Source organism: Pectobacterium sp. HCp5_1 (assembly GCF_032905925.1).
GTDB classification, from domain to species: Bacteria; Pseudomonadota; Gammaproteobacteria; order Enterobacterales; family Enterobacteriaceae; genus Pectobacterium; species Pectobacterium brasiliense_A.
This window is the reverse complement of the sequence record NZ_JAUMIO010000001.1, coordinates 1-56,183: the sequence shown is the minus strand read 5'-3', so window position 1 is coordinate 56,183 and position 56,183 is coordinate 1. Positions and strand designations below refer to the sequence as shown.

Sequence of the window (56,183 nt, the reverse complement as noted above, 5' to 3'; positions counted from 1 at the left end):
TATGTGCCGCTAAGTCGCGCAGTTCTTCTGCATCTGTCCACGCAAAAGGTTCTTGCTTTTCCAACGTTGCCAGTTGTGTGCGGAGGGATAGGATTTCACGCGCCATTTCAGCAGCCTCTTTTATCGCCTCTTCGAGAATGCCGGAGTCAGCGCCATGCATAGTCGATAATGCGTTTAGCCGTTTATTTGTTAAACCTGTCATTTATTTTCTCCTTTGAGAAAGCAAATCCAGTGGGTGTTACTGCGCTTGCCTGATAGGTGGCCGAATGCTGGCCTTTGATCGGTAAGTGCCAGCACGTCACGAACTGGGATCTGTGTTTCGTTCCATTTAAAGATGAGCGTGCCGAGCGGTCGCAGGACTCTAAAGGCTTCACTGAATCCGGCACGCAAATCGTCTTGCCATGTTTCCCTGTCTAACGCGCCGTATTTTTTACGCAGCCAACTGCTCTCGCCAGCGCGTAGAAGGTGGGGCGGATCGAAAACAACAAGGGCGAATTGCGCATCGTCAAAGGGAAGGGCGCGAAAGTCGGCGATAACATCGGGGTTAATTTCCAGACTACGCCCATCACATAAGACATGGCGCTCTCAGCGAATGTCGGAAAATACAGCGCGGTCGTCGCTTTTATCGAACCAAAACATGCGCGACCCGCTGCACATATCAAGAATTGGATGTTGGGAAGGCATTAATCACCCCGCACAGGTACAGCGGCATCAACAGGCAAGCACTCATAAGCGCTAGGCAATTTCTGCGCCCTGATATCGGCTTCACAATTTTGCAGATCGGGATAAATCCAGCTTTGTGGCTCGTATTGGCAGGGCTGGAACGTGTAACAGACATAAAGAAATAGACCGAACAAGGCGGCCTCCTTCGGTATTTGCTGGAAAAGGGGATAGCCGCATCACAGAACGGATGCGGCTATGTTATGGAGATATCAGCAGAGGATTAATCGTAGTGCGGGTAGTAGAAGTCATCAGGATCGCAATCAATGATAATTTTTGACTGCCCGTAGTACAGAGCGAACATCATTTTTTCCCAGTCTCTGCGGATAAGATCTGTGCTGAGATGGTCTTGTACGAGCTTGTCATCGATCGCTGCTGCATAAATACGATAGACCTGCTCGCCTTCAAATACTTCGCCATCGACGGGAGCAAGGCTTAAGCGATTGTTGGGTCGGGCGGTTAATGAAGAATGGCGGTTGTTCCGGCTACTGCCTGGCTCTTTATCAAAATAGATGGTCCGGTAATCGTCACAGGGATAACTTCCGTCTACGATCTCAAGTGAGGGGGAGTCCCAGCCTTCGGTTGCTGCACGCTCTGCGTTATCTTTGATGAACGCTTCCATCAATGTGCTTAATTTGATAACTGGCAACAGTAACTTTTCATCCATGACATCGTTCAGCACCGCCTCTGCTTTAGCAATCATGTCGTTTGCAATATTGCTGCTGGCGAAGGTGGCACGCAGACGCTCTTCGATCATGGCGTTGTATCGCCCAAGGTCTACAACACGTTCTATGCCGCCCGGTAATGCGTTTTTGAAAGCATCTTTGACGCCTTTTCCAAAATTATCCCAAGTGCAAAAGGAGTCTTTGACAACTTCTTCAACGAAGCGTGCAACATGCCTGTCGATGATTTCCAGCATCGCAGGGCTGGCGGCAAATTGAGTAATGCGGCTCGCCAGTAATTCGGGAAGGGGGAGCGTATTTAACGGAGACGTGTCTACGATAGTGTTTTTTCAGTGGTATTATTGGTCATTGGTCAGTCCTTACTTATTTGATTTGTTTAAATTCGATAACCCAGATCCACGAATTGGCTTGCCAGCTTCCTGCTCCGTAAATCGATTCCCATAAATCCCGATACCAGAGGAACGGATCGTATTCACCACCATCAGTGGCTCGTTCCGCTGGGTATCCCTCTGCGATAAGCCCATCGCGCGGGATGTGTTTAAGGCGCTCAACGCGCACATCTGTAATTTCCAGCAGAATGCGGGACGCATAGCGCGGCATATGAATTGATGGTATCCATTTATAACCACGAATATTGGCATCAGATTTAGCCAGGCGGTCTGTCGCGGCGTAACGCAAATCTTGGCAATGCCCTTGTCGAGGCTTAACTTGCTCATAGCTTCCGGGCTCTAGAGCTGCAAACGTCTCACGCCCCCAGAGGCGATCGCCGAGTTGCCCGAATGGGCATTTAGCGCTCCATGTTCCGCCAGTGCTTTTGGTGTATGCATACAAGCCATCAACCTCATCACCGTTTTCAGCACGGCCTGAGATTATTTCTATCTGGTGATCATGGAGGTACTGGCTACGGTCGAATGGCTGATTTTTGATAATCCGTCGCGTCTGTGTTTTGCGACCATCTAGAATGGCGCGAACCATTTCGACATTGAAAATCATTCCCCGTTCTTTCACTCAAGCCTCCTTACCCAGTCGATGCAAAATCACCGCTTTAGAGGGCAGCGGCAGTTGCTGAGCTAATTGCCACTGTTTGCGCTGAATTTGGGTTTTGTGCGCCAGCAGTTTGCGGATATCGCCTACCGGGATACTGGTATCTTTGGCGATCACATTTTCGTTGATGCCGCGGCGGTGCAACTGATAGATGCCGAGCATGATGGATGACGAGTAATTACGCCGTGCGCCAATACGTGGCGTTGTTGGTTGCTGTTTCTGAGGGCCATAGCCAGTGTAAATGGGTTTAGGCTCTGGTTTATACGGTTCCCCCACGCGTATTGATGACCGGGTGCGCATGCGGTAAATGATGACCGGCAGCCAGTTACATTTGTCGTCTTCTGGCTTAAACAACACGCCAACAGGGTTCAATTCTTCATCCATCATGCGGCCTCGCTCTGTTTTTGTGCCAATTCCCAATCCTTTACCAACCCCATGCACTTCGCATGCACCTGGCGGGCCGTGCTGATTCCAAAGCCTTTTACTTTCTCGGCCAGCGCATCCGGCGTGCGGCGCACTACATCAAACAGCGAGTGAATGCCCGCAGCGCTGAGTAGGTCGAGGTGCTGCTCTTTCAACGGGAGCGAACCGGCCAACACGGATTCTGCCCATTCAGCGCGACGAACTAAGTGAGGATGCGTTTCTTCCAGCAGCTCACGAATTCGTGCGGTAACGGCTTCCGTTAAGCCTTCCGGCCATGAGTCTTTGAAGTTTTCTACCGTGGGGTAGATTGGTACTGCCCATTCCGACACCGATACGATCATGCAGATGCCGATGGTGCTGCGGATCTCAAGATGCCAGTCGATATCGTTCAGGATTTTCACGTCATACTCAGGGGAGTAAAGCTGCAATCCCCATTGGAAGGTGTAGAAGTAGAACTGTACGCCGTCGGCAGTCTGCCAGTGACGCTGCTCAACATCACCATCTGCACGCTGTAGACGTGCCTTCATATCTGTAACCGCGTGATTCAACTCATCGTTGAGCTGAACCATGCTGGATAGTTTGCTGGTTTTATCAGCTAGCTCCTTCTTTAATCGACGGATTTCAGTCAGTTGCTGATCGCGTAGCGTGCGGCAGTCACTCAGCTCATTTTTCTTCTGCGTAAGCTGCGCCTTCGTACGTTCAGGATTGAGGGATTTTAACTGATTCAGTTCAGCCGCCAGCATCCCCTTTTCGGTGATGGTCAGCTTGTATTTTGCAGTGACGCTATCACGCTCGGCGGTGGCTTCGGCGGCAGCCAGTTCTGCGTTTTCAATGCGCTCCTGAACCTGCGTCAACGCCAAGTCTTTGGTGATGAGGCCGCTTTCGGCTGCCTCAAGCCGGTCAATAATTGCGTTGTAGTCATCGACTTCTTTATTAAGCTGCTCAATGCACAGGGCCTGTGCTTGGTCTAATAAAACCTCAGCGCTTTCTACCGAGCGCTGAACGATCCCTGTGGTTTGCTCGATCGCTAAAGAGAGTTGCGCCCGAACGGGGCGCAGGGAAGATTCCAACACGCCAGCGGCGGTTGTTGTGGTTGTCATAACGATTTCCTGATGTTATCCCCAGCAAGGGGAAAAGAATTAATTGCGGAGAGTGAAGGAGCGGACGAGATTGTTGGCGACGGCATCCAGCAATTTTTTTGCTGTACCTTTGGCTATTTTGATTTCGGCACTGACTAAATCAGTCAGTAGCTGCTCCAGCAGGATATTGAGATCGGGTTGTATTGCGGCAACCTGATTGGTTTCGCCCAACGTTTCCGGCCAGTTGATGGTGCCTGGTGGATAGAGCGGTGTGCGTGTGGCTTGTGCCGGAGTCTCCGTTACTGTTTCTTGCGCCTGCTGCGCCTCCAGCCGAGTAGTTTCTTCTTGGCGGATCCGTTCACGCTCAGCTTCCAGCCGTGCATCTTCAGCCTTTTTGTGCGCATCAATACGTGCTGTTACTGCCAGTTTGAAATCATCGAATGGCTTAGCGACCAATTGTTGTAGGTCTGGCAGTAGCGCGCGGTAATCTGCGGCGTTGGTGTCCAGCCAGCCCAATTTGGTGCGCAAATCCGCTGCTTGCTGATCGGCGGCTATTTTGCCATTCGCCAGCGCCGTGTCGATCTTGTCCTGAATGCTCGACATGGTTTTTAGGCCTTTGATGGCACCCGCAAAGTCCGGTACTGTTACAGCTAGATACACGCCATTGATTTCTTTCTGTAGTTCGGAGATGTGAGCGGAAAAAGCTTTACGCGCTACTACCACTTTCTCAGCACGGCGGCGCTCTTTCTCACTGGCAAGTAGCTTTTCAGCCATAAGGCGATTGTCGCGCACCAATTTGGCGAGCATATCTTTCTGGCGTTTTGCTTCATCCACGCTTTGTAACTGCGCCAGCATCATGGATTCGGCAGCGTTCAGGGTATCTTCCGCCTTTTTCATCGCCTTGATTTGCAAGTCGAGATCGGCGAAATCCTGATCGGTTTGTGGTTCTCTGATCAGCTTATTTTCGATGAAATCGCGCAGAGCCACTTCGAAAATTTTGAAGTTCTCCCGAACCTCAATCTGACCGTTAACTTGCACAGTCACTGCTGGCAGATCCTGTATAGCTTCGGCGATAACTGCAGGAGCCGGTTCGGGCAATTCGTAGACGGCTAGATCCCGGTCGAACTGTGCCCAACCAGCGCGAATGCGTTCGAACCATTCAATGTCAGATTGTACTTCCATGCAGACGAGGTTTTCCGGCGTACCATCGGAGACTGTGAAGATGACACGTTTAGCCCCCGTTATCATCATGATCTGCTGGCATTGCGGCATATGCTCTTCAGGAAGAATACCCTCATATACCGATGAGGCGAGTTCTTCCGCCCATTGCTTGTGCTCGAATGCGGTATCGTAGAACATCGTCAGTCCGTCGCAGGACGCAGACAAATTGCCGCCTTCGTCCTCATTTGAACACGTCACCGGGTAGAGGTCTTCGCCGATAATCCCTTCAACCAGTGGACGAGCAAGTGCTTCAACCTGGTGTCCATAGTCGAGGATATTTGTCTGCACCCAGTCGGAGAACTCTTTGGGGGTGCCGGTGTGTTTGATACGAAGCAGTTCGGAGCGTGTTGCCTTTTTCGAAAGACCCAGCATTGCGGCTGCTTCACTTGCGCCGTGGTGTGTTAGGCGGAAGGCCGCCCATTCGTCACTGCCTTGGATAAGTTCATGAATTTTCATTACAGGCTACTCCCGCTGTTGGCCCACGATGCGATTTCCATTTTTTGGTCATCATTGAGTATTTCTTTGGTTTGAATCATGGCTATCAGGTCGTTCACTGATTTACCGCCCTCGATAGCCTTGCACCATCCGGCTTTCTTCTTTCCAAAGGTTTCATCACTGCATGTCGGCAACACATTGCCTTGTGATCCGCTTCTTGTAACGCCGGTAGTCTGCTGTTCAGCCTTGTTCTCCATGACGGATTTCCACGATGATTCACCGTCTCGGATGGCACCATAGATGCCGCGCAAGTTGACCAATTCAGCAGGAGAGCAAGTATCAAGACTGTGTCCCAAGTATTCGGCCAAATCAGCAGCCTTAACGCCGATCTCTCCGAATGCGTCAGCGATTCGCTTGCGCTCGGCGTCGGGATCGCTTGCGGCCTCATCTAATCGGATAGCTTTGATGATGGACTCGGCTTCGTCCTGAAGATCGCCAGGAATGATGCGCAGCCCTAGTGTGCGAATGGCCTTTGAAATTTGCGCTGCGCGTTTGTTCAACAAGTCATCGTCGGTGGCTGAGACTGTATAGGCGTTCTTGTTGTAGCTGTTCTTGCGCACGCTGATGTAACTGCCGTCGTCGTTGGGTTTCGAGCGTTCGACGGTTTTGGTTACGCGCACATCCAACGGATAGGTAAGGTTGGATTCCAAATCGGTCACAGAGACGCGGTGGATTTCCTTGTTCTCGTCTTCGAAAATCATGCTGGTTTCCACCAGTACGTTCGTCATACAGCGTAGTGCTACCTCGACGAAACGGATGCCCAGTCCTTCTACGCCGTTACCAATGGGTTTGCGGTAGTAGGCGCTTTTGTTATTGGCGAAGCTGGGGCGCCTGCATTCCTTCAGCAGGTCTTGGCGCACTTGATCCCATTGGCGGGGGCGGCGAAGCGCCATGATATAACGGGCTTCCACCATCGCCTTGGCTTGTGCAGCCGCCGCGGTAGCGGAAGTTTCCAGAGCCGTCAGGGTGTTGCTGACGCCTCCGAAATCCTGGCGCACGGCCAGAGCTTGAGAATCATGAGAAGTCATGGTCAGTCCTTATTACATAATTAACGACAAAACAGAAAACGCGGTCGCGATGACGACGATCAGGAATATCAGGCCGTTTTTCTGCTGTGGATTTTGGTGAATATTGTGGCTACCGACGCGATGGCGGTACTGGATATGTTTAACGGAGGTGGAGGGCATGATATGCTCCTTAGCGATCGGGTTGGTCCCCGATCAACTGCTGATGACTATGGTCATTGGTCAGTCCTTATGGTCAACGGTTTGGTCGCTGTTGACCGGGATAGCCCCAGTGCAAACTGGGGCTTTTCTCTTTCTGGGTTACCAGAGAAATTCATCAGGTACGCTGTTCTCTTCAGCATCGAGCTCGCTGATGCGTTCAGTGGCTACCGTCATGAAAAACAACTTTTCCTGAAATTCCTCCAAACATTCAGCCATTTCTGGTGATTCGATTAATCGAAGAATTGGCCGCTTCTCAATGCCAGAAACGCACCCTGATACGATGAGTTGTTTCAGGAGATCGGTAAAATTTCCGTTTTGGCGCAGTAATTCAATGCGTTCTTCCAGTACCGCCTTTTCTACAGGGCTGGTATGTAACTTGCGCTCATACCGTTCAAGCCGCTCCTCCCGCATTCGTTGGTAGTTGTATTCGTTCATCGGAAACCTCGCTTTTTGCCAATAAACTTACTCATGCGCCCCGTATGAGTGGGCGCATGGTGAAAGCCTACTTAGTTACTCTTCGGTCTTTTCCTCATTGATGCGCTGATAGGGGAAACGGTCGGTGTGAGGCTTGATGTTGCGATAGAAGTGGCTGCCAACTGAATCAGCACCGGAGAACGCGGCGAAATCGTCGGCGCTTACGTTGTTGTAGTGGTACAGGTTGCCCGGTGCGTTATCGCGCCCGTTGAAACGAATAGCCAGCGTGCCAGTCACTGGATCGTGACCGATACTGTGGATCTGGGATGATTTAACGGGAGTCATGTTGATGGTCATTGGTGAGTCCTTAATCGAAAGAAATAAAAAAGCCACCCGAAGGTGGCCGTGGTTGCCCTGGTGAGGCGTAAAACTCGCTTTTCAGGCGAAAAAAAAGCCCACCGAAGTGAGCTTGATTTAGGTATTTAGTAAACTCCGCGTGGAATTTTGCTGCTGCCACGCATTTTCTGGCGACCGACCGCTGAGTAGCCAACGTAACGATCTGGATCGCTACCGTCGTTGGCTTTAGCTGAACGCAGCTTTTGCGGTTGGGTAGGGGCTGGCATTGGTTCGCGGCAAACTATCGCTGTTAGTGCTTTTGTTACGCGGTCACTTTTACGCTGGGTAATGCGTTGAAGGTTCTCTACGCACTGACGAGCATTTGCGGTACGGCGTTTTTTACGTGGCTTGGTCATTGGTCAGTCCTTATTTCTTGGTTTGCTTTGGTTGGTGTGGTAGCTGGTACTGATCTCCAGCTTGTCTATTCAGGTGTTAGTCGCCACCGCCGAAACGGGATAAACGTTAATATTTTCACCTGCTTTGTTGGTTGCTACGGCTTACCGGGTATTTACACAACTTGTCTTACAGCCTGTCTTTTCCAGCAACCACTGGGCCCGTTACGCCCGCGTATCAGCCTACGCATTCACCACACCCCAAAGAAAACCAGCCACACTCTCGCAGTGGCCGCGCTCATGCCCTTGAGTCGTACGCCGCCCTATGGCCGCCCATAACCAGTTCAGGATTGGCTTTCCTGATGCTTCCCCGGCGCTACTTTTATTCATTAACCCTAACCAGATGCGAAGCTGGCTCTCTACGTGGAGACTCGGGGCAGCATCATTACTGCTGCATTGGCACTACTTGCCGCGGCCTATCCGCTCTATTACTTCATCTTGGTATCCTCCAATGTTGGTAACGCTCATGTTTAGCCGTAGCCGTCGCACCGGTACATGCAGACCGTAGGAATGTGCAACTTAACCTGATTTTTAAAGAGCGTACCCGCTTGGGATGTTTAAAAAGGTATAACTATACCGGTACTTTTGCAATAGCAATTTCGGTATAATTTCGGTAATTTATGTTTTTTCATTGATTTTAAAACAAAAAAAGCAGCCATAGGCTGCTTGATTCCGACGTTGATTAATTCGTTACTTTATTTTTTTTGAAAAGAAGTACAACCAACCTATAGATGCAACAAAGGCAAGAAATTTGCTTGTTTCAATAAATAGTGCAAAGACGAGTCCCATTCCACCAATCATAATCACATACACACTAATGGCTGAGAATAATGTTCTTTTTTGGAATGCTTTTTTGAAACCTAGTGTTGATATCTCAATAAAAATTGCAATTGTGCCTAGGATCATTACTGGAATAAGTATGACCGCTCCGGTGAAATCGCAAAGTGAGCTTCTGCCACAAATACTATGTGCAGTCATACTCCATGAAGGCAGTGATACTGAGAGTAACGTTAATGCAAGGATGAGTAGACTGCTAGACCGGTTTAACATGGCAAATAACTGTACCGATTAGTTCGCAATCACCATTTATTTTCAAAAATCGTGCCTCTGGCGGATAGTCTGGATTTAGTGCTTTAAGGTAGCGCTTATTTTCAATCACCTGTAACTGCTTGAAAGTTGCCTCGGTACTTCCAACCATACGAGCAATCACGAATTTCCCGCTTGGAGGAGCAATCAACTCGGGATCCACATAAATGATATCCCCTGGCTCAAATCTTGAAAGCATCGACTCTCCCTCGACCTTGAGGGCGAATGAGTATTCACTACATTTTACCGGACAGGGGTAGTATGTGTAATCCTCTCTTGGAAGAAGAGATGCTTCAGTAAATGAGCCTGCTTGTACCCAACTAATCAATGGCACTTCCCTTGTTAAAACGTCAACTGGAGCTGCGTTATCTATTGATAGATCGCCGCTTGTTCCCGATGAAAGAGCCTTATCTCCCTTGCCGCTGACTAACCAGCTTGGATTGACTTTCAATGCCTTGGCTAAGGCAAAAAGATTATCCGCTCGGGGCTTTTGTGTAGCACCAAGCTCAATTTTACTGATCGCCATTCGTGTTACCCCAGCCTTATCTGCAAGCGTTTCTTGCGTCATGCCAAGTTCTTCACGTCGCGCTAACAAGCGCTCACCGAGAGTTTCATATTTATTCATAGGTATAAAAGTAACTCAACTTAAATAAACTTTGCTATCGGTATAGTTTCGGTATAAATTTGCTGTATCGGTATAACTGTACCTTTGCGATAAATAGGAAGAATCATGGAAAACAGCGTTAAAGCAATACGCCTCAGAGAGCGTATTGAGGCTGCCGAAAAGGTTATTAGGCACTTTGATAGCCCTTACCAAGCAGCCACTGCTCTGGAGTGCTCTTATGAGGCAATAAAAACCTATCGGAAGAGAGGATTACCTGAAAAGGTCGCCTTACTCTGCCACATGTCTACGGACATTCCATATACCTACAACCCCATGGACTACGGGCGTAACCCCGAAAACCTAAACCTGGTTCTGACCAAACCAGTTAAGTAATTACGTTAAGGACTAACCAATGACCACAATACGTCAACCTGCCGCACCAACGGCAGGGGCCGCGATCGCTTCTGGCGTTCGCAAGGAATTGCTTTCCCGCAAGAAAGTGGGCAAGGCTGGCTTACCGTTCCATGTTGTGCGGGAAGACCAGATCAAAACCCGCTGGACGGAAAGTGAAGCGGCCACCATCAAAAGCGTGGCTGGCGCCATGTCATCCAATCCCGCCGTTGAAACTAATACCGCCGCCATTCGTGGCTTTCTGGCTATGTTCGCCGAATCCCCTGAAATGCTGGGGCACGTTCATTCTGAACTTAAGGCCGCAGGTCTGCCGATCCCCGACTGGTTACCGCCAGCGCCGGAAGGAGCGACACGATGAATCAAACGCAAGGTATCGAAGTGATTGCAGAAATTATCGGTAAAAAACTTGATATCGCCGGGGATGAAACTCGGCGCTTGGCAATCACAGGGGCTTTGTCCGGTATGGCGCAGGCGTTTTATTCCCGCCAACAGCCTCCGGCAGAAATGGACGTGGCAGGCGATCATGACACATGTTCAGCCTCTTGATCGGCGCTATCGAGATCAGCGCGGCGTGATTGTGCATGTGACGGGATATGACCGCGCTAACAGGCAGGTGATTTTTATGCGTGCTGGCTATGAGCATGAGTGCAGCCAGCCGCTGTGGAAATTTCAAAAATATTATACGGAGGTCAAATGAGCAGCAAGTTAACCGGCCACGTATGGGAAGCGTGTGCCGCCAATGGCATCAAAAATACAAAACTTCTGATCATGGTGCGTTTGGCTGATTACTCGAATGACGACGGTATCAGCTATCCCAGCGTGGAAACGATAGCCCGACAGTTAGGGGCAGGGGAAAGCACCATACGTGGCGCAATGGCCGAGCTGGAAGAAGCGGGTTGGTTGTATCGTGAGGGACGCCGTAAAGGTAACCGCAATTCCTCCAATTTGTATTACCTGAACGCTGAGCGATTGGAAGAAGTTGCCTTGCAGGAAATAGCCAAGGTTAAAGCGGCCAGACTGGCTAAACGGGTATCAAATCCTCACCCTCCAGAATCTGACGGTTCAAAATCTGACCCTCTGAAATCTGGAGGTTCAAACGGTTTTCACCCTCCAGAATCTGGCGCTAAAGCGAGTTTTGACCCTCCAGAATCTGGAGGCGATCCACAAGTAAATTCAACACATGATCCACAAGTAAATTCAAAACATGAACCACAAGGTACGCCCGCGCGAAAAATCGCGCTGAAATCATCACTGGCTGCATTCGATTTTTCTGCGTTCCCGACATTGCCCAGCGATCAGGTCTGGGGGGATTACGTGAAGCACCGTAAAGCCAAACGCGCCCTGATCACGCAAACCGTCGTGAATATTCTAGGCCAAGAGCTGACGAAAGCCGTTAACGCTGGTTGGACGGTTGATCAGGCATTGGGCGAGGCGATGGCCGCCGGATGGCAGGGGCTGAAGTTTGAATGGTTGGCGAACCGTAATCAGTCTGGGCGCGGTGTTGTACCGCTGAACAAGCAGGAGGCGCTTGAAGCCCGTAACGCGCAGGTGTTCGAAGAGTGGCTACAGGAGGAAGCACAGGCGCTGGATAACCGGGGAGATATCGATGGTCGCTACTGACGAACGCACCGAGCTGGCGGAGAAGCGTGAATTTGCCGAACTGCTGAAAGCGACACTGGCCGTGTACGGCAAGGATTCATCGAAAGCTGTGATCCGCCTGTACTGGAACGCTGTCGGTTCATTCGATATCGGGCTGATCCGGCAGGCGCTCAGCCAGTGGATCACCGATCCCGAGCAGGGGCGCTATGCACCAAAGCCCGCCGATATCATTCGCAACATCCAGCGGCTCACTGGCCGCCCGTCATGGGTTAGCGCTAACGAGGCATGGGCAATCGCGCTGCCTGCACAGGATGAGGCCAACACGCTGATTTGGACAGCGGAGATCGGGCAAGCGTGGACTATCGCTGAACCCAGCTTTAAAGACGGCGATCGCGTTGGGGCACGGATGGCGTTTATCGCCGCCTATGACCGTCTGGTTGCTACCGCTCAGTCTTCAGGTGCCTTGCCGCAGTGGACAGTTTCGGAAGGCTGGGACAAAGACAAGGTGAAAGGCGCTGTAGAGCAGGCCGTTAATGCAGGATTACTACCCGCACCGGACGCTACGCGATATTTATCCGCGCCCGTCAGCTTGCCTCCGCCAAAGGTGGACAGAGGAAAACGGGATGGAATGTTGGCAAAAATTCAGGCATTTGCCGGGATATTGCTGGATCAGAAAGAACAACGGGAAGCGCAGGAACGGCATGAACGGGAGGAACGACGAGCACAAGCAAACAAGGAATTAGATAAGCGCTACCAAGACGAGTTACGCCGTGCTGCTGACCACAGCACAACCGATGAAAACCAAGCAATAAGGGCTGACCAATGAGTATTACGTTTAAAAATGCACTGATTTATCGCCTGAATAGCGATGTGATGTTTGACTCTCTGGAAGAGAAACTGGCTCCGTTTGCCTTCACCCCATGCGGCAGCCAGGACAGAGCGAAAACGGGCTGGGTATCGCCGATTTGTCCGTCACTTGATGCGCTGTCTCATCGGGCTAACGGGCAGATTCTCCTCACGTTGCAGCGTGAAGAAAAGATCCTGCCTGCGCCAGTGATTGCGCGTGAGCTGGCAGCCAAAATCGACAGTATGGAAACCGTGCAACAGCGTCGTCTGAAGAAAACCGAGAAAGACGCGCTGAAAGATGAGGTTATCCAAACCCTCCTGCCGCGTGCGTTCAGTAAATACCATACCACCAAGATCTGGATTAACGCAGGGGCTGGGCTGATCATCGTGGATGCTGCAAGCGGCAAAAAAGCTGAAGACGCGCTAGCGCTGCTGCGTAAAACGCTGGGATCGCTACCCGTCGTGCCGCTGGCGCTGGAAACGCCAATTGAATTGACACTGACCGAGTGGGTTCGCAACGGTAAAGCGCCGGCGGGTTTTGCCTTGCAGGAAGAAGCTGAGCTGAAAGCCGTGCTGGAAGAAGGCGGCATTCTGCGCAGCAAGCATCAGGATCTGACCAGTGATGAAATCACCAATCATATTGACGCAGGCAAACTGGTCACCAAGCTGGCGCTGGAATGGCGTGAACGCATCAGCTTTGTGCTGGCCGATGACGGCAGCCTGAAAAAGCTGAAATTCTCCGATGTTTTACTCGAGCAGAATGACGACATCGATCGTGCAGATGAGGTCGCGCGCTTTGACGCTGATTTCGTGTTGCTGACGGGGGAACTTTCGACGCTGATCAGTGAGCTGGTAGCGGCGTTGGGCGGTGAAGTGAAACGCGTGGTGCCTCAGCCTGAGAACTACGATTTGCAGGACGACAAACTTTATCCTGATGCGGTTCAGTTTGTACAGACATCCGGTCGCGCGACAATTTCAGGACTTCAGCGCCATTTCCGCATTGGCTACAACCGCGCGGCGCATTTGATTGAGGCGATGGAAAAAAAAGGCGTAGTCTCCGCGCCGACGCATGACGGCACACGGACAGTGATCGGGGAGGCGGTGCAATGACTGAAAAACCACAACCTCCTGTTCAAGCCGTAAGTTTTTCTGGTGGGCGTTCTTCAGGTCGTCTCGTTTACAAAATGGAACAGCGCCGGAGAGCAGGTGAGGATGTTCGTTACATATTCACTGATACCGGTGCCGAGCATCCAAAGACATATGAGTTTATTCGTAATATCGTGAAGCATTGGGGAATTGACCTGATTTGCCTCCGCCTTGTGATAAACCCTGAACTGGGTAAAGCGAATAGCTATAAGGTCATCAGCGTTGATGATATTGGCCCAGACTTACAACCATTCCGTGATGCTTGCTCTAAATACGGCATACCCTATGTCGGTGGACGGTTCTGCACCCGGACAATGAAGATCGAGCCGTTCCAGCGGTATTGCAAAGACCATTTTCCTGAGCATGAAAAATGGTTGGGTATCCGAATCGATGAACCTAAGCGGTTGACGCCTAAAGATGGTGTCCATTACTTGGCTGATATCAGCGATATGGAGAAAAAAGACATTCTGGCTTGGTGGAAACAGCAGCCTTTCGATCTGGACTTACCTGAACATCTGGGCAACTGCGTATTTTGCATTGAAAAAGGGATTAATAAAATTGCTCTCGCCGCCCGCGACGAGCCCCAGCTCGCCGCTGAATTCTGGCAACTTATTACAGATCCTTCTGTTCGCGTTGTCGATAGACGCCAGCAGGCCAATAAAATCATGTACAGAGGTAATCACTCGCTGGAATCGGTTATTGCGCTCTATGCAGACAAAAGCCGTGAAGAGATTGCAGCCACAATTCGAGGTAATGGCGGTTATGAGTCAGGTTCATGCACCGAGTCATGCGAAGCCTTTGCATGCGGTTTTGATGATGACATTTTGCCACTGGATGAGGCTGAGAGTGTCCCAGTAAACGAATATATCGCGACCCTTAATGCATACAAGCAAGAGCCATCTCATCTGCTGAAAAAGGTCGGTGATCAGTGGCGCACACCTGATGCTTTGTTTTGGGGTATCAATGCGATGTTCGGGCCGCTGGTGCTCGATCTGTTTACCGATGGCGAAAATAGCAAATGTCCGGCGTTTTACACAGCAGAGGATAACGCGCTGGCGCAGGATTGGGCGGCACGGTTGGCCGAGTTGAACGGTGCCGCATTCGCTAACCCTCCGTACAGCACAGCGAAAATGCATGAGGGAGAATACATCACCGGTATGCGTCACATCATGGCTCACACGGCTCAAATGCGGGAGCGGGGCGGGCGCTATGTCTTTCTCATCAAATCAGCTACGTCCGAAGTGTGGTGGCCGGAGCACGCTGATCACGTTTCATTCATTCGTGGCCGCATTGGTTTTGATGTTCCCACCTGGTTCAAGCCAAAAGACGATAAACAGATCCCCAGCAGTGCAGGCTTTGGCGCAGCAATCGCCGTGTTTGATAAGGAATGGCGTGGCCCGGCTATCAGCTACATTCAGCGGGAAAAGCTGCTGGCGACGGGTGAAGCGTTTTTAACACAGATCCGGCGTGAAGCAGATCGGTTATCAGGAATGGCAGCGGCACGACTGCTATCCAATCAGCAACCGATCACTATTCCTGATACCGAAAATACTGTCTGGCCTGCGGAAGTTAATTTCCTGTTCGAACGGATTTCTACAGCAACCACGCTGCCCGCTGGTCTGCAAAACAAACTCCGCAGTCATATCAACCGCCTGAAGCTCGAAGGCGTACCGGATTCAGCAATCATCACGACCGCAGAAACATTGTCAGTAGCCATGGGAGCCGCAGCATGAAAAACAGGGAAATCGTTGTCGATAATTTTGCAGGTGGCGGCGGTGCTTCAACGGGGATCGAAATGGCGATTGGTCGCAGTGTCGATATTGCGATTAATCATGATCCTAACGCGATTGCGATGCACACCACCAATCACCCGGACACGTTGCATTACTGCGAGAGCGTCTTTGATATTGATCCGGTTGCTGCGACTGCTGGCCGTCCGGTTGGGCTTGCGTGGTTTAGCCCTGATTGCACTCATTTCTCTAAGGCGCGTGGTAGCGCACCAGTGAAAAAAGAGATTCGTGGCTTAGCATGGATCGTTGTGAGGTGGGCGCTGGCAACTCGTCCGCGCTTGATTCTGTTAGAAAATGTGGTCGAATTTAAAACATGGGGACCGCTACTGATTGATGCTGACGGCACACGTCAGCCAGACCCTGCGCGATCAGGGGAAACGTTCGCGGCATTCGTCGGAATGCTGTCGGATGGTGTAGCGACTGATCATCCAGCGTTAGCGGAATGTTGTGAATTTCTGGGCATTACTCTTGATAGTCAGCCAGCGCAGCGGTTGGTTCGTGGGTTGGGGTATAACGTAGATCACCGAGAATTACGATCTGATAATTACGGTACGCCGCAGCGCCGGAAACGATTTTTTATGGTGATTCGCTGCGATGGCCAGCCTATCGTTTGGCCTAAACCTACCCACGGTGATCCGAAATCTCGGGAAGTTCAAGCGGGGCAACTGCGACCATGGCGGACGGCGGCGGACTGTATTGACTGGTCAATCGCGTCTACATCGATTTTTGAACGTAAAAAGCCATTGGCCGTAAACACGTTGCGTAGAGTAGCCAAAGGGCTGTGGCGTCATGTCCTAACAAATGCTGAGCCGTTCATTGTCACGAACACGACAGGACATCCGGGGGTAGGAATTGACGAACCGCTACCAACCGTCACGACTGGCGGACACCACATGCTTGGCACGCCAGTATTAACACCATTCATCAACGAGCACGCGAATGCGAGCAACCAACGCACGATGCCTATTGATGAGCCCATGCGGACGCTCTGTGCTCAGGTCAAAGGCGGTCATTTTTCTATCGTGGCACCGACGATGATTCCTCTGCGTGGAACGAATGAGTACCAGCTTTTTGGGCACAGCATAGAACGCCCATTATCAACAGTAACAGCTAGTGGCGCGCACCATGCGCTGATTGCCGCGAGCTTGGTCGATATGGGACATGGTGAATCGTGCGGAACGGGCGCGCGCCGCTGGAGTAATGGTATTCGTTCGCTTGAAATGCCACTGAACACTATCACGGCCAGTGCTGCGCCAAGCGCTCTAACAACTGCGCTATTTGAGCAAGCTAACGGCGGTTTCTACGACGGCGACGGCCATGCGGCCGACATACCGATGTCTACGCTCACTGCCGCGGGTAGTAATCAACGCCTGGTGACGGCCTATGCGGTCAAGTACTACGGAACAGGAGATCGCGGACAGTCCGTAAACGAGCCAATGCACACCATAACGACGAAAGATAGGATTGGTGTTGTTCGTGTTGTAAAGGTTCCCGCGGATTGTCTGTCATCGGAGTTGCTTGAAAAAGCGCGGCGCTGCGCGACATTACTTAATCAGCATCTTCCTGAGCGCTTTGCCGATCATGCCGAAATAGTGCTAATGGCCTACCGTGGCACCTGGTGGGTGTTAGTGGACATTACACTGCGCATGCTCCAGCCACCAGAGTTGTACGCCGCCCAAGGGTTTCCCAAATGGTACGTCATTGATATGGATTACCGAGGCGTGCTGCATACGAAAACAGCCCAGGTTGCACGGTGTGGTAACGCTGTGCCGCCGCAGTTTGCCGAAGCGCTGGTGCGTGCAAATCTGCCAGAAATGTGCGCCGAGCGTGAAGAGGTGGCAGCGTGAATCTCACAAAAGGACAGCGAGAAGCCGTGCGCCTTAAGTTTGGTGGGCGATGTGCCTATTGTGGAGAACCGTTAACAAAACGCTTCCATGTTGATCATGTTGAACCAGTCTTGAGGAATATCAGCAAAAACTATGCAATGGAAAGGCCTGAAAACAACACGTTAGAAAACCTTTATCCAGCCTGTATCCCATGCAATTTGTATAAATCGAGCTGCCCTGTTGAGTTGTTCAGAGAGCGGATTGCTATGCAAGTTGATGTTGCCCGCAGGGCGTCCCGTAGCTATAGAACCGCTGAGGCGTTTGGACTCGTAAAACCGACTGGTAACCCTGTTGTGTTTTGGTTCGAAAAATATAACGCTGGGGAGGTGTCCGCATGACAACCGCTATCCGTACCAAATCACCTAAGAAGCACAAAACCGAAGCGCTGGGCGTTCTGCTGCCTGGTGGCGGTATCAAATATTGTACCGATCATGATCGTGACGTAATGAAAGGAGTGCCAATCGGCACTCCGATCTCGCTCACACCTATCGGCGACCGGCGCAATATCAAGCATCACCGTAAATTCTGGGCGTTGCTGGATCTGGGGTTTTCGTATTGGGAACCTGCGTGGTCGTTTGTCAGTGATCGGGAGAAATGGATAGCTCATGAGGTTTCTAAAGAAGTCGCTCAGGAGGCGGGGGATCCTTCTTTGTATGACAACGTTACGAGGATTATTGCTGAAAGAGTTCTGGAGCGGCTAACTGCACAGCTTAAGCGCCGTTTTGATCCAGAGGCAGTTAAAACCAAAGATGCTTACCTGAATCACGTCATGGTAAAGGCCGGATTCTATGATCTGGCACCTAACCCTGATGGTGGCACGCTTAAACAGCGCTGGAGCATTGCATTCGTCAATATGGGGCAAGAGAAATTCGACAAGGTGTATCGCGGCGTATTTGGCGTGATCTGGAATGAGACGTTGAGCCAGTATTTTGCTGATGAAGCCGAAATGGAGAACGCTGTTAACCAGTTGATGAATTTTTGAGGACTGACCAATGACCGATAATGTGGATTTTCCAGACGATAGCGACAACGTTTTGCAGTTTACGAAGCGCTTTGATGATAATGCTGATATTAAGGAAATGCGGAATTTTGTTGAAGCGCCGAAGCCAGAAGGGCGAACGTGTCGCCATGAGCGGGTGATGGTTTCTGAGCACGAACGCTCGGTGAAATGTCGTTTGTGTAGCGCTGTACTGGATCCGTTTGATCACCTGCTGGCTTTGGCGAAGAAAGAAACCCGTATCGAGTGGGAGTTAACGGGTTTACGGAGTGAGATAAAGTCGCACAGAGAAGGACTGGCGAACCTGAAGCGTGAGGAAGCTAATTGCAAAGGCCGGATGCGAAACGCTCAAAACCGCCTCAATGATATCAATGGGCAGATCCATACAGCGAATCAGGAATTTCAGTTTGTGCTGAAGCGCGTTGGTGATATCAAAGCGATCAAAGGCAAAACCAATGCGTAAATCTCCGGCTTATCGGTCTAAATCCCTCCGTGATTCCGCACGTGGTCAGGTGTGTACGTTGCAGATCTCAGGCATCTGCAACTTTAACCGCGAAACGACGGTACTGTGTCATCTGCCTAGCTTGACACATGGTATGGCCTATAAGTCGGATGACTTCTATGCGGTGTTCGGCTGCTCGGCATGTCATGACGTGATTGATGGGCGCATGCCGTATGACTGGCGGCCGGGTGAAAAAGAGGAAACGTATCTGGCCGCACTGCATGCGACATGGCGCACCTGGTTTGAGGGAGAGTTGCTGGCTGAGAAAGGCGGTAAGTTTGCGTAACGCTATTGATGCTCTATCTGCCGTCGGTAGCCAGGCAAAATTGGAAGTATGCGGCGGCTCTGTGCGCAAAGTCCCCCACCAGGCTGAGCTGGAAGAGCAAGCCGCGTTAATTGAGTGGGCAGATAAGACCGTGATTGATGGTATCAAGATTGGGGATTATCTGCTGCATATCCCAAATGAGGGAAAACGTGGGCCGAAGGCGGCGCGTGATGCAAAGCGGCTTGGTGTTCGTGCTGGTGTGCCAGATCTGTTTCTGGCGTTGCCTCGGGGCGGGTATGCGGGTTTATGGATTGAGATGAAAGCTAGGGGAGGCAAGTTATCTGTGCAGCAAGAGGTTTGGCTTAATCGGCTGGAAGATGCTGGTTATCGGGCCGTTTGTTGTTTTGGTTTTGAGCAGGTAGTTGAAAATATAGCTAATTACCTATGACCTGATGTCAGAATAATCCCTAAAATTCTTTGTATATAGGGACATGTTCTACAAGACAATTCATCAAACCCAGAACTAACTGGGTTTGCTTATTTCATTTTTTTTGTGACGGTGGTGATGGGGGTGGTGTCGGCTTAGATATTTGTTTTGGTGGCGGTGGATTTTTACCTTCTTGTAAATTTATCCATTTGCCTCGCCTCTCTTGTGATTTTTCTGTCATGAGTATTTTCCTTTTATTTTTTTGGTGGCGCTGGTGGCGGCGCTGGCCTTACATTTGTTGGTGGAGGGAGATTCCTGCCAATGCGTGTAGAGTCATCTTTTGGGGGAATCATTTGAGGTACTGGTTGTTTATCACTGCTCATATTATGTTATCTAACTGTTGGTTTTTTTCGGCGGAGTGGGCGGTATGATAGGTCTTGTATTGACTGGCGGAGGCGGATTTCGTCCATGCTTTAACACGTCAGTCGGGCTATCTGATTTTGGAGTGTTACTCATTTTAGCTACTCACTTTTTTGGTTTAGGTGGAACGGGAGGTGGCGTTGGTCTTTTTGCAGTCGAGGGTGGGGGTGTTCTTCCCTCACCTGCTGGGAACGGATTGCCCATATTATTATACGGTGGTGGTGTCGGTTCTTTCCTCGACATATAAAACCTCTGGTTGTTCTTGGAGAAATTCAACCCACTTGATATCAGTGACGCTGATCATAAACAACTTTACTGTCGGCATATCTTGGTAGCCATCTTCAGTCACCCAACTAGGATTAAGAAGTATAACATGCCCTTTGGCTGGGTCTGAGGGCCATTCAGTCGGCCAACCAAAAATACGCCTTTCATCTTTTAAATGCAGAATTACATAATTTTCATTTTCTTTAAAGGTCCCATACCACTCGCAGTGGTATGAGGTCTCTTTAGTCATCCTTAGTGTTCTTAAAACACTATGAAATCGGTCACTATTAGCTAGCGTACTAAAAAGAAATCCAATTACTACCGCACAAGCATACGACCAGTAAAAGTCAGCAGTTGTTGTCCAACTACCAAAAATAGAGCCAGTATATTGTTTGGCCCAAATCAATAAGGCCTTAACCGCAATGACGGCCCCTTGAATGAATGCAGTGAATATTAGTGCTTGGACAATTCTCTCAAACTGCGTTTGCTTGGGATAAGACGTAAAAGAATGAAAAATCCACGCACTCACAAAACCAGGTAATAGATATTTTAATATGGTAAATATTTCACTGCTAATTGATTCCATGCGATTCCCTGTGTTTATTACATCATTTTTATGGGTTATTGCTATGTAGGAGGCTATTAGTACAATCTATTTTTGATTATATCAGGACTGACCAAATGACCATAGCAATAGAGCAACTTATCAAGATGCACGATCCGCGCTGTATGAGCATTGAATCATTGAATGTGGGGCGCGGGCGTGCAGTTCTCTCCAAAGAGCAAATATTGGCAGCATTTGCCACCACTCAGCACCGCCATTCCGTTGGCTTTGATTTGCTAATGGCAAAATACCGCCACGATAGCCAAGCAGAACAACGTATTCGAGCGGCGATATCTGACTGGGTAAATTCTCGAACGCACCTTGTGCACTCAGACCCTGCCTGTCAGTTGGCGCTAAGTATGGTGCTTGAGCGCAATCTTCCTGCGCAAATCGATCATATCGCTGGACTGCTCCGCAGATACGGCGCTAAAGCGGGGCAGTCGCGCAAGAATACTGATGCATTGCGTTTAGAGATAAAGCAACTTGAAAGACAGCGCTGCCGCGAGAGGGTGAGCTACGCCGATTACATCAGCGCGGGGATAGAAATCGCCGAGCTAAATGAGCGAATTGGTCATGAGCGTAAAGCGCTACGGGAATGGTCGGAGTACCAGGCGGCGCAATTGAATGTCTGCCCGCGCTGTAACGGAACGGGGAAAACGCTACGCCCAGCCATTGCCGTGTGTAATGAATGTGGCGGCAACGGGCATATTGCGGCGACGTTTGAGCACTTGCGTAAATCACTGGCTATCATAGGGGCTGTGATGTCTGCTGGTGAATGGCCGCAATATCTGGATCTGGTTAAACGCTGCATGCGCTGGTTGTATGTTGAAGAGTCTCAGGCAGTTAGCGTTCTTAATGAGAGAATTCATAACGAAATTGATTAATAGCATGTGTCAGATTGACCCCGCATCAGATACGCGCTAAATTCGCGAAAGATACCGGAGTATGCCTTAAAAAGCTGCTCCGGTTTTTTATTGGTCAGTCCTCAAGCCTGCATGGTTCGCCCAGCAGGCTTTTTTATTTCCTGCACATAGAGCATGTTATGTCCAAAATTCTCACCCTTTTAGATTACCGAGTCGCCGCGAGTGGTTTGGGGGTTCCGGTTGCTACGGTTAAAGCAGTTACTGAAGTTGAAAGCAATGGCAGTGGTTTCCTATCAGATGGCCGTGTAAAAGTGCAGTATGAGCCGCACGTCATGTACCAGCAGTTAACGAAACATTTTGGCGGTGCTCGGGCAAATGCTGAATTAGCGAAACATCCTGATCTGGTGGCGCGTAAGCCTGGTAGCTATCAGTCCACTGATAAAGAAGATAAAGACATGGATCGGGCTGCCAGTATCATTGATCGCGGCTGCGCGTTGCAATCTGCATCGTGGGGAGCATTCCAGATAATGGGCTACCACTGGAAAACCTGCGGCTACCCAACATTACAGGCCTTCATTAACGCCCAATACACAGCAGCCGGTCAGCTTGATACGTTCGTGCGCTTTATTAAAGCTGATAACAAACTGCTGTCGGCGCTGCAAAATCGTGATTGGGCAACCTTCGCCCGAATTTACAACGGCCCTGCGTATGCCAAAAACCGCTATGACACCAAGCTTGAGAACGCGTATACCAAATACCAAGGGGCAGCGTAATGGAATGGTTGTCCCGACAGTGGGAGCAATTTCAATGGGCGGTCGCTGGGCTGATTGGCGCGCTGATATCTGTACCGTTTCAAAGCGACCTGAGAACGGCGCGCGGGATTGCGATCTTCGTTTTCACAGGTAGCGCCTGCGCTCACTACCTGACGGGAATTGTTGGAGACTATTTCAATATCAACCCGTCGTCGGCTGGCGGGATTGGTTTTCTTCTGGGGGCATTCGGCGGTTCGCTGATTGCTGCCGTTATCAAGGCAATTGAAGCCGCCGATCTGTGGGGGCTTATCCGATCCCGGTTTGGTGGAGGTGCCCAATGATTTTCACCATCGCCTACGTCACCATTCTTCTGTGGGCTGGGTGGTGCGTGTTCAGTGACCACGTTAAAGATGGGGTAATCGGCAAACTAATGTATTCGGCACTTTCTATTTCGTGCATGGGGGCGCTGATTGGTGGAAGTGGGTCAGATAGACAGGCCGATAGCATTATTTTGCTATGTATTGCGATGATAGGAATTCGGCACTTTGTCCTAAAACAGCTTAATCTGTCTAAAAATTAGTCTTTTTTGAGCTGTTTTGGCGACGCTACGTGAAATCTGAATTCCTCACCCTCATCAATCCTCTCACTTTTTAACAGAGAAACCATGTTAACCACGAAAATGAAAGCGCTGCTGTTATGCGGCGGGTTGGCTGCTGCGTTCGGCACGGGTTGGTATGCGCAGGGATTGCGGTGGGATGCGGATATTGCGCAGCGGGATAAGCAGCAATCGGAAGATATCAATACAAGCCAGCAAGCTATTATCGCCGGGCAGTCACTTCAGTTCCATCGCTACAATGAAATCGCCAGGCAGGCGAATCAGTATGCCATCACTATCAAGGGTAAATCCGATGAAAAACAGATTATTTACCGGACAATTATCAAACATCATCCTGCTAGTCGTGAGTGCGTGCCTGATGATGTCGCTGTTGGGTTGCTCGACTACGCGCACAGTCTACGTGCCAGCGCAATGCACACCGTTGCCAGCGGAACTAACACAGCCGGTACTGGTGCCGCTGCCGCCGAGTGCAGACTAACGTATGGGCAGGCGGTGTATTGGATTGATCCGTTGCTGGCGGTGATTGAGCAGGCTAATGGGCAACTGGCGGGGATACGCGAAACCGAATCTTTGCCGTAACCGCTGACGTGGCAATGCGTCCGTGAGCAGTGCTTGAAATAAAGGAATGAGCATGAAATTCATCAAACGATTATTTTGCCGACATAATTACAAGCTGTACCGCACCCTGTACGGTGATGAGATTATCGGTAGAAATTGGCATCGCTATGAAGTCCTCTGTGAAAAATGCGGCACACACAAATACAGCCGAACGAAGCCGAAATAAAAGACGATCGGCTGAAGGTGATTTATCTGCATGAGTATATCCGAGCGTTACAAGTATGGGGGAGCGAAGTGACTCTTAACAGACTTCATCTGATAAAATAAAACCCCATCATTTTGAAGTGAGGAGTTGTCATGACTGACTTATCCCCCCTTGACGCATGGTTAAGAGTTGGTACGTGGGATACTGGACATCCAAAGGATAGTGAAAGGTTTTACAAGGCAGTTTATGCCGTAATAAAACTGAATGACGCAATGATTGAACGAAAGGATGTATATCTATATATCATTGATCACCAGAAGGGTAAGGTACATAAAAACAGGCTAGACGAACTAGCTGAGAAATATTCAAGTAAATTTAGTGTTATCGTTGATTTTCTATACGAGAACAAAATATCCCTTTGATGGTTATAAAATATCGGCCACCTCTGAGCCTGTACATAAATTTGTGTAATTGCCTGATTTTGATATGTTCAATCCAACATCAAAAGCAGGTTAATTTATGGACGAAAAACAATTACAGGCACTGGCTAACGAACTGGCCAAAAATCTCAAAACACCTGATGATCTCAGCCAGTTCGAGCGCCTGCTGAAAAAAATCAGTGTTGAAGCCGCCCTTAATGCTGAAATGTCCCACCATCTCGGGTACGAGAAAAACCAGCCCAAAGCGGGTCTTAACGCACGCAACGGTTATTCCACAAAAACTGTCATTACTGGCGATGGCCCGCTCGAACTGCGTACTCCGCGCGATCGTGACGCCACATTCGAACCTCAACTGGTGAAGAAAAATCAGACCCGGATAACCAGCATGGATAACCAAATCCTGTCGTTATACGCCAAAGGCATGACTACCCGCGAAATCGTCGCGACGTTTAAGGAACTGTATGACGCGGATGTGTCGCCGGCCCTGATTTCAAAGGTCACGGACGCGGTGATGGAGCAGGTTGTTGAATGGCAGAATCGGCCGTTGGATAGCCTTTATCCCATTGTTTATCTTGACTGTATTGTCCTTAAGGTCCGTCAGGACAGTCGTGTCATCAACAAATCCGTGTTCCTGGCCTTGGGCATCAATATCGACGGTCAGAAAGAACTACTGGGTATGTGGCTGGCGGAAAATGAAGGGGCGAAGTTCTGGCTGAATGTGCTGACGGAGCTGAAAAACAGAGGTCTGAACGACATTCTCATCGCCTGCGTTGACGGTCTGAAAGGCTTCCCTGACGCTATCAACGCGGTATATCCGCAAACCCGCATCCAGTTGTGTATCGTCCATATGGTGCGCAACAGCCTGCGCTTCGTCTCATGGAAGGACTATAAGGCCGTCACTCGCGACCTGAAGGCGGTTTATGGGGCCGCGACGGAAGAAGCGGCGTTGCAGGAGCTGGAAACATTCGCCAGGGTCTGGGATGAGCGCTACCCGCAAATCAGCCGTAGCTGGCGTGCAAACTGGGCGAATCTGTCAACATTCTTCGCGTACCCGGATGACATCCGTAAGGTGATTTACACGACCAATGCCATTGAATCGCTGAACAGCGTCATCCGGCATGCCATAAAGAAACGCAAGGTGTTCCCGACAGATGACTCAGTAAGGAAAGTGGTGTGGCTGGCGATACAGTCGGCATCAAAAAAATGGACGATGCCGATCCAAAACTGGCGGCTGGCGATGAGCCGCTTTATTATCGAGTTCGGTGACCGCCTGGACGGTCAGTTCTGAGAAATGGCATTTACACAGAATCATGTACAAGGTCCCACCTCTGGGTGGCTTTTATTTCTATCACCGATGGCCTCAGCATCCGCTGGGGCTTTTTTTTCGCCCCAACAAAAGGTAATCCCATGACACAGACCAACGCATTACCACGCTACCGCAGCCATAAAGTCGTTCAGGCAGCGAAAATTATTGATGTGAACCTATCAGGTAGCGGTAAATCATCGCTAACGCTCGATGGTGACGTTTTGCTTCTTGCTGAGCGGGGATACATCGAAAAACATAACCCACAACTTGGTGGATATTTTGTTCTCTATGAAGATGGCTATCAAAGCTATTCGCCGGCTGCTGCTTTTGAAAGTGGGTATGTGCCTCTACCTGAGTTAGGTGGTTGTTCTGGGGGAGTCGGTGATAACCAGCAGGAAGTAGAGCGTCGAAACATTGAGCATGCCGCCCGTACCGCCCACGAAGTTAACCGGGCGTACTGCGCTGCGCTGGGCGATCACAGCCAGCCCAATTGGGAAGACGCCCCAGACTGGCAAAAGAACTCTGCTATCGAAGGCGTGGTATTCCACCTCAATGGTGATCATCCGCCGGAAGCCAGCCATAACAAATGGTTGGAGTTCAAAAAACAAGATGGCTGGAAATATGGCCCAGTGAAAGACGCAGAGAAGAAAGAGCACCCGTGCTTTGTCCCGTATGACCAACTTCCTAAAGAGCAGCAGGTGAAAGATTATCTGTTTCGCGCTGTAGTCCACGCATTCAAGTGATTCATCAGGCATTCCAGAGTCACTTCTCAGAGGTGGCTCGATAATGCTTACTCAGTAGGACGCTATGGCAAAGTACGATTGGAAAAAGCTGCTGGCCGATTATGCTGCGGCATACTCAGCAACGGGAATCTCCCCTGCGGAGTGGTGTGCTCAGAATGAGGTGCCGTATAGCTCTGCGAAGCGTTACATCACGATAAAGGCTGCAATGGATTTCATTGAGCAGCATTCGCAAATTCGCAGTTCGCAAAAAAGTGATTCGCAGATTCGCAAAGAGAAAGGCGCGAGTCGCAAAAGCGAGAAAAAGCGTGATGATTCTGGCGATAACGATACGGAGGAATCAGCAGACGCAGACGACAGTGACACCAGCGATCAGCAGCCTGAAACTGAACCGCAACGGGATGCTAGCGGTCGCTTTGTTAAAGGGAACAATCTGGGCGGGAATTATGGTGTTCCAGCTAATGCGTTCCAGCCTGGCAATCAAATCCCGCGTAAGCATTCTGCTTATGCCAAATATCTGGACGCAGATGAGCTTTTTGAGGCGGTGCAAGAAACTGAACTGCGTGATGAGCTGATTTTCACCCGCGCCCGTGCATTGTCAGTGACGAAAACGCTGAACAAAATCATGGAGGATTTGCAGAACGCTGAATCAGTCGAAGCGCGTATCGAGCTTTACGATAAGTTCATCAAGGCCGAGCAAGGGCTCGATCGCAACATTGCCCGGATTGAGTCGATCGAGAACAGCCTGAGCAAATTACAGCTGGATGCGGTGAATGTTCCACGTCTGAGTGCTGACACGCAGCGCATTAAGGCGGCGACCGCCAAGCTGAAAGCAGAAACGGAGAAGTTGACGGCAGAAAGTAAGGATGTGACGACGCCGCTAACCGATGTGGTGCGTGATATTCATGCGATGCCGGATGATGGAATGCTGGCGCAATGACGACACCACACTATGATGCCAGCCTTGTAGAAGACGAGCTTGACGGAATGACCGAGGCGCAGCAGCGCCTTTTTATTTTGTCAAAATTGAGCAATCCGTGGTGGCGGCTCAACAATCTGTACAAGATCGAGAATGAGAAAGGCCAACTGGTCACTTTTCGGATGCGTCCGGCACAGCGTCGGCTGTTCAAGCACATGCATTACCGCAACATCATTCTCAAAGCACGTCAGCTTGGTTTCTCCACGGCGATTGATATCTACCTGCTCGATCAGGCACTGTTCAATAAGAACATCAAGTGCGGGATTATTGCGCAGGATAAGAATGCCGCTGGCGAAATCTTCCGTACCAAGATATCGATACCCTTCGACAATCTACCTGGCTGGTTACGTTCGTCATTCAAGATTACCGAGCGACGCAGCGGGGCGAATGGCGGCTATATCCTGTTTTCTCATGGCTCCAGCATTCAGGTGGCCACGTCTTTCCGCTCGGGTACGGTTCAGCGTCTGCACATTTCTGAGCACGGGAAAATCTGCGCCAAGTATCCGGCCAAAGCCAAAGAGGTGCGAACCGGTACGCTGAACGCCGTGCATGATGGTTGTATCGTGTTTGACGAATCCACAGCGGAAGGCGTGGGCGGCGATTTCCATACCATGAGCACACGGGCGCTTGAGCTGGCACAATCCGGTGTCGATCTGACGATGCAGGATTACAAGTTTCATTTCTATCCGTGGTTTGACGATCCGAAATACGTTGCTCCCGTTCCGGCAGGTGGCCTACGCCTGAGTAAATATCACCAGGAATACTTTGCTGCGGTTGAAGCAGCAACGCGCGTCACGCTGAGTGATGAGCAAAAGCAGTGGTATATCCGCAAAGAGGTCGAGCAGGGCGAGGAAATGAAGCAGGAATTTCCTTCTACGCCGCAGGAGGCTTTCTTAACCTCTGGCCGCCGTGTATTCGCCGCCATCAATGTGATGCATGCCGAAGGGCGCTGTAGCCCGCCGCTCATTGTCTATGACGTAGAGCCTGAAACCGGTAAGCGTACAAAGGTGCAGGCACTGCGCGGCGGCGATAAAGAGGAGCTTCAGCGCACGTTACAAAATCATCTGCTGGTCTGGGAATTGCCGGATCCCGACGAGGATTATGCTATCGGTGCGGATATTGCCGAAGGATTGGAAAACGGTGACCGATCTTCATTTGATGTCGTGAAGAAATCGACAGGCGAACAGGTGGCGCACTGGTTCGGTCATCTGGATGCGGAGCTATTCGCGCAACTGCTGGCACACATCGGCGAGTGGTATAACACCGCTTACATCGGGCCTGAGCGAAATAACCACGGCCATGCGGTATTGCAGAAGCTGCGTGATATTTACCCCGTCCGCGCTATTTACGCCGAGCAACACCTTGATCGCGATAACGACGACGAGACGCCGAAGCTGGGTTGGTTAACGACCAAGCAAAGCAAGCCGGTGGTAACGGAGGGGCTGAAAACGTTACTGCGCGAAAAGGCCAGCGGTATTCGCTGGATCGGCACCATTAACGAACTCAATACCTATGTCTATGACGCCAAAGGCAGCATGGGCGCACAAACCGGTTGTTTCGATGACCAGGTGATGAGCTATGCCATTGCGCAGGAAATGCGTGCTCGTATGCCAGCCAGACCGAAACTGAAACCTATCGACCGTTCTAAACCCACTCACTGGATGTCACATTGATGAACACAGCCGCTATTGACGCTGAGGCTCAGCCACAGCAGCAGGATAATCGCCAGCAGGACAATCGCGACCGCTTTACGCAGCGGCAGTTACTGGATCTTTCATCGGACATTGACGCGCAGCCAGACTGGCGCACCACGGCAAATACCGCCTGCGCGTATTACGACGGCGATCAGCTTGCGCCGGAAGTGGTGGCGAAACTGCGTGAACGCGGTCAACCGCTGACGATGCATAACCTGATTGCGCCAACCATTGATGGTGTACTGGGCATGGAGGCCAAGACACGTACCGACCTGATGGTTATCGCTGATGATCCTGATGAGGAAATGGAGCAACTGGCCGATGCGGTCAATGCGGAATTTGCTGACGTCTGCCGGTTGTCCAACATCAATAAGGCGCGTTCTGATGCCTACGCTGAGCAGATCAAGGCGGGGCTGTCATGGGTTGAGGTACGCCGTAACAGCGATCTGTTTGGTTCGCGCTACAAGGTTGGAACCGTTCACCGTAATGAAGTGTTCTGGGACTGGCATAGCCGCGAGGCTGATTTGAGTGATTGCCGCTGGTTGATGCGCAAGCGCTGGCTGGACGTGGATGAGGTGAAGGCCACTTTTCCCGATATGGCGCAGGTTATCGACTACTCGATCAATGAGTGGCGTGGGTTTGTGGATACCGATATTGCTGAGGGGCAGGAATCTGCCTTAATAAGCGCTTATGACGAGTACCAACAGTGGAGCCGTAAGGATATTGAATGGGTGTCTGCCAACCGTAAGCGCGTCATGTTGCAGGTGATCTACTATCGAACGTACCAACGGGTGCCGGTTCTTGAATTGTCCAATGGCCGCGTTATCCAGTTCGATAAAAACAACGTGATGCACGCCGTGGCGCTGGCAACAGGCCGTGTGTCGGTGGTGATGTCTCGCGTCAGCCGGATCCGCGAAGCGTGGTTTGTCGGGCCGCACTTTCTTGGCGACCGCCCATGCTCAGCGCCACAAGGCATGTTCCCGCTGGTGCCGTTCTGGGGCTATCGCAAAGACAAAACAGGTGCGCCTTATGGCTTAGCCTGCCGTGCGATCCCCGCTCAGGATGAAGTGAACTTCCGCCGTATCAAATTAACCTGGCTATTGCAGGCCAAGCGCATCATCAAAGATGCCGATGCCGTTAACATGTCCGACAAGCAACTTATTGAAGAGGCCGAACGCCCAGATGGCGTGATTACTCTCAACCCCGATCGGCGCAATAAAACGACCGCTGCCGATGCGCTGAGTATTCAGCAAGATTTCCAGGTCGCGCAGCAGCAGTTTCAGGTCATGCAGGAGAGCATGAAGCTGATTCAGGACGGAATGGGCGTGTATTCGGCCTTTCTCGGGCAGGACTCCAGCGCCGCTTCCGGTGTGGCGATCAGCAATCTGGTCGAACAAGGCGCGACGACGCTGGCGGAAATCAACGATAACTACCAGTTTGCCTGTCAGCAGGTTGGGCAGTTGCTGCTATCGTATTTACTGGAAGATCTGACGCGCCGGCGCAATTACTCCGTTGTTGTGAACCGTGACGATCCCCGCCGCCGTAAGTCCGTTACCCTCAATGAAGAATCCGGCAACGGGATGACTAATGATGTTTCCCGTCTGCGTGCTCATATTGCGCTTGCGCCGATCCAGCAGACGCCCGCTTATAAGTCGCAATTGGCCGAGCGCATGTCGCAGGTCATTACCGGTTTGCCGCCGCAGGTACAGGCCACGGTACTGGATATGTGGGTTGAACTGCTGGATGTACCGAAGAAGGCCGAGTTTATCGAACGTATCCGCAGTGCGCTGGGTACGCCGAAAGCACCGGATGAAATGACGCCAGAAGAACAACAGGCGGCTCAGCAACAGCAACAATTGCAGGCGCAGCAGCAAGATCTGGCGATGCGTGAGATTGCTGGGAAAGTGGCGAAGCTGGAAGCCGAGGCACAGCGCATCGCGGCGGTGGCTCAGCGTGAGCAAACCTTAACGAACAGCCAGCGCTTTGATGATGCGAAAACGCAGGCGGAAACCGGTCGCATCCTTCAGGATATGGAGAACACGACGCGGGAGATTGAGGCGCTGAATGCGCAGATGATGCAGAGTATTCAGGGGCAGATTGATTCTATACCCCTTTGAGTTCCAGCATGATTTCAGCCTTGCAGGTTTTAAGTATCTGTTTATAAAGTGACACAAGGCCATAAAGGATAGAGGCACTTAAGACTGTAATGCCTAAGTCATTTGAGCTGATAGTCCCGTTTACTGTTTGGTTAATTGCATCGAGTAAATACGGCCTAATCTCGATAACCGCAGAAGAAAGTGTTGATAATGCATAAAGGCAAAAGCCAATTGAGATAATTGCTGAAGGAATAAATGATAGTCTTTTCCTAAGTTGCATAATCAAATCTCCCAACTATTGAATAATAAGTAATAACGCGCTAAATTCGCGAAAGATACCGGAGTATGCCTTAAAAAGCTGCTCCGGTTTTTTATACCATAAAATCAGTATCGGCCACCTTCGGGTGGCTTTTTTGTTTGTGCCGATAAGCGTTTTTGTTAGAGCGCTTATTCGCATGGGCAGCGATACGCCTTTTCCCTTTCGGATCTATCCGACAAATAGACATGCAGGAGTCATAACGTGAGTGTTGATATTAATAATTTAACAGGTGAAGAAACAGCGGAAGAGTTGGAAGCACTGTTGAATGGCTTGGGCGATGTGGATATTTCTGATGAGGCGGCGGGTGCGGTAACCCATACCGGACAAGCTAACGCCGATAATCTGAATGGGCAGCAGGGAAATAAGGGCGATACCACCACGCTGACGCCGGGCGTAGCTGCACAATCACAGACGACCACGACTCAACAGCCAGCCTCCGATGATAACGGTAATGGCACCGCGAAAAGTATTCTCAGCCGAGATGGTAAGCACACTATTCCTTACGGCGTGCTAGAGGCTGAGCGCGCCGAGAAACAGCGACTGACGGAAGCCAATCAGCGGACGTCTACGGAACTAGCTGAAGCTCGGCGACAGTTGGAAGTCTTTACGCGCCAGATTAACGATGCTGGTTTACAGCCTGCGCAGTTGCCGGAAAAAGCTAAAATCACACCAGAGCAGATCGCGACGGTGCGTGAGAGTTTCCCTGAAGTGGCGAGTGTGCTTGATGCGTTGACGCAGAAAGTGGAATACCTGCAATCTGCGCAGCCAGCCCCGGTAGTTTCTCAACCTGTTAATGATAATCCTGTGATTGCGGCACTGGACGCCACGCCAGATCTGAAAAACTGGCAAGATAGCGATCCAGACCGCTTTACACTGGCGGTGCATATCGATGAAAAACTCAAACTTGATCCCGCGTGGAAAGACAAACCGTTAAATGAACGATTCGGTGAAGTCGTGAAGCGAACCCGCGCCGCCTATGGTGAGTCTGTGGAGAGTGCACCTCAACAGCCTACGCAAGCCGCGCAACAGCAACCGACAGCCGAAGAACTTCAGCAAAAAGCAGCCGATCTGCTGGCGAAAGCAAATGCATCGTCACAGTTGCCTGCGTCACCGTCAGATGTTGGTTCAACGACGCAACACACTACATCGCCACTGGAGCAGGCGGCCAACGCCGATCCTGACCAATTGCAGGTGATGTTTGCTGGCATGACAGATGCGCAGATTGAAGCGCTGTTAGAACAAGCCATCTGACGTTACCTACTCACATCATCCAACCCGCCGCGTGCGGGTTTTCTTTTTTAGGGAATCAACATGACTACCATTACCTCCGCCCAGGCGAATAAGTTGATGCAGGTTGCGCTGTTCACCGCAGCCAACCGCAACCGCTCATTCGTTAACATCATGACGGAACAGCAGGAAGCACCAAAGGCGGTAACGCCGGATAAAAAAGGCGTGAAGCAAACCAGCTATACCGCGCCAGTGGTGCGTATTACCGATCTGCAAAAGCAGAAAGGCGATGAAGTGGATATGCAGATCGTCCACAAACTCAGCAAACGCCCGACGATGGGCGATGCGAAGCTGGAAGGGCGTGGTGAAAACCTCGCGTTCGCGGATTTCTCACTCAAGATTAATCAGGGCCGTCATCTGGTTGATGCAGGCGGGAAAATGTCAGAGCAGCGCTATAAGCACAATCTGAACAAAACCGCACGTACCTTGCTGGGTACGTACTTCAATGATCTGCAAGATCAGTGCGCGACGGTACATCTGGCGGGCGCACGCGGTGATTTCATCGCTGATGACACCATTCTGCCGCTGGCGGGGCATGGTGAGTTCGGCAAAATCATGATTAACGATGTGCTGCCGCCAACCTACGATCGCCATTTTTACGCCGGTGATGCGACCAGTTTTGAAAGTCTGGATGCTGCCGATATCTTCAGTTTGGGCGTGGTCGATAATCTTTCTCTGTTTATCGATGAAATGGCGCACCCGCTCCAGCCCGTCAAAATGTCGAAAGACGAAATGGCGAACGACGATCCTTATTACGTCCTGAACGTCACGCCGCGCCAGTGGAATGACTGGTATACCTCCACGTCGGGTAAAGACTGGCAGGCGATGTTGTCACGCGTTATTCAGCGATCTAAAGGTTTCGATCACCCGCTGTTCAAAGGTGAGTGCGCAATGTGGCGAAACATTCTGGTGCGCAAGTACACAGGGATGCCGATCCGCTTCAATTCTGGCTCTCAGGTCGCTGTATCTAACAATGATCTGGCGGCCACCGTTGCACTGAAAGAAGCAAAAACCACCATTGACCGCGCTATCTTGCTGGGCGGTCAGGCGTTGGCGAATGCTTACGGCACGGGCGAGGGCGGTGGTCACTTCGGTTACCACGAAGAGAAAGTCGATCACGGCAACGGCACGGAGATTTCTGTTCGTTGGATCAACGGCCTGAAGAAAATCCGCTTCCAGCAGAAAGATGGTCGCATGAGTGACCACGGCATTATCGTCGTTGATTCCGCGATCTCTACGGGTCGTTAATCCATCCCCTAATCCCCACATAACAGCAGGCTTCGGCCTGCTGCCTTGTTTTATCAGGAGAAAAATTTATGGCAACGATTCAAGCGCCGTCCATGCGTGACGCGGTGTACCAAGGGCCGCAGGGTAATTTGTCTTTAGCAGAAAGCCAGATTGTGCTGGCTACCGCAGCCGTTGGCGATGTTGTTGAGTTATTGGAAATGCCGATCGGTATGCGGATTTATTCTGTTGATGTCGTCAGTGATGCGCTGGGTGCCAATACCACTGTAGCGATCAAGAGCGGTAATCAGACACTTGTCGCGGCCGCGAGTCATGCAGCGGCGGTGGCGAAATCTGTACCCGTTGTGCCGTACAGCACGGCGATCAGTGGTGAGAAAATCACCGCTACGATTGCTGGTGGTGCCGCAACGGGTCGTCTGATCGTCAATGTGAAATATGTTGCGGTAGGCTACTAAGCCGCCTCTCTAACTATCCAGCCCACTCCGGTGGGCTTTTTTATAAGGATTCAAAAATGGCAGAAGTTTCTGTTGTGTACATCGGTGGTAAAGACAAAAAGCGCGATACCGTGACAGGTAGCCGCCTGATCTTCCCCCGCCTTAAACCCGTCAACGTTGAAAGCGGGATTGCTCACCAGTTGCTGGAATTCCCTACCGTATGGGTACGTGAAGACCAGGTAACATCGGTGTTGGCACAGTCTGCTGAGGACGAGACATTAAAAGCCCAGTTGGCGGTGGAAGAGCTGGCACGCCAGAAGGCTGAAGCTGAAGCGAATAGCTGGGTGGTCAAAATCGGTAACGATGATGTCGATTTGGCAAAACTGACATCCGTCCAACTGGCGACGCTGGTTGAAGCGGAAGATTTGGCGGTTCTGAAGCAAGGCGCTCAGGAAAAAGTTGATGATTTCCGCGCACGCGTTCGTGAAGCTGTTAAAGCAAAGGGCGCTGAATAATGGCATCGCTTGACGCATTCCTGCCAGCGATCCGTAAGCATATTAGCGGGCCGTTAGATTTCATGATGCGGCAATCTGCATTGGAAGCCGCTATCACATTTTGCCGTGAGTCGCTGTTTTGCCGTGAATCGCTGGTGCTGACAGAGGTCGAGCAAGGTGTAACGCTCACGCTGACGGAGAGTCTGGAAGTGAAGTGCGTCAAGCGCTTACTGGTCACCGATATTAGCAACCCTGATGATCCTGCTGTACTGGTTGCGGGCGTAGACTTTTCCGTGATCTCAGCTAATCACATTGCGCCTGCACGGCCGTTTGGCCGCATCGCCATTGTTTTTGCCGTAGAGCCGCGGCGCACTGCGGATGCTGTACCCGATGCGTTGGCTGACGATTACACGGATGTTATTGCTGCCGGTGCGTTAGAAGACCTTTACCTGATGCCAGGCAAGCCGTGGAGCGATCCGCAACGAGCGGCGTATTTCAAATCTCTCTTCACCGATGGTTATCGACGTGCCTATCGTGATGCGCTTGATAACTCCCTGATAACCGGTTTCCACAATCCAGTCCGTAAACACGAATTCTACTAATGACAACGATTAACGACATTATCGGCAGAGCAAACTCGCAGTTGCTGGATTCGCTGTGGCTGCGCTGGCCTAAATCCGAGCTGCTGGATTATTACAATGATGCGATTAACGCCGTAATCATCATCAGGCCAGATGCTGGGGCATCGATTGAGACATTCGATTGCGAGCCTGGTACGCGGCAACGCTTACCCGATGGCGCGATACGTTTACTGGAAATTACGCGAGTAGTTGGGGGGCGTGCTATTCAGCCGTTCCCGCGTGATGCGCTCGATTATCAGTATCCCGATTGGCACAGCATAACGGGCCCGATTGAACGTTATTGCTACGACGAGCAGACACCTAAAACCTTCTTTGTATTCCCCGGTGTACTGGTTGGTGCTCAACTGGAAATCAACGTCGCGCGTTTGCCTTCTCCTGCCAGTATTGCCGATCTATCGCCGCAGAATGCCCGGTTATTCCCCCTTGATGAGCTGTACTTTAACCCTGTCATTGAGTTCATCCTTTTTCGCGCCTATGGCAAAGACGCAGAAAACGGCAATAACGCGATGCTGTCATCCCAGCACTATCAAACTTTTGTCGATCTGCTGGGCGTCAAATCACAAACTGATACCGCCGCCGGGCAGAAAAAGCAGGCGCAATATAATGGGAGTTCGCAAACGTGAGTGTATTAATCAGTGGCGTGTTAATGAATCCGGCTGGTGTCCCTGTTTCTGGTGCCGAGGTCACCTTTAGCGCGCTGACCAACGGGCCTTCGGTATTGAACGGTTTTTCTGCATCTGTCATGACGGATCAGGATGGCAACTACGCTATTCCGTTGGAGATCTGCGATTACGCCATTTCAATCCAGAGTGATGGTTACAACTCGGTCTATGGTTCCGTTTCTATTAATGAGAAATCGACGCCAGCGACGATCAACGAACTATTAAAACTGGCCGCGATGGAGCAGGCCGTTACGCCAGCGATCATTGTCTATTTTCGCGAAATCCAAGCCGATGTTGCTGTGAAGCTGGTTACGGTGCAGACACTGAGTAACAACGCGACAACTGCTGCGCGTGACGCAACCACGGCTAGAAACGAGGCGGCTCAATATGCCCAAAATCTCAGCACGGCGCTCGCTCAAGCCCAGCAAGCCAGCACATCGGCGACTGCTTCAGCTAATATGGCTACCCAATCGGCCAATAAAGCCGACAGTGCCAAAAATGCCGCAGAAGCAGCCGCGGGAAATGCTCAGGCGACACTGGCTAACGCCATGCTTAAGGGGCAGTTCGGTTGGGGTGGGAGGCTGGTACAAATATCCAACGTAGATATATTAGATTATTTCAAAGGTGCTGTGCCATCTGGCCTGTATCAGTGCGATTCATCAAACGTCACTGGCCTGCCTCCCGGATTCGGTCCTAGCAATATTGACTGGCGAAATCCATCCCCAGGGTTTGGCGTAATGGAAGTTACTGATGTGACTTATCCATCACGAAAACATTGGGTCGTTCTCATGAATGGAAACTGGCAGGGCTGGGTTTCGGACATTGTATCCCACAGTTCTACAACCAGAATCCCGTCACGTATCACTGAAATCAGTGATCCTACGCACTCAGGCGGGGATTATGTAATCGAATATGGGGCAATGTCAGGCACGGCTGCTTATTGTTATTGGGATTGGCATATGGATGGGAACCCGACCACAGATTACAACATTCGGTTCGGCGCTGCGCCTCCTGCGTCCGCGGGCGGAAAGTCAGACCTCTACATTGAATTAAAAGACATGTTCCTTAACAATGACAGGGTTGTTACGGGGGGCCGCTGGGGATTTGGTGGTATATCCCAAAATATTCAATCCCTATGGGATGATGCAACATGGAATTCGTACTTAAAGGATAACGAAAGTCAGGTATGGAGACAGAATGCTCCTGTAAATAGTACAGCGAGCATGCCTCCATATTCCACAGGCGTTTCATTTAGGTCATCAGATACGTACGGGGCGTTATTTTTCCCGATAACTTACAATAGCAGTGAATTTTTGACCGTATACGGCGGAAATACATCCGGCTCATTACAGACTGTCAGGAAGTTGTGGGACAACATTACAATGGCAGTGCAACACCAAAGTGGGAAGGGGTTTGTTTTAAACGATATAGGGGTAACCTCCCCCAAACCCACAACAATGGATGAATACCTTTACCAACTTTCTCAACATCAGGGCATGGGCAGCAGAACATTTATTGATGGATCATGGAAATCGCATATATCAGTGCGGCATCTGGGTGGCGTGCCTGAAAGCGGTGACAATAACAACACACAGTATGGATTAGCCATAATTGACGAAAACATGCTCAGCCACAATTATGACATCAGATTGTACAGGCAACGTGAAAACACTTGGCTCCCCCCAGTTAGTTTGTATCACTCTGGGAACGCAACAGCAGACGCCAACGGACATCTAAAAGTGTCATCCCCGATAGTGAAGCTCTTTTCCGATGGTTCATCAGAGCTGAATGCAGAATCCTATGGTGTTGTAACCACGCGACTATCTGAAGGGGTTTATCACATCACTGGCTGTCTTGGATTAAATGCTGATCGTGCATGGGGCGGCGAAGATGGTGGAATTACAAACCCTCGATGTCGTAATGGTTACGAGCGGATCTGGAATGACTACGACGTGCAAGAGGATGGCTCACTCATAATACGAACATATCATCGTGTTCACAGTGACGCCATGCCGTTTGCGCAGAACCGATTGAATTTGGATCATCGACCGTATAACGAGAAGAGGGATTCTGAAGAGTGGGTCGACCGTTCCCCGATCGATATCCCGCTGGGTACTTATCTGACGGTTCGTGTACAGATGCCTTCACGCGAGGAAAAGCAATATGTGCCAGCCACAGCAACGTTTACTGCAATAGCGTCTCACCTACCTGATCACGCAAAAAACGATAATTGCTCAGCAATGATATCGAGCGCACTCTCCAGCGTTTCTACTGGATCTGTGTGAATCGCTGGTGCATCAGTTTCGCCGATGTGTACTGCGACATAAAACCCTGAATCTTCTATCACTGCATATGCTCCAATGGGGCAGTCTGTCAGCATGTCATGTTCATCAAGTACGCAGATTGTCGTTCCGTGATAATCAATGGTGTGCATATTCAATCCTTTTAAATTGCGTAGGTGAAAGATACGCGCTAAATTCCCCAAAGATACCAAGCCTCGCCTTAAAAAGCGGGGCTTTTTTGTTTTCTGTCTCAGGATCATTATGGCGACCATTGATATCACCACAATGCGCGGAATGATGCCACGCATTGTTGAACACCTTTTACCTGAATCTAACGCGGCGGTGGCGGAGAGCTGTCACTTTCGGCATGGTGTTATCACTCCTATGCTGGATGATACCGATCAGGGTAAAACCTTTACCTTCAAGCCCAAAACCATCTTCCACTATCGCGATAATTTCTGGTTTGCCTGGAATAAGATTGTTGACGCAATCCGCAGTCCGGTCGCCAATGATGATTATGGGCGCGTTTATTACACCGACGATGAATTTCCGAAGGTTACATCTGCACAGATTGCGACGGGCGGTAACGGCAATTATCCCTCGGCATTTTTCCGTCTTGGTGTTCCGGTGCCTGCCAACCCGATCGTCATTGGCACCATCACGCCGCCAACTGACGTAGAAGAAGATGATCCAACGGATGATGAAACGCGCTTCTACACTGAAACCTACGTTACGGCATATGGTGAAGAGGGGCCGCCGGGGCCAGCCTCTGCGGAGCTGACGATAAAGTATTCTGGGAGTTCAGTGGAACTGAATTTGCAACCACCCGGCCAGCAGAACAACAACATCACCAAACGCCGGATTTATCGATCGGCGACCAGCAGCCAATCGGCTGACTTCCTGTTAGTGGCCGAGCTGGATATTGCCGTCGGTGTATTTGTTGACGATCTGTCAAATGCTCAGCTTAGCGCTTCACTGGAGACTTATGACTACTACATGCCGCCGGATGGCATGATCGGTTTGTGCATGATGTCTAACGGTATTGCTGCTGGGTTTAAAGGCAATCAGGTGATGTTCAGTGAAGCCTATTTGCCTTACGCATGGAAAGACAGCAACAAACAGACCACGCAGGATGATGTTGTGGCGATCGCGTCAGTAGGCACAACGCTGGTCGTTGGCACGAAAGGTATCCCATATATTTTTTCAGGCATCACGCCGTCGAATATCACGTCAACGCATTCCCTGATCGCGCTGTCCTGCGTCTCACGCCACTCAATGGTAACGATGGATGGTTTTGCGTTGTATGCCTCGCCGAATGGCCTGGTTTCTATCAGTGCTGATGGTGCGGCGACGATTGCTACGGCAAATATCGTTGAGGCTAAGCAGTGGCGGAAAGATTTCAATCCGACAACGATCCGAGCCTGGCGCGTGGAAAACGAATATCTGGCGCTGTATGACACAGATAACGGGGTGGCTGGGTTTATTTTCGATCCTGCCAGCATGGATATTCGCCACATCACGACATCGTTTGATACAGCCTATAACGATCCGGCGGGTGACACGCTCTATATCGTGAAAGGGCGGCAGCTATATACGTTCAACGATGGCGCTTTCAACCTGAATATGCGCTGGCGCTCGAAGCAATATCTGGCTCCGGCGCATACGGCCTTTTCCTGCCTGCGAGTCATGAGCAATGCGTTATCGCACGTCGGCGTCATTCTGCATGTTGATGGTCGCTCAGCGTTGCATTTGCCGCCGGGCAGCCTGCGAGATTCGTTAGTTAAGCTGCCTCCCATTCGCGGTAAACGCTGGCAGGTTGAAGTCTACGGCAGCGTGCAGGTAGACAGAATTACGTTAGCTACATCGATGCAGGAAATGACAGCATGACGGCAAAGTTTAGAGCGGGCAAAGACCAGTCGGCGGTTTTAGAGAACGTTGAAACGCTGACCGGCCAACGTGGTGACGGGCGCAATCGCGCGGTGACGTATGGTGATTTGGCGACCCTTGGTCTGGCTAACCTGCGTCAACTCGGGGGCGGAAAGGTTACGCTAACACCCGGTAATGGTTCAGGCGGCTCAAATTCAGGTGGTGGTGTACAGAAGCCAACCAAACCGACCAATTTCAAAGCGACAGGCGGCTTTGCCTATGTGCTGCTTGAATGGGACATGCCCAATTATCGCGGTCGCTCACTGACAGAAATCTATCGCTCTCCTGAAGATAATCTGGCAAATGCTGTGTTGATCGCCAGCTCTGCTGCTGGGGTTTACGGTGACCCCGTTGATCCAGACTGGAAAGGGTACTACTGGATACGACATGTTAATTCGTTGGGTGAGCCGGGACCGTTCAATGATTCAAAAGGCACCTATGCACAAACGCATCCCGATCCGGCGGCCATCATAGAGGTGATTACGGAGCAACTGAATACGTCGCCATTGATTGCCAATCTTACGGATAAGCTGGAAACAAACACAAAGAATATCGGCACGGTTGATTCAAATGTAAAAACGCTATCTGAATCGGTGAAGAATCAAAACAGTGCAATGGCAAAACGGGTAACCGATGTTGAAACGTCATCACAAAGCAATGTATCGGCTGTAAGGGAGTTATCGAAATCGGTATCCGATCGGTTTTCATCATCAGCAGAGCGTGTTGAAAAGGTAGAAGCTGCAACGAGAGAAAACAATGCAGCGGTGCAGACAAATGCAAAAGCCATCACTGAAATGGATAAAAATGGCTCAGCGTCATATCGGGCAATGTGGAGCGCGAAAGCACAAGCCGGCGATGTGTCGGCAGGAATTGGTATTGTTGCATCGAAAGACAACAACGGTAATACCATTAGCCAGGTTGCAGTATCAGCTAATCAGTTCTTTATCTTTGATCCTAATAACCCCAACGATAAAGCCACCTATGCAATTCCTTTTGCCGTCGTGGATGGCAAAGTGGTTATTGATGAATTGATTGCCAAAGATGCAGTGATCAAAATATTAGCGGCGCAAACCATTATTGCAGACAGTGTGAAGGCGGGGATTGAAATAGTTTCTCCGTATATAAAAACGGCTCGGATTGAGAGTGGTAATTTCACCGTCGATCAGAACGGTAATATGACGGCGACGAATGCAAATATTGAGGGACGGGTAGTTGCTACGTCAGGTTCGTTCTCAGGAAGCGTCAATGCGACAGACGGAAGTTTTCGCGGCACAGTGCATGCAACTGATGGGGAGTTTCGAGGAAGCGTTTATGCGACGGATGGCGAATTTAGGGGGACTGTACGAGCTACCGATGGTGAATTCCGAGGCACGGTCTACGCAACAGATGGCAGATTTGAAGGTACTGTTTATGCAAACAAGATAGAAGGGGATGTTGTTCAGGTTTATCAGGTCCCCCCAATCGGGAGTCAACAGACCATATCGTTTAGATATAGAGGGGGTCAAAACCAAGTAATGGTTATTTCATCCGCAGCGATTAGTATGACTCTGACAGGGAAATCAAATAAGCGTACATTCGGATATTTAGAGCTCCTAATTAATGGACGGGTTGTATCTACGTTGTCAGGCAGCGTGGGGCGGGACTTTATTGGAACAGTAACCCCCACGGATGTATCCGCTAGCTATGTTAAATCCTTTTCTGCTGAAATTCCCGCCGGTTCATCAAATGTCCTTATTCAGGTGCGAACTAGTGGCGATGCAAATTGCAGTGCCGATGGTATTTTGTTCATATTTTCACGAAAGAATTCTAGCGCGTTCTCGTAGCCGAGCCTGAATATCATTGCTTATGGAAAAAATAATGAATCGTGTCGCCGAAGATGTCGGCGAGCCGGATTTAATTATTCGAATTCAAAACGCCTGCCGTAAAAAGCAGGCGTTTTGCTTTGGTTCGGAAAATGGGCGAATCGTGTTAGTGCCAAAATCACGGAACGGTATTCCTTATGTTTTTGTCTGGCTGGCGGTTAGCACTGAGCCGGATAGCATCGCGCGTTATCTGGATGAGGTGAAGGTGTTAACTCGCATGGTTGGGGGGCGGTGGGCTGAATTTAATACGGCAAGAAAAGGCTTCATTCGGATTGCTGCAAAATCCGGTTTTGAGCGATTACCCAATGAAGACGGGTTCATGACATTCAAAATACTGGTGTGAGGTGAAGAGTGGGTGGCAGTAAAGGTAGCAATGAAATTAAGGAGACATCCCAACAGCATGCAGCGGCGGATGTTGCGCGGCAACAGTGGGATCTTTATCAAGGCGAGTTGAAGCCCTATGAAAACATATTCATGAATAAGGTGGAGGAGCTTAACGATCAGCAGAAATACGACGGCATTGCTGGTGATGTCAATCTCGGTTACCAGCAGGCATTTGGTCAAGTCAGGCGACAGGCGGCAGATGGTCTTGCATCGGCAGGTGTCGATCCCAGCAGCGGTAAATTCCAAGGTGGGTTGAAAGATATCGCGACCGACCAGGTGACAGGCACGATTGATGCGACGAACCGCTCTCAGACCGATCAGCAAAATAAGCATGTCGCTGGGTTACAGGATGTTCAAGCAATGGGGGCAGGGCAAAAAGCGGAAGCATTGCAGGGCTATCAGGGTATTGCCGCGGCGTCACAGCAGAAAGCGATTTCGGATGCAGAGTCATCACTGGCGAAGCAGCAGGCTACGAAAGGACTGATCAGCACGGTGGGTGGTGCTTTAGTAAGCAAGGGGTTATCCAGCTTGCCGAAGAGCACGCCAACGCCAACAGGCGGCAGTTCCAGCGGTGTATTTGGTGTGTCTGATACGCCATTTATGAGCACGAACTTCAGAAATACGGGGGGGTAAAAAGTGGGATACGCATCGGATACCTTTGCCGACGTTACGCGTAAGCAGTACGCCGACTGGCAGCAGCGATACCTTCCAAAGCTACAAGGCCTGATGGATTTATCAACCAGTGGCCAACTGATGAATAACCAATTAGCGCGGGCAGATGCGACGCAGCAACAGACGTTGAATACAGCAATGGTGGGTTCAGCTAATCAGCAGGCGCGTTATGGGGCAACTCAACAAACAAATCAAAGTGATAACAGTCTAGGGCTTAAGTCTGCACTCGCTGCCGCAGGGGCGAAAAACGGTATTCGTGATGCAGAAACGGATCGGCAGATGAGCATATTAACTGGCGGTTCTACTGGGCTGCGCGATCTTCTCAAAATCGGGAGCGAAACATAATGGGGTACGGCTTAATTGATATTGCAGCACAGACGCGCCAGCAGGGTTTACAAGGCATGCAGCAGGCGGCAGAGCTGGAACAGCAGCGGGAATCCGCCAATGAACAGCTCAAGTCTCAACAAAAAATGGCATCTAACCAGATGAAAGGCTCAATGGCGGGTATGGGGGCGATGGGGGGCGCAGCAATGGGCGCTTCTTACGGCTCAGTCGGAGGGCCACTTGGTGCGGTAATTGGTGCCGGAGTTGGGTTGCTGGCTGGCTCACTATTTTAACTGGAGGACGTGATGGCAGATGTAAGAGGACTGGCAGACGGCTTTCTGGCCGGATTCAATACGATGGATAATGCGCTACAGCGTCGGGAAGAATCAGAGCTGCGGCGGCTAATGGTAGACCAACAACAGAAGAATGAAGATCGACGCTTTGGATTGGCTCAGACGCAATTTGATTACGGTAAAGAAACTGATAATCGCAATTTTGCGTATCAGGTTGGGCGGGATAAGGTTACCGATGAGCAATGGGGGTTAAGTCACACACTGAATGCGAAAAACGCCGAACGCTCACATGCCCTGCAAGCGCAGAGTAATAATTTAGCCCAACAGCGGCTTGATTTTCAGGTAACTGAGCAGAAGCGGAAGGATCGTTTAGACTCTGAAACGCCTACAGCTAAAGCTGCATGGGATCGCCTTGGTGCTGGCATTTATGATGATGAATCCTTGCGTCTTATGAATATGATATCTGACGATAATCCGCTGAGTCCGAAACGGTTGTTTGGTCCAGATAAAATCCAGACTGTCAGGGATATCAGCATGCTTATGCCAAAAGTCAATGATGGCTCCATAGATTATGATGACCCAGCGGTAATTCGTGTCGGTAATACGGTTCTTTCGGATTTGATTCAACGAAATGTTGGCGAAACCGATCCTCAGACAGGCAAGGTAATTAAAAATAAAGAGTTGGCTCACTGGGGGTTAACGGAAGATCAAAAAGGCATCATCCCAACGTTGAAAATAACATACGGCGATGGCTCGACAGCAATGAAGCCAATGACAAAAAATGGCTCGTCGGATGAGCGTGACGATGGTGTTGCGGTAATTCCAGTTGAAAGCCTGTATAAACGTTTTCGCGGCTACAGCCAGATGGTAGGTGCCGCAAATGATCCACGATTGGCTCAATTTATGAACAGCATAGTTAATCCGCCAGATAAGACGGCAGTACGTGAAGAAGCAAAAGATCATCGCGCTCAGGCAGCCAAATTGATTATTGAAGAATCGAAAGCGATTTCTGCAAATCCAGAAAATGAGAAGACGATTCGTGCGCAATTTGCTCAAGCGCGAAGGCAGTTAGATGCGGCGTTTGGGATAACTGCGTCACCAGCAGCGGGCAATCCTCAGGTTGACGCGCAACTAACTCAATGGGCTGCTGGCGATCAGGGCAAGGTTGCATTTGCTCAGAAAGCTATCGCTATGGGCGTGCCAGTCACCTCATTGAGCGCTGAGCAATTGGAGGCCAAGTATCTGCAATATACGAAAGGTGCGAAGGCGTCTGAGGATGCTGCTGTAGCTAACCAGTTGCGGCAGCCGCAGACTGGTCAGCCAGCACACCCGCCGTATTATACGGGAAAGTAAACATATAGGCGCATTACTGCGCCTAAAAATTATCAACGATAGCCACCGCCACCAGGGCGAGAATCAGCAGATCGCCCACCGCAGCGTGAGCCGTCAGCAGCGGTATCAGAATCATGCTGACAACGGCCAGATCCAGCCATCACCTGAAATGATGAACCTAAAGTTAACATCACAAAAATTAGTGCAATTGCTTTCTTCATTATTAGCTAGTCCTTGAATGTGTGTAGCCTGCCAAATGGCGGCAACAAGAGCGTAGCCTAAGAAAAAATTCTTGCCTGTTATTTTTGATGAGAATGCGCTAAATTCCCCAAAGATACCGAGTTACGCCCTAAAAAGCTGACTCGGTTTTTTTATGCGCCACGCTCGGCGATCCCACCACAGAACCTGTTTGGAAATGAACCTTGAGAAACGGCAGCTATAGGTTGGCGTCCTTCTGTGGGGCTGTCATTTCTGGGCGACAAGGTTCATTTCCAAAAGGCAGCCGCCATGAAATACCCAACAGTAGTAGTAAACGGCGTTTCCGTTCGTGTTGACGAAGCGGGCCGCTACAATCTCAACGATCTCCATGCCGCCGCCGTGGCGGACGAGAAGGCTACTGAATCACAGCGCCCTGGCGCATTTATGCAGAGCAAGCAGGTCAAGAGGTTTGTTCAAACGCTGAGCGATGCAATGAAAGTTGCATCGGTAAAAGTCATCAGAGGTGGACCGCAGCAAGGGACATGGGGCCTCGAACTGGTGGCGATTCGCTACGCTGCGTGGCTTAGCCCCGAGTTCGAAATTCGTGTCTATCAGACATTTCAGGCCGTCGTCCGGATGGGGATCGACGTACTATCTCGCCTCAACCGACTGGATCACATCATCAACTCCGAAACCAAAGAGGTCAGTCATTGCGCCAGACAAATGGCGAAATGGGGTGTTGGTGGACGGAAAAGTCTGCTGCTTACTGCGCGTGAACGAATGGTTAATGAGGTACAGATACTCATACCTGGAATAGACGTGTAACAGCCAGCGCAAAATTGCGCTCACTGATTTCAAACGACTTTTCACCACACCGCTTCGGCGGTTTTTTTATGCCCAAAATTTTGGAGTCCGTAATGGCTTACGATCCTCAGCAGCAGCGCCCCGAACAGCAAGTGACGAACAATAACCGTCAAGCCCTCAATATTCAGCAGCCGGGTGAACCATCCGACTTTGATCGTCAGTTTTTTTCGGCTGAAAGCTGGAATAAACCCATTATTGAGCCAAAGGCGACACTGGGTGATTACGGAAAATCCATTGCAGCCGCGCCCTTTGAGTTTGCGCAAAGTCTTGCACAGCTTCCCGTTGGGGTAACCCATGCTGCGGAGAATTATGCTAATAGCGATGGTCAGGACGAAAAGCGTAAAAAAATGGGGCTATCGGATGAAACGATAGCCAATATGCGAAAAGTCCGAGGCTCGATCTCAGATGGTGTCGATCTGGTCTTTGGCTCTATTGAGAAAGTTGCAGGTAGCGCTGCTGATTCAATTAAAGACTCTATGACCGAAGGCGGTAAGCAGGCTGCTGCACAAGAATTCATTAAAACCGAGCATGATAGTAAGGGGGAGATTACCGGTTTTAGTGCAGGTGATGGGGTATTTAATATTGATTCTTGGGTAATGAATGCGGCACCGTCTCTTGCTCAAATGTTTACGGCTGCTGGTGCTGCAAAGATTGGCGCAAAGGGCATACAAGGGATGATTGAAAAGGGCACGTTTGAGCGCTTGCGCAAAACGATGCCAGAGGACGCTGCGCTTGAAGCTGCGAAGAAAACGGGTGAAGCAGCAAAAGCGCAGGCCCAGAAATACGGGTTTATTGCTGGGATGTCAGGTTCAGCTCAAGGGCAGGGCGGTATCGATATGCGTGAGCAAATCAACAGCCTGTCATTCAATGAGTTGATGGAAAGCTCTACGTTTCAGTCTGCATTCAGCTCAATTGACGCCAACCCAGACAATGCCCGTTTGTCCGATACTCAAAAACTGGAGCTGGCACGTACTCAGGTCGCTGATCAGGCAGCAAGTACTGTAACCGCAGATCCCCGCTTACTGGCAGTCAATATTGCCGCGTCAATGCTGGGCGATCACAAGTTGCTGAAACTGCTAACACGTAAGGGCGCGGCTTCTGGGGTGCTATCTGGTATGACGACAGGAGCCGTGTCAGAAGGTGCAACCGAATTTGCTCAGGGGGCTGGGCAACGTTATGTGCAGAATGAACAGTTGATCGACACCGCGGGGCAAAAAATCGACCCGATGAAAGATGTGCTGAAAACTGGTGCAAATAATGCGGTTGTCGGCGCTGGGATGGGGGCCTCTATTGGTGCTGTTGGGGGCATGCGTGGCCGCAATAATAATCCGACACCAGAACCGAATCAAAATACTGATACCAGTCCGGCAGCAGAACCATCCGCACCTACGCAACCACAGCTTTCCCCTTACGAAGAAGCCACGCAGCGTTATGCAGAAATGGATCGTGCCGCGGTATTGCGTGAGTACGCCAACGCCGATTTATCCAATAATGCCGATGCTAAACTGGCCGCAAATGAACGATTGGCGGGGATCGATCGGGAAGATAGCGTTAAACAGTTCGCGGATAAGTATCAACAGCAATCTGATGATGAATTACTGGTGACTTATCGTGATTTAAACGAAAAAGCGAAACGCAGCGACGAAGAACAAATCCAATATGAAGCCGCCCGCTCCGTACTTTCTCAGCGGTTAGGTGTCAACCAACCGCAGACTACGCAGATCGATGTGCCGGAGTGGCAGGCATCTGGACAGCCATCCGCTGAAGGTAACGGTTCATCTATTCCCGTCGTGAAAATGGGCGAGGATTCACCACCTCCTGGCTATACAGGTGAATGGCGTGATGGCGGCCCCGTGATCTCTGTCACTCAAGGCGCAGACAATCCGCAATTCAACCCTGAAAATGTCGTTGGTACGCCACAGAGTCGTATTGATGAATTCCGCGATACACCCGCTTATCTTAGGGAAGATCCGCGTATTCAGGGATTTGCTGAAGACAGTGATGTGCAGCGTGCGCTTGCGGGACAACCTGATTCACCTACCGCTGATCAACTCATTCGCCAGCAGATTGAGCAGGGCGATCAGGGTTATTCACCGCAAGAACTGGAGGCGCTGGAGCAGGCTGAAAGAATTATCGCCGCGCGTCGTCCACGACTTCCTGCACCTGGTCAAACGTCAGTGATCGCTATGCCGGGAGAGGTTCGCCCACTCATGGGTGATGATGCTCAGGCAGGAACGGGGCCGCAGTTTGATTCAGGCCAACAGGTACGCGGACAAGAATTCATCCCCGCTGAACGCTCTCCGGTAATGAATGAAGTTGGCCGCGCCAATCAGACGTATGACGGTGAAGCAGTGCCAACCAGTGCAATTGAAGATAAAAATATTATTTTCTCTGGATCGCCGACTATTGATGAGGGCCAGACGGCGCAGCCTCCGCAGTTTACAGAAGGGGAAACACGCACCCAACGGCAGACACGAGAATTTAGTGATGCCATGGGCGTTAGCGATCAGGTCACATTGCCCGACAATCGCCACCGTGTTGCTGGTGTACCAGTTGATGCACAAACGGAAGCCTATGCACGCGGAGAGTCAGTAGGCCAATTGAAATTGTTTGCTCCGGGTAAACCGTATTCCAGCGAACGGGTTGCAAAAGCCAGTAAGTGGGCGAAGACGCCAGGCGCTACTGTTGAAGAGGTTGACGGCGGTTATGCGGTGCGGTTGCCTGCTCCCGGGCAACAAAAAAATAAGATCACGCTCCCTTCTGGTGAGATTCTTACTGTGACGATGGATCGTGACGTACCTGGCGCTGCCATATTGACAACCGAAGATGGAGGTCAGATTGGCCTAAGTGCAACACAGGTTGATGGGATCAAAAGCGAGCTTGCTGGAGACCGTCCCGTGGGTGGTGGTATCGGTGATCTTGCTCGGCTTAACGCAGCACTGGAGCGCATTCGCACCCATACTGAGCATCGTGGCTATCCATTATTCCCCGTTGATGCAACGCGACGCGACACTGGCGAGAAAGTAAAGGCTTGGGCGGTTCAGGCACAACCCAATAGCCCAATCAAGATGGCACCGAAACTTTTTGATACCCGTGCGGAGGCGATATCTTACGCTGACCGACTTGCCGATCGGGATGAAAACAATGCAATATCCCGCTCCAAACGTGACTCGGAACGTAAAGAGAAAGATACGGCTGAGGCAGTGAAGCGGGCTCCAATTGATGAATTTCTTAATGCTCAGACGTTCAGCCTCATGCAGCGTGGGAAGGCTGACAAAGCGTTACAGGAAATGGTTCACTATTCTGAATTTGATCGCCCAGTGACGAGGGCTGATGCTGTTCAACGGTTGATTGGGCGTGGCTGGTATCCAGAAACTGCACAGAGAGCGTCTGAGAACGGAAGGGTAAAAACGTCGTACCGGATTGTTTCTGATGATGGCGATCTCTATAACGTGACAAAAACGGAGCATGATTTTGCCGCTCATCTGATTGCTAAGCGAGACTCGCTCTCTACCGAGCGGCAGCCCCTCCCCAAGACCGACCAAGATCAATTCCGACGAGATAGCCAGTCACCGCAAAACGCCTCCAAATCTGGGGGCGTTTCTGTTTCTGGGGCTGATATTGGCGGCGGCAACATCATTCATGACGGTAGTTTTAGCCGTGATGGTAGCAAGCCTGAAACGGGCATGTTACGCGATCGTGTACAGCTCGCGGCGGACGGCTTTGTCTCTCATCTGAATGGTGCGGCCAAGATTAAGGTGAAGGCGGTGCAGACGCAGGCCGAAGCTGCCGCGATGATGCCTAACGGCATTCCTGCGGAATTTGGCACAGTTCATGCCATTTACCAGCCGGAGCTGAGCCGTGTGATTGTCATCGCCGACAACATTGCCAACGCCCGTGAACTGCGTGCCAAGCTGCGTCATGAAGTGATCGCGCATCACGGGCTAGCGTCTGTGATTGGTGATGTGGAATACGATCGCATCATGCGCGTGATACACCAGACGCGGGAGAGTCAGAACAAAACCATTCAGGATGTCTGGCGACAAGTCGAACAATCCTACGGGCAGGAGTCGTTAGAAACACAGGCGAATGAGTTTCTGGCGCATATGGCCGAGCGTACCGAGCTAACGAAGGTGGGCGGTGTCTGGGATCGATTCGTTACGCTGCTGACCAACGCAATGCGCAAAGCGGGCGTGCTTAACCCTATGGATATTACGCCAGCGGAGATCCGCAACATCCTGCGCACCATCACCGGCCGCTTCCAGAAAACGGCGATGTATGCCAATGAGCAGCCTGGCACCCGTGAGTTCGATAACACTTTCTCGCGTACCGATGCGCTGTATTCAAAAGCAGATGATGTTGACCCGCTAAAGCCATTGCCGCAGGAGGCTGAGCAGTACCGTGCCGATCTTGATCGGGCTATGCGGTCGTTGAAGTCCGGTGATGTGTCGGTGAAATTAGGCAGAACACCACCAGTGTTAAGGGCGCTGGGTGCGCCTAATCTGGATATGTTTATTAACCGTGATACCGTGCGCAAAGCCACCAATGGGGTGAAACATGATGTGCCTTTATCGGTGATCGAGAATCTTCCTGAACTTATGCACGATCCACTTGCCGTATACCGCTCGTCTACCCAAACCGATGCCGTAGTTATTTTACTTGAGGCGCAGGACACGAATGGGAATCCGGTGGTTTCCGCTGTCCATATGAATGCAAAACGTGACCGCTTGGAGGTGAATCGGGTTGCGTCAGTTTATGGCACTATTGGAGGTATGGCGAAAATCCAAGGAATGGAAAATGCTGGGTTGGCATTGTATCGACGAAAAAAACAAAACCCTGAGTGGCTTCATTCCAAAGAGCTTCAATTACCCAAGGAGAACACCATTCAGGGTTCTGAACCTATGTCCGGTACGGCCCAGGAGCTTCAATTGCTCAAACGCGGTTCACCGGATCAAGGTTCAGAGCAAAATATACTCTCTTCCGCCGACATCCGCAAGAATAAGACGCTGTACTCCCGCTCTGCAAATCCTGCAATGGACGCCGAAACCAGCCGTAAAATGGGCTTCAACGTTGAAAAGGGCTGGTTTGATAAAGCCAAAGACTTCTATCAGATGGCAGCCGATAAAGATCGGACGGAGCTGAAGCAGTGGTGGCAAGAAACCTTCCGCAAACTGAACACGAAAACCTTTGATGGTCTGGCGCCGTTAAAATACGCAGAAGATGCGGTAGATAAATCTGATGCGATGGTTTCCGGCTACACGGCGGCGCGTATGTCTGCGGGTTCTGGTTCGGTGACGGCGGCAGTTCTGGAGCATGGTCTGGTTCGCTATAACAAAAATGAGGGAATCACTGAGCGGATTCCCGGCACTGGTAAAGCGGATTCCTTAATGGGGATTCTGGACGCGCTCGGTAACCACCGTGAAAACTTCCTCAAGTGGATTGCTGGACACCGCTCTGAGCGCCTGATGGCAGAGGGTAAGGAAAATAACTTTACCTCTGATGAAATTGCTTACATGAAGTCTCTGAATCGTGGCAATGAAAAACTGTTTGCGGATCAGAAGGCAAAATACGATGCGTTCATCAAGTCAATTATCGACCTACAGCAGGATATGGGACTAATTGATCCTGATAGCCGGGCGACATGGGAAGATGCCTGGTATCTGCCCTACTATCGTGAAGCAGAAAGCGGCGAAACACACGGCCCGTGGACGACACGCGGCATTGCCAATCAGAGCAGCACAATCCGTAAGCTGAAAGGCTCTGATCTGACCATTAAAGACCCGATTGAAAACCTGTTCAACTATGTTGCCAAGTCAGTTGATGCGTCGATGAAGAATGAGGCTATGCGCCGTTCTGTCACTAATCTGGCTGATACTGGGGTTATCGATATTATCGAGAGCCCCAATGAGATGGATTACCAGCGCCTGAAGAAAGACACGGTGAAGGTATTTGTTGATGGCAAAGAGCAACTGGCTCGCGTTAACGATCCTGACCTTTATCGTGCCTTCACGATGATTGATCTGGAGCGCAGCAAATCGTTATTCATGCGAGCTGCACGACAGGCCAAGCGCGTGTTAACCATCGGCACCACATCCATGCCCGACTTCATCATTCGTAACTTTATGCGTGATGCTATCCATTCATGGGCGATAAATAAGGATGGGTTCCAGCCCGTCATTTCCTCATGGCAGGGACTGAAAAAGGCCATGCGTACTGACGATACGCTGGTTGATATGATGTTTGCTGGCGCGACATTTGGCGGTGGTTACTCCAATGTTTACGATCCGGCGGGCACCGCTTCCAGTATCCGAAAGGTGCTGCGCCGTAAAGGTTATAACGATAGCCAAATCCGTGAATTTGAATCATCGATTGTGCGTAATAGCAAAGAGGTGATGGATAAAATCGGTGCAGGGCTGGAGAAATACCAGAAAGTCAGTGAAGGGGCGGAGAATGCGAACCGGATCGCAACCTATGATGCCGCGTTAAAAGCAGGAAAAAGTAAGGCGCAGGCGGCATTTGAAGCCCGCGATCTGATGGATTTTAGTATGCAAGGGTCGAGCAGCGTGGTTATCGGGTTATCCGATATGGTTCCGTTCTTCAATGCACGCTTGCAGGGTATGAGTAAACTCGGGCGCGCGATTAAAGCTGACCCGCGTGAAGTGTTGAAACGCGGTGGTTACATAGCAGGGCTATCGCTGGCGTTGCTGGCAATGAACTGGGGCGATGAACGCTATGAAGAGCTGCCTGATTGGGATAAAGACGCCTACTGGCATGCATGGATTTACGATCAGCATTTTCGTTTCCCGAAACCCTTTGAAATTGGCCTGATGTTTGGCACGTTGCCGGAGCGTTTTGTCCGCACGCTGCGTGGTGCTGATACGCCTGAAAAATTCGGCAAAGTCGTTGCACATAACTTCTTTGAAACGATGGCATTCAACCCGATACCGCAGGCTACGAGACCGATTCTGGAAGCATTCGTCAATTACGACTTCTTCAAGGGCGGGCCGATTGAGAACATGGCCGATAGCAACGTGATAGCTGGCGCACGTTATAACGACCAAACCAGCCTGTTAATGCGTGAAATCGGCGGGGCTGCGAATCTTTCTCCTAAGATGTTAGATCACATCATCACTGGGTACACTGGCACGCTGGGTTCGTACATTCTGGGGGCGACGAATATCATCATGCGCAACATGGGGGATAGCGGCACATCGCCGTCGCTGCGGCTGGATGAAATGCCCGTCATTAAAGCGTTCGCCCGTGGAGCAGATCCCGCTAAGTCTACTCAGTTTACTGAGGACTTCTACCGCATGATGACGGAAGCCAACCAGATAAACAGCACGATAAACTCCTATCGCAAACAGGGCCGTCAGGATGAAGCCAATGAGCTGTTGCAGGATAACCGCGAGAAACTATCGCAGCGCAAAGCGTTCACGGCGACACAAAAGCAGGTGAAGCAGCTTAATGACCAAATTGAGCTAACCAGGATTGATCGTATCTTAACGGCAGACCAGAAGCGGGAGCGAATTGATCGCCTGATGGCGAAACGAAATATATTAGTTCAGCAGACGGTGAAGCGGGTACATCCGTATTTCGACTAACCAGATTACTTCAACCAACTCCTGATACACATAACGAGTGTCAGGAGTAACAGAAATCCGGTAATGCCGAGAATGATGCTGGTATTGCTATCCAGTTCCATGCGGCATTTACTGGTTATCAGACACGCGCCAATGATAAACGGCACTGAGAGCGCCGGATGTACCAGCACCATAACGGCCGCCAGAATTAGGCACAGAATGAAGGCTACGGATGACATGCTATTAGTCCGTTAAATTTGTTAAGAAGTGAGATTGCAGGCAATTTTCGGGGAAAAATATTCAGTAAAATACAAAGTAGCTCACTGTTTTCTATCGATATTTATCTTAATGAAAACGATGCTGTTCAATGCGCTATTTTCTATTTTTCTTTATATAATTCATTGTGTTGTGGTTTATCCTTCAATCTACTGCTGCGTCACCTTCAATGGTTCGAAGCGGCTGACCTGATTGTTAAAGGCGTTGAAGGCGCGATCAAGAACAAGACCGTGACTTACGATTTCGAACGTCTGATGGAAGGCGCTACGCTGCGTAAATGTAGCGAGTTCGCGCAAGACATCATCGACAATATGTAATCTGCTATTCAGCGCAGATGAAAATCAGGGGCCAATTTGGCCCCTTTTTCTTTACGAATGACCAATGTTCTGTGCATTGGGGATGAGCCGGAAATACATGTGTTCGGGAATCGGGCTGTCCCAGCCGCCGATGTACATCGCAAAGCCGATCATGCCGAAAAGGATGCCGAGCACCAGTAGCGTCATCGTAATACCGGACAATGCCGTTTGTCGCCATAGCGGTTTGGTTGTTTCGCTGCTTTTTTCCTGTGAACCCGAGGGTTTCGTCAGTGAGAAATAAAGCGTTGATGATACCGGGCAGGATTCGACGCAGGTCATACAGGCCGTGCATTCCGCGGTTCTCACCTGAATCAGCTTATCTACCGGAATGTTAGATGGGCAGGCCTTGGCGCACTTGCCGCAATCGATACAGCTGGTGGCGTTGCGACGGATCTTGAAGGGCGACAGCAGCGAAAATACCCCCAAGAGTGCACCGTAGGGACAAAGGTAGCGGCACCAAAAATGGCGGACGAACAGGCTGACAAACGTAAAAAGAAAAACGCAGACTAACGTGATGGTGCCAATATTGCGGAAGAAGCCGAGCATTTTGACGTCGGCGATCAAACCGTAGGGCGACATCAGAAACATATAAATGCCCTGTGCTGGCATTGATAAGGCAATATAGAGGAAAAAGCCTAATAGCAGATATTTCAGGCTACGCAGAGGAATATCCAGCCACTTAGGAAGAATGAAATGACGGCCAAATATTTTTTTCCCCACAGCACCGACCCACTCGGAAACTGTGCCGATAGGGCACAGCCAGGAGCAGAACGATTTCTTCAGCAACAGGCTGGTGAGGACAAATGCGATAAGTAATAGCATTGACGCAAGGTGGATAGGGGGAAAATTACCCGTTTCCCACGTGAATTTCACGTTCATCAATCCGGCAATAGGCAACCAGCCTTCTATGCCGCCTGGCCTCGACATATAAAGACTCGTGCCGCCAGTTTCAAAGTAGCGTACCCAAAAATAGAAGGTGATGCCGATATAAACGTTGATTGCCAATAGCATAATTTGCGTTGCTCTGCGCCAGGTCAGGGCGTTGCGCCAGTCATTCCAGGGAAGTTTACCGCCAGTGGTTCCGGGGCGGCGTTGCCACCGCTTTCTTGCTTTCTCACTCATTGCTCTCAATTGCCCCCATTTATTTTTTTCACTCGGCGCTTTCAATACGCCGAAGGGATCGTGGGGCAACGTTATCACGCTCGGAATGGGTAAAAATTGATTTGTGCATTGTAAATGCATGTTTGTGGTTTTTTTAGCTGATTGATTTGAATAAGAAGAGAGGTAAGAGTGCAGAAGGGCGATTTTTTCTAAGAGCAAAATGAGAGATATAAAAAAGGGTCACGTATTCAATATGTAGATCAGGTCATTGCAGATAATGTTCACGTTCGATGAATGTGCCGATTATCTTGTCATGCATTTCCACTGATTTTGAGTACCCGATAGTTTTACGATTCAGTCGTTTTAACCGGTTGCGAAGATTCAGATTTTCACGTTCAATCCGCTGCGTGTAAAGCTTGCCAGTTATGTGCTTTTTATCCGGCAACATCTCATAAGCACTGA

General features: G+C 50.5%; 60 protein-coding genes and 4 pseudogenes (1 of these 64 running past the window's edge). 43 read left to right on the top strand and 21 right to left on the bottom strand.

The window, feature by feature from the left end:
• From Q3A88_RS00320 to Q3A88_RS00255, 14 genes and pseudogenes are all read right to left on the bottom strand, one after another.
• Positions 1-202, bottom strand: the 5' end (the start) of a protein-coding gene (locus Q3A88_RS00320; protein ID WP_317177204.1) for a hypothetical protein. The gene continues 257 nt to the left of window position 1, outside the view; 202 of the gene's 459 nt are visible here — the first part of the coding sequence; its start codon is at positions 200-202; its stop codon lies beyond the left edge, outside the window.
• A pseudogene (locus Q3A88_RS00315) lies at positions 199-684 on the bottom strand (class I SAM-dependent methyltransferase). Before Q3A88_RS00315 ends, Q3A88_RS00320 begins: the two are co-directional and overlap by 4 nt.
• A 259-nt stretch (positions 685-943) precedes the next feature.
• Positions 944-1,639, bottom strand: a complete 696-nt coding sequence (locus tag Q3A88_RS00310; RefSeq protein WP_317177203.1) for a hypothetical protein — start codon at positions 1,637-1,639, stop codon at positions 944-946.
• 127 nt (positions 1,640-1,766) lie between these two features.
• The gene (locus Q3A88_RS00305) at positions 1,767-2,396 is read right to left on the bottom strand and encodes a hypothetical protein (RefSeq protein WP_410522752.1); all 630 of its coding nucleotides are present in this window, start codon (positions 2,394-2,396) and stop codon (positions 1,767-1,769) included.
• A 15-nt stretch (positions 2,397-2,411) separates the two neighbouring features.
• A complete protein-coding gene (locus tag Q3A88_RS00300) occupies positions 2,412-2,834 on the bottom strand; it encodes a hypothetical protein (protein WP_317177201.1) in 423 nt (140 codons plus the stop codon).
• A complete protein-coding gene (locus Q3A88_RS00295) occupies positions 2,831-3,970 on the bottom strand; it encodes a hypothetical protein (protein WP_317177200.1) in 1,140 nt (379 codons plus the stop codon). Before Q3A88_RS00295 ends, Q3A88_RS00300 begins: the two co-directional genes overlap by 4 nt.
• 39 nt (positions 3,971-4,009) lie before the next feature.
• Positions 4,010-5,626: a YqaJ viral recombinase family protein gene (locus Q3A88_RS00290; protein WP_317177199.1), complete on the bottom strand. Its 1,617-nt coding sequence runs from the start codon at positions 5,624-5,626 to the stop codon at positions 4,010-4,012.
• A complete protein-coding gene (locus Q3A88_RS00285) occupies positions 5,626-6,693 on the bottom strand; it encodes a hypothetical protein (RefSeq protein WP_317177198.1) in 1,068 nt (355 codons plus the stop codon). Before Q3A88_RS00285 ends, Q3A88_RS00290 begins: the two co-directional genes overlap by 1 nt.
• Positions 6,694-6,705: 12 nt before the next feature.
• Positions 6,706-6,852 carry a hypothetical protein gene (locus Q3A88_RS00280; RefSeq protein ID WP_317177197.1) on the bottom strand — a complete coding sequence of 49 codons (147 nt, stop codon included), beginning with the start codon at positions 6,850-6,852 and terminating at the stop codon, positions 6,706-6,708.
• A gap of 138 nt (positions 6,853-6,990) precedes the next feature.
• Complete coding sequence (locus Q3A88_RS00275) at positions 6,991-7,326, bottom strand: hypothetical protein (RefSeq protein ID WP_317177196.1); 336 nt, start codon at positions 7,324-7,326, stop codon at positions 6,991-6,993.
• Between the two features lie 75 nt (positions 7,327-7,401).
• Complete coding sequence (locus Q3A88_RS00270; RefSeq protein WP_317177195.1) at positions 7,402-7,662, bottom strand: KTSC domain-containing protein; 261 nt, start codon at positions 7,660-7,662, stop codon at positions 7,402-7,404.
• A gap of 125 nt (positions 7,663-7,787) precedes the next feature.
• On the bottom strand, positions 7,788-8,057 hold the full coding sequence (locus tag Q3A88_RS00265) for a hypothetical protein (RefSeq protein ID WP_317177194.1): 270 nt from the start codon (positions 8,055-8,057) through the stop codon (positions 7,788-7,790).
• 726 nt (positions 8,058-8,783) lie between these two features.
• Positions 8,784-9,071 carry a hypothetical protein gene (locus Q3A88_RS00260; RefSeq protein WP_155277993.1) on the bottom strand — a complete coding sequence of 96 codons (288 nt, stop codon included), beginning with the start codon at positions 9,069-9,071 and terminating at the stop codon, positions 8,784-8,786.
• 55 nt (positions 9,072-9,126) lie between these two features.
• Positions 9,127-9,804 (bottom strand): LexA family protein, encoded by a 678-nt coding sequence (locus Q3A88_RS00255; protein WP_044202401.1) that lies wholly within the window; start codon positions 9,802-9,804, stop codon positions 9,127-9,129.
• Between the two features lie 105 nt (positions 9,805-9,909).
• Here Q3A88_RS00255 and Q3A88_RS00250 point away from each other — a divergent pair, with 105 nt between their 5' ends.
• The 16 genes and pseudogenes from Q3A88_RS00250 to Q3A88_RS00175 all read left to right on the top strand — a co-directional run bounded on the left by Q3A88_RS00250 (position 9,910) and on the right by Q3A88_RS00175 (position 19,673).
• A complete protein-coding gene (locus Q3A88_RS00250; protein WP_052510450.1) occupies positions 9,910-10,176 on the top strand; it encodes a hypothetical protein in 267 nt (88 codons plus the stop codon).
• A 19-nt stretch (positions 10,177-10,195) separates the two neighbouring features.
• Positions 10,196-10,552: a hypothetical protein gene (locus tag Q3A88_RS00245; protein WP_211026820.1), complete on the top strand. Its 357-nt coding sequence runs from the start codon at positions 10,196-10,198 to the stop codon at positions 10,550-10,552.
• Positions 10,549-10,740 carry a hypothetical protein gene (locus Q3A88_RS00240; RefSeq protein WP_317177193.1) on the top strand — a complete coding sequence of 64 codons (192 nt, stop codon included), beginning with the start codon at positions 10,549-10,551 and terminating at the stop codon, positions 10,738-10,740. Before Q3A88_RS00245 ends, Q3A88_RS00240 begins: the two co-directional genes overlap by 4 nt.
• Positions 10,718-10,891 carry a DUF4222 domain-containing protein gene (locus Q3A88_RS00235; protein ID WP_317177192.1) on the top strand — a complete coding sequence of 58 codons (174 nt, stop codon included), beginning with the start codon at positions 10,718-10,720 and terminating at the stop codon, positions 10,889-10,891. The genes Q3A88_RS00240 and Q3A88_RS00235 overlap by 23 nt, the downstream gene beginning before the upstream one ends.
• Positions 10,888-11,814: a helix-turn-helix domain-containing protein gene (locus tag Q3A88_RS00230; RefSeq protein ID WP_317177191.1), complete on the top strand. Its 927-nt coding sequence runs from the start codon at positions 10,888-10,890 to the stop codon at positions 11,812-11,814. The genes Q3A88_RS00235 and Q3A88_RS00230 overlap by 4 nt, the downstream gene beginning before the upstream one ends.
• Positions 11,801-12,619, top strand: coding sequence for a hypothetical protein (locus Q3A88_RS00225; RefSeq protein ID WP_249663802.1), 819 nt, complete (start codon positions 11,801-11,803; stop codon positions 12,617-12,619). The genes Q3A88_RS00230 and Q3A88_RS00225 overlap by 14 nt, the downstream gene beginning before the upstream one ends.
• Positions 12,616-13,521, top strand: a pseudogene (gene rdgC / locus Q3A88_RS00220) (recombination-associated protein RdgC); the annotation flags it as partial. The gene Q3A88_RS00225 and the pseudogene rdgC, both read left to right, overlap by 4 nt.
• Positions 13,513-13,749 (top strand): DNA translocase FtsK, encoded by a 237-nt coding sequence (locus Q3A88_RS00215; protein WP_317177277.1) that lies wholly within the window; start codon positions 13,513-13,515, stop codon positions 13,747-13,749. The pseudogene rdgC and the gene Q3A88_RS00215, both read left to right, overlap by 9 nt.
• Positions 13,746-14,177 (top strand): annotated as a pseudogene (locus Q3A88_RS00210) (phosphoadenosine phosphosulfate reductase family protein); the annotation flags it as partial. The gene Q3A88_RS00215 and the pseudogene Q3A88_RS00210, both read left to right, overlap by 4 nt.
• Before the next feature lie 474 nt (positions 14,178-14,651).
• Entirely contained in the window at positions 14,652-15,518 is an 867-nt protein-coding gene (locus Q3A88_RS00205; RefSeq protein WP_235814412.1) for a phage N-6-adenine-methyltransferase, read from the top strand.
• On the top strand, positions 15,515-17,422 hold the full coding sequence (locus Q3A88_RS00200) for a DNA cytosine methyltransferase (protein ID WP_044202416.1): 1,908 nt from the start codon (positions 15,515-15,517) through the stop codon (positions 17,420-17,422). The genes Q3A88_RS00205 and Q3A88_RS00200 overlap by 4 nt, the downstream gene beginning before the upstream one ends.
• A complete protein-coding gene (locus Q3A88_RS00195; RefSeq protein ID WP_317177190.1) occupies positions 17,419-17,799 on the top strand; it encodes an HNH endonuclease in 381 nt (126 codons plus the stop codon). The genes Q3A88_RS00200 and Q3A88_RS00195 overlap by 4 nt, the downstream gene beginning before the upstream one ends.
• Positions 17,796-18,443: a DUF1367 family protein gene (locus Q3A88_RS00190; RefSeq protein ID WP_317177189.1), complete on the top strand. Its 648-nt coding sequence runs from the start codon at positions 17,796-17,798 to the stop codon at positions 18,441-18,443. Before Q3A88_RS00195 ends, Q3A88_RS00190 begins: the two co-directional genes overlap by 4 nt.
• Positions 18,444-18,453: 10 nt before the next feature.
• Positions 18,454-18,921 (top strand): hypothetical protein, encoded by a 468-nt coding sequence (locus Q3A88_RS00185; RefSeq protein WP_317177188.1) that lies wholly within the window; start codon positions 18,454-18,456, stop codon positions 18,919-18,921.
• Entirely contained in the window at positions 18,914-19,246 is a 333-nt protein-coding gene (locus tag Q3A88_RS00180) for a DUF1364 domain-containing protein (protein WP_317177187.1), read from the top strand. The genes Q3A88_RS00185 and Q3A88_RS00180 overlap by 8 nt, the downstream gene beginning before the upstream one ends.
• Positions 19,239-19,673 (top strand): VRR-NUC domain-containing protein, encoded by a 435-nt coding sequence (locus Q3A88_RS00175; protein WP_317177186.1) that lies wholly within the window; start codon positions 19,239-19,241, stop codon positions 19,671-19,673. Before Q3A88_RS00180 ends, Q3A88_RS00175 begins: the two co-directional genes overlap by 8 nt.
• 94 nt (positions 19,674-19,767) lie before the next feature.
• On the opposite strand, the gene Q3A88_RS00170 is transcribed toward Q3A88_RS00175, so the two are convergent.
• Together Q3A88_RS00170 and Q3A88_RS00165 are read right to left on the bottom strand one after the other, a co-directional pair.
• Positions 19,768-19,893: a hypothetical protein gene (locus tag Q3A88_RS00170; protein WP_317177185.1), complete on the bottom strand. Its 126-nt coding sequence runs from the start codon at positions 19,891-19,893 to the stop codon at positions 19,768-19,770.
• A gap of 387 nt (positions 19,894-20,280) precedes the next feature.
• Positions 20,281-20,922, bottom strand: a complete 642-nt coding sequence (locus tag Q3A88_RS00165; protein WP_044202432.1) for a DUF6338 family protein — start codon at positions 20,920-20,922, stop codon at positions 20,281-20,283.
• Between the two features lie 95 nt (positions 20,923-21,017).
• On the opposite strand from Q3A88_RS00165, the gene Q3A88_RS00160 reads away from it, so the two are divergent.
• From Q3A88_RS00160 to Q3A88_RS00115, 10 genes are all read left to right on the top strand, one after another.
• Positions 21,018-21,824, top strand: a complete 807-nt coding sequence (locus Q3A88_RS00160) for a TIGR02642 family protein (protein ID WP_317177184.1) — start codon at positions 21,018-21,020, stop codon at positions 21,822-21,824.
• 158 nt (positions 21,825-21,982) lie between these two features.
• Complete coding sequence (locus Q3A88_RS00155) at positions 21,983-22,576, top strand: N-acetylmuramidase family protein (RefSeq protein WP_317177183.1); 594 nt, start codon at positions 21,983-21,985, stop codon at positions 22,574-22,576.
• On the top strand, positions 22,576-22,896 hold the full coding sequence (locus Q3A88_RS00150) for an MFS transporter (RefSeq protein WP_317177182.1): 321 nt from the start codon (positions 22,576-22,578) through the stop codon (positions 22,894-22,896). The genes Q3A88_RS00155 and Q3A88_RS00150 overlap by 1 nt, the downstream gene beginning before the upstream one ends.
• 323 nt (positions 22,897-23,219) lie before the next feature.
• Entirely contained in the window at positions 23,220-23,750 is a 531-nt protein-coding gene (locus Q3A88_RS00145; protein ID WP_317177181.1) for a hypothetical protein, read from the top strand.
• Positions 23,751-24,086: 336 nt separating this feature from the next.
• Complete coding sequence (locus Q3A88_RS00140; protein ID WP_317177180.1) at positions 24,087-24,356, top strand: hypothetical protein; 270 nt, start codon at positions 24,087-24,089, stop codon at positions 24,354-24,356.
• 97 nt (positions 24,357-24,453) lie between these two features.
• Complete coding sequence (locus Q3A88_RS00135) at positions 24,454-25,662, top strand: IS256 family transposase (RefSeq protein WP_317177179.1); 1,209 nt, start codon at positions 24,454-24,456, stop codon at positions 25,660-25,662.
• A 119-nt stretch (positions 25,663-25,781) separates the two neighbouring features.
• Complete coding sequence (locus Q3A88_RS00130) at positions 25,782-26,423, top strand: RyR domain-containing protein (protein WP_317177178.1); 642 nt, start codon at positions 25,782-25,784, stop codon at positions 26,421-26,423.
• Between the two features lie 64 nt (positions 26,424-26,487).
• Entirely contained in the window at positions 26,488-27,360 is an 873-nt protein-coding gene (locus Q3A88_RS00125; RefSeq protein ID WP_247664869.1) for a terminase, read from the top strand.
• A gap of 47 nt (positions 27,361-27,407) precedes the next feature.
• Positions 27,408-29,072 carry a terminase gene (locus Q3A88_RS00120; RefSeq protein WP_211026869.1) on the top strand — a complete coding sequence of 555 codons (1,665 nt, stop codon included), beginning with the start codon at positions 27,408-27,410 and terminating at the stop codon, positions 29,070-29,072.
• Complete coding sequence (locus Q3A88_RS00115) at positions 29,072-31,210, top strand: portal protein (RefSeq protein WP_317177177.1); 2,139 nt, start codon at positions 29,072-29,074, stop codon at positions 31,208-31,210. Before Q3A88_RS00120 ends, Q3A88_RS00115 begins: the two co-directional genes overlap by 1 nt.
• On the opposite strand, the gene Q3A88_RS00110 is transcribed toward Q3A88_RS00115, so the two are convergent.
• On the bottom strand, positions 31,197-31,469 hold the full coding sequence (locus tag Q3A88_RS00110) for a hypothetical protein (RefSeq protein ID WP_317177176.1): 273 nt from the start codon (positions 31,467-31,469) through the stop codon (positions 31,197-31,199). The two genes, Q3A88_RS00115 and Q3A88_RS00110, sit on opposite strands and share 14 nt — an antisense overlap.
• Before the next feature lie 240 nt (positions 31,470-31,709).
• On the opposite strand from Q3A88_RS00110, the gene Q3A88_RS00105 reads away from it, so the two are divergent.
• The 14 genes from Q3A88_RS00105 (at position 31,710) to Q3A88_RS00040 (ending at position 45,367) form a co-directional block, all read left to right on the top strand.
• On the top strand, positions 31,710-32,759 hold the full coding sequence (locus Q3A88_RS00105; protein WP_317177175.1) for a hypothetical protein: 1,050 nt from the start codon (positions 31,710-31,712) through the stop codon (positions 32,757-32,759).
• A 60-nt stretch (positions 32,760-32,819) separates the two neighbouring features.
• Positions 32,820-34,043, top strand: a complete 1,224-nt coding sequence (locus Q3A88_RS00100) for a N4-gp56 family major capsid protein (RefSeq protein WP_044202463.1) — start codon at positions 32,820-32,822, stop codon at positions 34,041-34,043.
• A 68-nt stretch (positions 34,044-34,111) separates the two neighbouring features.
• The gene (locus Q3A88_RS00095; protein ID WP_224552872.1) at positions 34,112-34,495 is read left to right on the top strand and encodes a hypothetical protein; all 384 of its coding nucleotides are present in this window, start codon (positions 34,112-34,114) and stop codon (positions 34,493-34,495) included.
• A 56-nt stretch (positions 34,496-34,551) separates the two neighbouring features.
• A complete protein-coding gene (locus Q3A88_RS00090; RefSeq protein WP_224552870.1) occupies positions 34,552-34,989 on the top strand; it encodes a hypothetical protein in 438 nt (145 codons plus the stop codon).
• On the top strand, positions 34,989-35,570 hold the full coding sequence (locus tag Q3A88_RS00085; RefSeq protein WP_317177174.1) for a hypothetical protein: 582 nt from the start codon (positions 34,989-34,991) through the stop codon (positions 35,568-35,570). Before Q3A88_RS00090 ends, Q3A88_RS00085 begins: the two co-directional genes overlap by 1 nt.
• Positions 35,570-36,232: a DUF6682 family protein gene (locus tag Q3A88_RS00080; protein ID WP_116238156.1), complete on the top strand. Its 663-nt coding sequence runs from the start codon at positions 35,570-35,572 to the stop codon at positions 36,230-36,232. The genes Q3A88_RS00085 and Q3A88_RS00080 overlap by 1 nt, the downstream gene beginning before the upstream one ends.
• Positions 36,229-38,556, top strand: coding sequence for a prophage tail fiber N-terminal domain-containing protein (locus Q3A88_RS00075; protein ID WP_317177173.1), 2,328 nt, complete (start codon positions 36,229-36,231; stop codon positions 38,554-38,556). Before Q3A88_RS00080 ends, Q3A88_RS00075 begins: the two co-directional genes overlap by 4 nt.
• A 258-nt stretch (positions 38,557-38,814) precedes the next feature.
• Positions 38,815-40,440: a hypothetical protein gene (locus Q3A88_RS00070; RefSeq protein ID WP_317177172.1), complete on the top strand. Its 1,626-nt coding sequence runs from the start codon at positions 38,815-38,817 to the stop codon at positions 40,438-40,440.
• Positions 40,437-42,302, top strand: coding sequence for a DUF1983 domain-containing protein (locus Q3A88_RS00065; protein WP_317177171.1), 1,866 nt, complete (start codon positions 40,437-40,439; stop codon positions 42,300-42,302). The genes Q3A88_RS00070 and Q3A88_RS00065 overlap by 4 nt, the downstream gene beginning before the upstream one ends.
• 34 nt (positions 42,303-42,336) lie before the next feature.
• Positions 42,337-42,684, top strand: coding sequence for a hypothetical protein (locus Q3A88_RS00060; protein ID WP_116238159.1), 348 nt, complete (start codon positions 42,337-42,339; stop codon positions 42,682-42,684).
• An 8-nt stretch (positions 42,685-42,692) separates the two neighbouring features.
• The gene (locus Q3A88_RS00055; protein ID WP_317177170.1) at positions 42,693-43,358 is read left to right on the top strand and encodes a hypothetical protein; all 666 of its coding nucleotides are present in this window, start codon (positions 42,693-42,695) and stop codon (positions 43,356-43,358) included.
• Positions 43,359-43,361: 3 nt separating this feature from the next.
• Positions 43,362-43,742, top strand: a complete 381-nt coding sequence (locus tag Q3A88_RS00050) for a hypothetical protein (RefSeq protein WP_317177169.1) — start codon at positions 43,362-43,364, stop codon at positions 43,740-43,742.
• Complete coding sequence (locus Q3A88_RS00045) at positions 43,742-44,014, top strand: bacteriocin (protein WP_317177168.1); 273 nt, start codon at positions 43,742-43,744, stop codon at positions 44,012-44,014. Before Q3A88_RS00050 ends, Q3A88_RS00045 begins: the two co-directional genes overlap by 1 nt.
• A 12-nt stretch (positions 44,015-44,026) precedes the next feature.
• Complete coding sequence (locus Q3A88_RS00040) at positions 44,027-45,367, top strand: hypothetical protein (protein ID WP_317177167.1); 1,341 nt, start codon at positions 44,027-44,029, stop codon at positions 45,365-45,367.
• A 32-nt stretch (positions 45,368-45,399) separates the two neighbouring features.
• Here the strand turns inward: Q3A88_RS00040 and Q3A88_RS00035 are convergent, their stop codons facing one another.
• Positions 45,400-45,567: a transmembrane anchored protein gene (locus Q3A88_RS00035; RefSeq protein WP_071822589.1), complete on the bottom strand. Its 168-nt coding sequence runs from the start codon at positions 45,565-45,567 to the stop codon at positions 45,400-45,402.
• 286 nt (positions 45,568-45,853) lie between these two features.
• Between Q3A88_RS00035 and Q3A88_RS00030 the strand changes: the two genes are divergently transcribed.
• Positions 45,854-46,369 carry a KilA-N domain-containing protein gene (locus Q3A88_RS00030; RefSeq protein ID WP_317177166.1) on the top strand — a complete coding sequence of 172 codons (516 nt, stop codon included), beginning with the start codon at positions 45,854-45,856 and terminating at the stop codon, positions 46,367-46,369.
• 92 nt (positions 46,370-46,461) lie between these two features.
• Positions 46,462-54,009: an LPD38 domain-containing protein gene (locus tag Q3A88_RS00025; RefSeq protein WP_317177165.1), complete on the top strand. Its 7,548-nt coding sequence runs from the start codon at positions 46,462-46,464 to the stop codon at positions 54,007-54,009.
• Positions 54,010-54,014: 5 nt separating this feature from the next.
• Here Q3A88_RS00025 and Q3A88_RS00020 read toward each other — a convergent pair whose 3' ends face one another.
• Positions 54,015-54,227, bottom strand: a complete 213-nt coding sequence (locus Q3A88_RS00020; protein WP_317177164.1) for a hypothetical protein — start codon at positions 54,225-54,227, stop codon at positions 54,015-54,017.
• A gap of 183 nt (positions 54,228-54,410) precedes the next feature.
• Here Q3A88_RS00020 and Q3A88_RS21860 point away from each other — a divergent pair.
• Positions 54,411-54,581 (top strand): annotated as a pseudogene (locus tag Q3A88_RS21860) (NADP-dependent isocitrate dehydrogenase); the annotation flags it as partial.
• Between the two features lie 51 nt (positions 54,582-54,632).
• Here Q3A88_RS21860 and Q3A88_RS00010 read toward each other — a convergent pair.
• Both Q3A88_RS00010 and Q3A88_RS00005 read right to left on the bottom strand, forming a co-directional pair.
• Positions 54,633-55,742, bottom strand: a complete 1,110-nt coding sequence (locus Q3A88_RS00010) for a 4Fe-4S binding protein (RefSeq protein WP_317177163.1) — start codon at positions 55,740-55,742, stop codon at positions 54,633-54,635.
• Between the two features lie 244 nt (positions 55,743-55,986).
• A partial coding sequence (locus tag Q3A88_RS00005) for an IS1 family transposase (RefSeq protein ID WP_317177162.1) occupies positions 55,987-56,183 on the bottom strand: 197 nt, incomplete at its 5' end.

What these genes read in the sequence shown, in the direction of transcription:
- Q3A88_RS00310 (WP_317177203.1), bottom strand. Translation starts at nt 1,639, where the DNA reads ATGCTGGAAATCATCGACAGGCATGTTGCACGCTTCGTTGAAGAAGTT.
- Q3A88_RS00305 (WP_410522752.1), bottom strand. Translation starts at nt 2,396, where the DNA reads ATGATTTTCAATGTCGAAATGGTTCGCGCCATTCTAGATGGTCGCAAA.
- Q3A88_RS00300 (WP_317177201.1), bottom strand. Translation starts at nt 2,834, where the DNA reads ATGATGGATGAAGAATTGAACCCTGTTGGCGTGTTGTTTAAGCCAGAA.
- Q3A88_RS00295 (WP_317177200.1), bottom strand. Translation starts at nt 3,970, where the DNA reads ATGACAACCACAACAACCGCCGCTGGCGTGTTGGAATCTTCCCTGCGC.
- Q3A88_RS00290 (WP_317177199.1), bottom strand. Translation starts at nt 5,626, where the DNA reads ATGAAAATTCATGAACTTATCCAAGGCAGTGACGAATGGGCGGCCTTC.
- Q3A88_RS00285 (WP_317177198.1), bottom strand. Translation starts at nt 6,693, where the DNA reads ATGACTTCTCATGATTCTCAAGCTCTGGCCGTGCGCCAGGATTTCGGA.
- Q3A88_RS00280 (WP_317177197.1), bottom strand. Translation starts at nt 6,852, where the DNA reads ATGCCCTCCACCTCCGTTAAACATATCCAGTACCGCCATCGCGTCGGT.
- Q3A88_RS00275 (WP_317177196.1), bottom strand. Translation starts at nt 7,326, where the DNA reads ATGAACGAATACAACTACCAACGAATGCGGGAGGAGCGGCTTGAACGG.
- Q3A88_RS00270 (WP_317177195.1), bottom strand. Translation starts at nt 7,662, where the DNA reads ATGACCATCAACATGACTCCCGTTAAATCATCCCAGATCCACAGTATC.
- Q3A88_RS00265 (WP_317177194.1), bottom strand. Translation starts at nt 8,057, where the DNA reads ATGACCAAGCCACGTAAAAAACGCCGTACCGCAAATGCTCGTCAGTGC.
- Q3A88_RS00260 (WP_155277993.1), bottom strand. Translation starts at nt 9,071, where the DNA reads ATGACTGCACATAGTATTTGTGGCAGAAGCTCACTTTGCGATTTCACC.
- Q3A88_RS00255 (WP_044202401.1), bottom strand. Translation starts at nt 9,804, where the DNA reads ATGAATAAATATGAAACTCTCGGTGAGCGCTTGTTAGCGCGACGTGAA.
- Q3A88_RS00250 (WP_052510450.1), top strand. Translation starts at nt 9,910, where the DNA reads ATGGAAAACAGCGTTAAAGCAATACGCCTCAGAGAGCGTATTGAGGCT.
- Q3A88_RS00245 (WP_211026820.1), top strand. Translation starts at nt 10,196, where the DNA reads ATGACCACAATACGTCAACCTGCCGCACCAACGGCAGGGGCCGCGATC.
- Q3A88_RS00240 (WP_317177193.1), top strand. Translation starts at nt 10,549, where the DNA reads ATGAATCAAACGCAAGGTATCGAAGTGATTGCAGAAATTATCGGTAAA.
- Q3A88_RS00235 (WP_317177192.1), top strand. Translation starts at nt 10,718, where the DNA reads ATGACACATGTTCAGCCTCTTGATCGGCGCTATCGAGATCAGCGCGGC.
- Q3A88_RS00230 (WP_317177191.1), top strand. Translation starts at nt 10,888, where the DNA reads ATGAGCAGCAAGTTAACCGGCCACGTATGGGAAGCGTGTGCCGCCAAT.
- Q3A88_RS00225 (WP_249663802.1), top strand. Translation starts at nt 11,801, where the DNA reads ATGGTCGCTACTGACGAACGCACCGAGCTGGCGGAGAAGCGTGAATTT.
- Q3A88_RS00200 (WP_044202416.1), top strand. Translation starts at nt 15,515, where the DNA reads ATGAAAAACAGGGAAATCGTTGTCGATAATTTTGCAGGTGGCGGCGGT.
- Q3A88_RS00190 (WP_317177189.1), top strand. Translation starts at nt 17,796, where the DNA reads ATGACAACCGCTATCCGTACCAAATCACCTAAGAAGCACAAAACCGAA.
- Q3A88_RS00185 (WP_317177188.1), top strand. Translation starts at nt 18,454, where the DNA reads ATGACCGATAATGTGGATTTTCCAGACGATAGCGACAACGTTTTGCAG.
- Q3A88_RS00180 (WP_317177187.1), top strand. Translation starts at nt 18,914, where the DNA reads ATGCGTAAATCTCCGGCTTATCGGTCTAAATCCCTCCGTGATTCCGCA.
- Q3A88_RS00170 (WP_317177185.1), bottom strand. Translation starts at nt 19,893, where the DNA reads ATGACAGAAAAATCACAAGAGAGGCGAGGCAAATGGATAAATTTACAA.
- Q3A88_RS00165 (WP_044202432.1), bottom strand. Translation starts at nt 20,922, where the DNA reads ATGGAATCAATTAGCAGTGAAATATTTACCATATTAAAATATCTATTA.
- Q3A88_RS00160 (WP_317177184.1), top strand. Translation starts at nt 21,018, where the DNA reads ATGACCATAGCAATAGAGCAACTTATCAAGATGCACGATCCGCGCTGT.
- Q3A88_RS00155 (WP_317177183.1), top strand. Translation starts at nt 21,983, where the DNA reads ATGTCCAAAATTCTCACCCTTTTAGATTACCGAGTCGCCGCGAGTGGT.
- Q3A88_RS00150 (WP_317177182.1), top strand. Translation starts at nt 22,576, where the DNA reads ATGGAATGGTTGTCCCGACAGTGGGAGCAATTTCAATGGGCGGTCGCT.
- Q3A88_RS00145 (WP_317177181.1), top strand. Translation starts at nt 23,220, where the DNA reads ATGTTAACCACGAAAATGAAAGCGCTGCTGTTATGCGGCGGGTTGGCT.
- Q3A88_RS00140 (WP_317177180.1), top strand. Translation starts at nt 24,087, where the DNA reads ATGACTGACTTATCCCCCCTTGACGCATGGTTAAGAGTTGGTACGTGG.
- Q3A88_RS00135 (WP_317177179.1), top strand. Translation starts at nt 24,454, where the DNA reads ATGGACGAAAAACAATTACAGGCACTGGCTAACGAACTGGCCAAAAAT.
- Q3A88_RS00130 (WP_317177178.1), top strand. Translation starts at nt 25,782, where the DNA reads ATGACACAGACCAACGCATTACCACGCTACCGCAGCCATAAAGTCGTT.
- Q3A88_RS00125 (WP_247664869.1), top strand. Translation starts at nt 26,488, where the DNA reads ATGGCAAAGTACGATTGGAAAAAGCTGCTGGCCGATTATGCTGCGGCA.
- Q3A88_RS00120 (WP_211026869.1), top strand. Translation starts at nt 27,408, where the DNA reads ATGACCGAGGCGCAGCAGCGCCTTTTTATTTTGTCAAAATTGAGCAAT.
- Q3A88_RS00115 (WP_317177177.1), top strand. Translation starts at nt 29,072, where the DNA reads ATGAACACAGCCGCTATTGACGCTGAGGCTCAGCCACAGCAGCAGGAT.
- Q3A88_RS00110 (WP_317177176.1), bottom strand. Translation starts at nt 31,469, where the DNA reads ATGCAACTTAGGAAAAGACTATCATTTATTCCTTCAGCAATTATCTCA.
- Q3A88_RS00100 (WP_044202463.1), top strand. Translation starts at nt 32,820, where the DNA reads ATGACTACCATTACCTCCGCCCAGGCGAATAAGTTGATGCAGGTTGCG.
- Q3A88_RS00095 (WP_224552872.1), top strand. Translation starts at nt 34,112, where the DNA reads ATGGCAACGATTCAAGCGCCGTCCATGCGTGACGCGGTGTACCAAGGG.
- Q3A88_RS00090 (WP_224552870.1), top strand. Translation starts at nt 34,552, where the DNA reads ATGGCAGAAGTTTCTGTTGTGTACATCGGTGGTAAAGACAAAAAGCGC.
- Q3A88_RS00085 (WP_317177174.1), top strand. Translation starts at nt 34,989, where the DNA reads ATGGCATCGCTTGACGCATTCCTGCCAGCGATCCGTAAGCATATTAGC.
- Q3A88_RS00080 (WP_116238156.1), top strand. Translation starts at nt 35,570, where the DNA reads ATGACAACGATTAACGACATTATCGGCAGAGCAAACTCGCAGTTGCTG.
- Q3A88_RS00070 (WP_317177172.1), top strand. Translation starts at nt 38,815, where the DNA reads ATGGCGACCATTGATATCACCACAATGCGCGGAATGATGCCACGCATT.
- Q3A88_RS00065 (WP_317177171.1), top strand. Translation starts at nt 40,437, where the DNA reads ATGACGGCAAAGTTTAGAGCGGGCAAAGACCAGTCGGCGGTTTTAGAG.
- Q3A88_RS00060 (WP_116238159.1), top strand. Translation starts at nt 42,337, where the DNA reads ATGAATCGTGTCGCCGAAGATGTCGGCGAGCCGGATTTAATTATTCGA.
- Q3A88_RS00045 (WP_317177168.1), top strand. Translation starts at nt 43,742, where the DNA reads ATGGGGTACGGCTTAATTGATATTGCAGCACAGACGCGCCAGCAGGGT.
- Q3A88_RS00040 (WP_317177167.1), top strand. Translation starts at nt 44,027, where the DNA reads ATGGCAGATGTAAGAGGACTGGCAGACGGCTTTCTGGCCGGATTCAAT.
- Q3A88_RS00035 (WP_071822589.1), bottom strand. Translation starts at nt 45,567, where the DNA reads ATGAAGAAAGCAATTGCACTAATTTTTGTGATGTTAACTTTAGGTTCA.
- Q3A88_RS00030 (WP_317177166.1), top strand. Translation starts at nt 45,854, where the DNA reads ATGAAATACCCAACAGTAGTAGTAAACGGCGTTTCCGTTCGTGTTGAC.
- Q3A88_RS00025 (WP_317177165.1), top strand. Translation starts at nt 46,462, where the DNA reads ATGGCTTACGATCCTCAGCAGCAGCGCCCCGAACAGCAAGTGACGAAC.
- Q3A88_RS00020 (WP_317177164.1), bottom strand. Translation starts at nt 54,227, where the DNA reads ATGTCATCCGTAGCCTTCATTCTGTGCCTAATTCTGGCGGCCGTTATG.
- Q3A88_RS00010 (WP_317177163.1), bottom strand. Translation starts at nt 55,742, where the DNA reads ATGAGTGAGAAAGCAAGAAAGCGGTGGCAACGCCGCCCCGGAACCACT.